Below are 57,671 nucleotides of genomic sequence, written 5' to 3'. Positions count from 1 at the left end.
TCGAGGAACTCCGAATCGAAGTTGTCCGGACTGAACAGGGTTGGCTGTGCGCTGTCGTTGAGTGCGCTGGCAGCGGCCAGGGACGTGCGAAGCCACGGTGTGATCGCTTTGCGCATCGTGATAGCGATCGAATCACGCTGTCGAGGTTCCATTTCCAGCGTGCGCATCATGCTCAACGCCAGAGTCTCGTAACGGTGGCACAGCGCAGCAGCCTGCGCCCACCCTGGCTCGTTGCGTTTCTCGGGATCAATGTTGTCCACCGCCCGAAGCACCCAGTTCATGCCCAGGCCGACCCCGTCGCGTGAGACCGCGGGAGATGCCGCGTAAAGGAACGCAGCCAGAGGACCCGCAGCCTGCGATTCCCAGATGCCACCATCGGACACCTGATCGGCCCCCGACCCCAGGCCGACCGTCGCCATCTGCATGATGTTCTCAGCAACAGTCTGGGCTTCCATCGGCGTATTGATCGACACCGTAGGGTCGTAGGTGAAGGCACGAACGCCCTCGGGATACACCGGTGCTGTCACCGGCCGCATGTCGATCAATCCGACAGGTCCGAATCGCAACTCCATCACGAGCTGCATCAGATCGTCTTTCGACGACACGATCACCGCTGGCCCGCCCCACAGAGCTGCAGCCGGCGCCAGCAAGCGCCTCGTCTTTCCCGTCTCGGTTGGCGCTGAAATCAACACGTGGGCAGCCGATCTGGGCACATACAGTCGCTTGACACCATCCACTTTCTTCGTCAGAAACCCGCAATACGGTGTGGCTGGCTTTTTGTACATCACAGCGTCCTCTCGAAGAATGGTGCAGTGTCGTGCGCACGTGTCGCGGTCGTAACCGACGCGCCAAGCCCGCCGCGGTGATGCAGACGGGTCACCGCGGCGGGCTACTTGTCGTGTGGTCTCGTCGCAGTGGCTTCGCGGCCGCTAACCGAAAGGCCAGACCAACCGCTGATGCAGCCGTCGAAGGGTGCCGAGGTCCGCGCCCGGGCGCGCGTATCGATGCCAAGGTGCACGTTTGCCGCACGACCGAGGTAGGCGGCTTTCTGGATCACGTCGTGGTTGATGTGGTCGCCGTCACCGACCAACAGCAGCAGTGGCCGGAATCTAGACGACGCCTTGGAGAACCGCCGAAGCCTGGCGAAACGTTTTCCCAGCCAACCACGGGCCGGAGGCGGGCGCAGACTGTCCCACAGCCTATTCTCGACAGCAGCCAGGACCGCAGCGAGTTGTTGCGAATCAAGGGGATCAACGACAGTTGCCCCGCTTGCACGAACCTTATCGCGAGCGGCTGGCGTGATCGGACCGTTAGACGTGCTCTCGATTACCAGGCAATCCCATCCCTCACAGCGAACCGCAGAAACGATCCGTTCGACCCCACCTGCGTGCCACCCGCCAACCCACGTGTGCGTCAGGCCAGCGAACCGGGCAGTCCGGGGGTGCCAATCGATCGGCTTGAATGTGTGGGTGATCACCGGGGAGCCGCCTGTCGGCCGACCGGCTCGGGGCCGACAGACTCAACTGCGTCAAGCGACTCGACCTCGTGGCCCACCACCATGAATGGTGTATCGCCGATCTCTCGCCCGCGCTGGTCGCCGTCGGCGTCGGCGCTGGCGTCGGGCCGAGTGTCACTGATAATCGCAGTTACTCGCGAAGCACGCAGTCCAGCAGGACGGTTGAGCAGCAACAGAACCCTTCCGGCGACCGGCTCCACCAGTTGGATTTGTTCGGTCGCTGGATACCCGTGCTCAGGGTCCCCGTTGAAGCGCCAGATCACCTCGCGGACGACGCGGCCGGACTGGAGCGCCGCAGGAGTGACAATCACCGCCGTGACCGCCTTCACATCGTCGAAGTCGAAGACATAACGACTCCCGTGGCGGCCAGCATGATCGCAGGGATCATGGGCAGTCGCAGCATTGTCGCGCCGAAGCGAGCAGGCCTCACCGCTAGTACTGGCAGGCCGCAGAACACGGCTGCGCGGGCGCCCCGCGCCAGGAACGACATTGACGTCAGTGATCGCCTGGGGTGCAGCAGCGGTCACGGTGTGCGCCGCGGTTGACGCACCAGTGTCAGTGAGGACCCACGCAGCCGCCACGGCAACTGCGAGCACAATGACGACTGCCACGGCACCCGCCGACCGCCGAAGCCGTTCCCGAGGCTGCAGACCGAAAGACAGGATCCCGGTTGATGTGTCCTTAGCGGGAACGAAAGGACGGGCAAGGTATTCGCAGTTCCACTGAACAATGAACTCCGAATCATCCTCGGTTGCAAGGTAGTCGACGTGCTGTATCTCCCTACGGAGCAGAGTGTTATCGGTGAACGCCTCGACCGCCTCATCGCTGATCGAGTAGTAGGCCAGGCCAGGCGATACCGAAAACGAGGTGGCGCGGATGTCAGTTCCCGGCTGTTCGGGCAGAGTTTTCCACAGTACGGCTCCGCGTCGTTTGCGGCTTGCCGGCCCGACGAGCTTGACAAGTGTGCGCGCGAAGCGTTCTTCAGCGTGCCCGATCCTCCACGCCATCCTCATCCTGGCGGCCCGTGTCAGCTTGACCTCTTCGTCGTGTTGAGTCTGGTAGCCAGACAGCCACACGTGCAGGGCCTCAAGGCCGCGGTGAAGACCAATGAACGCACCAGCTGCCGCCGCAGCGAACAGGCACAAGGTGACAGCAACCAGTGCCCACTTCAAGCTGGCGATGTAGTAATCGAGACCGCCGGTCATCACTTTCGTCGGATGGTAAGCGCTGTCGGCCGTGCCAAGGTCCTCCAGGACCCACGGTGCAGCGTCGATGATCAACTTCGCCCACAGGCCCGCCGCCACACCCACAGCCGCGGCCGGCGCCCAAGCCTGTCTTCCTCGCTTGGGCCACGCGCGGCGATACACGTGCACAGACCCGATAATCAGCGCGGATCCGATCACGGCTAACGCGGTGAATGTCGCAAGTAAAAGGAACACTGGCTCGGTCATCGTGAACCCTCGCTTTCGTTGTTGTGCTCGAACTGCTGGTCTTGGCTGCGCATATCCAATTCGGAGGCGCGGCGGTGCAGGTCGGCGGATACGGCTAGAGCGAGAAGAATCACCACTGTGAGCCCGGCTATCGCCCACGTCCGGGACTCGACAACAGTGCTGATCAGTTCGTTCATCGGTTGTTTGTGGCGTGGTAACCCGTTGCTTTAAGCTGCGGGAGGAAACGCCACGTCTCCTTTCGGCTGGTTGTCGGTCTGCACAACTTCTCCCGTGTTTCGCTCATGCTTGGTTGGTGTGTTCTGTTGCGGGGAAGCCGATCACCTGTAGATCAGTGAGATGGGGAACGCGCCGGGCGTGCTCTCGTCGATGTCACGTCGTGTTTGGGTGTCAATCCAGGTGAAGCGCCACTCAGGCTTCGGCGCGATTACGACCGCCCAGCGATGGTGCACCTCTTCGGCGGTGGTTTCAGCATCCTCCGCATCAAGGCCGCCGACTTCGATCTCGAATTCCGTTACCTGGCGGGCGAACTCTTCGTCGCGATCGTGGCCGTAGGCGTAGAACAATCCGCCGTCTTCGTGCTCGATGAACATGTAGCGGTGCTCGACGTCGTACTGTGTCTCGAAGTCCTCGGCGGTGAGCGGGGGATGAACTGTGCTCATTGGTCTCTCCGTAATGTGGGTGGTTGAGTGGCGTTACGAGATGTGTCTTGAGTTAGAGCGGTGATGGCAGATCTGGCATGTCTGCGTCGGTGTTCCAGTTCCATACCGGCAGGCCGGCAATCGAGTCGTCACCTTCGGCCTCTCCGGTAGGCCGGTCGACGAACGCAGCGATGGCCGGAGCGGTGTCGGTGAAGACCAGGGAAGCCATCGGGGTGCTGCTGCCGTTGTACGACAACACCTTCCGGAAGGACCGCTGCTCCTCGATCGCGACGTTCAGCAGCGCACGGTCAGCGTCGCCGGTGAACGGCAACCAGTTGCGATCAGTTGTCATCAGCGACAACTCTTCGACGTTGGCATAGCCAGCTCGTGAGACCGAGAAGGTGCAGATCGCTAACAGCCGGACATCTCCCTCATCGGCCATCTGCCACAGCTCAAGCTCGGTGGCGAACCGCTTGGTGAGCTTGCGATGCAGGTCCGCATCCAGGAACCAGGGGTTCCCGGGCTGGTGCCTGATCTGAACTTTGAACCCGTGACTGGCCGGCTCGATACCTTTCACCTCACCCACGCCGATCAACAGTTTCGCGGCTTTCCCCGGCTGATGACGAGCTGGAGCCCATGCCCTAATCCGACGCTGCTCGATCTCAGACTTCCGGTCGATCGAGAACGGCTCGGGCACAAACAGAGACGGGCCGAGCGGGTTCTTGCGCACAAGCTTGCCGTCCACGGCTGCCCGCAGCCGCTGGTAGACAACTGCCCAGGAGCGATGTCCTGTAAAGGCCGCGTGCCAGGTCGTCAGTTCCGCTTCGTCCCACAGGTAGTGCAAGACCGCACGAAGGGACAATTTGTTGCCGTTGGTCTGAATTGTGCTCGATGGTGAGCCCGAGGGTTCTGGGGCGGAACGATTGCCGGACTTCGACAGTGAAAAGCCCAGCTTGAGCGCCGTTGTGCCATCGCCAGGGTTGTCGACGATTGATTTCTCAGCAACGGCTCCGTAGCCCGAGAGTTCTTCGGGAGGAAGCCAAGAGCGGCACCGATAGTCATGTGCGGCCGCCGTTCCGGGCATCCGCTTGACTATGAGCTGACCACCGGCGGCGGCAATGTACATTTCCACGCCTTGGGACTGACACATGCACAATGGCCGCAGTCGCGCGGCTCTTGCGCGACCAAGAACCTGCTGAGCCTCCGGAGTGTGCACATCATCAAGCAGGTCGCCGTCGACATAGAACGGGCTCGATACTGTGGTCGTCATCGCGTCGGCTCTCCCGCCTCGATGTGCTGCTCCAGGTCTGTGGCTGGTCCGGCGATGGTCGTCGCGCGTGTCAGCTTGGCCATCACGATTTCGCAGCCTCAGGTGGACGCGCTCGGTTGCTTTTCTCGCGCGACCAGACCGGTACGTGCTGCTATCAGTTGGAGACCTACGCCACGTCCCTCGGCCATGATCTGCCTCAACGAGGCAATCGGCCATCTGCTCGGGCAGTTGATCGGTGAGCGGCCCTTCGAGTTCCTGTGCGGACCCGGCGGCCGTGTCTGGCCGATATGCGACTGCTGTGACAGCGCCGTCGGTGCCGGTGATTCGTGAAACGACTTGGCAATCCGGACGGCCAAGGCGTCCATTCCGCACTCAGTGACGCCTGCAGCGGCCTTGCCCCGCCACGCCGGCCACGGCCAAGCGTCGACGTGTGGCTGCACGTCGAGCGGCCATTCGAACCGCCATCGGACCGGCATGAGGCGCTTGAGGGCCCAGGCCCTGCCGGCTGCCGGCTCCGCCGTGATCAGGATCCGTGGAGGCCCCGACATAGGTGTCAATCCTTGATCGGTCATCGGCTCTTCCCCTTTTCATCTTCGTGTGACACCGGATCCGGTGAGTTGCCCTCTTGGGCAGACGCGTTCACTTCGAGTTGGTGGCGCGGGTGTGCATCGTTAGCTCCCACTGCGCTCCTGACGGCAAGAACCGCCGACAAACCCAGTCCCGCTGTGAAGATCGCGACCAAGGCGATGGCGGTGGCATGGCGCCGCGTGCGTTTCAACCGGCCTAGCCCGGCCGGTTGCGATCGGTGGATAGCGTCGGAGCTCGCCGTTCTCACCGGTGTCGGCCTGCAGATCTTCCACCATGCAGGCGCTTTGTTGCGGCCGCAGGCTGGGCATCGACAGCCCACCTCAGCGAGCGAATCGATGCGGCAGTAGCCACACGGCCAAGGACCGGTAGTGGCGACCGCCACATCAGATGGAGGTCGCCCCACAGCAATCGGCGCCAGCTCGGCCTCACCGACTGTCCCGCGGTCCTGCCCACAAGTGTGTGCCCTCATGCGGGTGCTCCGATCGATTCCGCATCGGTGATGGTGCGAAGGATTGCACCGGTGACCATGTCGGCAGCCTCCTGAAGCAGCATGTGCCCGGCGTCGGGCAGATGCAGATGAGTGGCATTAGGAATGAGTGCTGCCATATGTTCGGAATGTGCCGGCGGGGTGAGGATGTCTCTTCCGCCGCTAATCACGGTGGTTCTCGCCGATATCGACGGCAGAATCGTGCGTTGGTCGAAAACCTTTAGCGCTTGCAAGAAGCCAAGCGAAGTCCTCATCGGCGTGCGGCCTATCGCATCGGCCAGCGACTTGGTCACCGACGAGTCGTGGGTGACCAGGCTGCACAGCGGCTGGGCCAGTGCACGTACAGCGCGCTCACCCAGTGCCCGAGGCGCGTGGGTGGCTACCTCGATCAAGGCACCTAACCCGGGAGTATCTAGGAGGCGGCCCAGACCGCATTCGGTGAGCCCGCCAGCCGATGTTCCGACGAGCACAAGTGCGTTCGGATGCACGGGCTGATCGTTGAGAGATCGCGCCAGATAGCTTAAGGCCGACATGCCTCCCATGCTGTGGCCAGCGATGGTCAGTGGCCCAACGACATTCAGGGCTGTGAGAAGCTCGGCGAGGTCCTGGCCCAACCTCTGTGGGGTGTAGGTCGCCAGTGCAGCGCTGCCGGATTGGCCGTGCCCGCGATGGTCGTAGGCGATGACCCGCACACCTGGTTGACACAGTCGTCGATACGTCAGGTACCAGGACCGACGTGACAGGCACAGGCCGTGCAGTAGGACGACGGTGTGGCCGATCGGGCCCGAGGGACGGTAGTCGGTCACCGCGATCTCAACCCCGTCGCTGGTCATCAATGCACGCTTTGAGCTGTCACGGGTCTGAACGCAGCGGCGCGGATCGGTTGCTGCGGGTGAGCGCAGCGTGCAGACTGCGGTGTTCATGCCAGATCCCCCTTGCAACTGTGCAGCCATGGAGCGATCGCCGAGTGCATCACGTCGGTAATCGAATTTCGCTGGCGTGGTGGCAAATTGGTGAGCAGCAGCAAACGTTCGGGAAGCGCCGTGCCCTGGCTCCAAATGTTGGCCGCCTGGCGCCAACCCGGCTCCGTCTCTGCCGCTTCGGTGCTGACGAGCGCGGTCTCTACCCAGTCCATGCCGTTGCTGTCGCCGCGCTGTCGTGATGCCGCGTAGAGAAGCTGCGCCAACGGCTGAACGGCTAGACAGGTCCACAGCTGGTGGGCATCCCCGCTCTGGCGCGGCAGATGATCGAGCAGCGCCTGAGCGATGCCGAGGGACTCGCTAGGTGTGTGGACGTGTTGTGTTGGATCGTTGCCGAGCCTACGACGGACGCTCCGCCGGTTCCGTTCGTGGCGTTGGTGTGCGTACCGCTGGCGGACTTCTTCGAACAACCTCAGTGCGTACCCGGTGTTGTTGAAAGCCATTTTCCCTCAGTGCCTTTCGTACCGTGGCAAGCGTTCGACAGCCGGCAGTTCCCACAGTGCTTCCAATTGAGCTGACTGTCGTTCGTCGTCTTCGCCGATGTTGCCGAGAAATGCCCAGTAGGCGGTTCGATCGCCCTGCTCACTGTCGAGGCGAATGATGGTGCCCAAGGCCTCCAGCGCCCGCAGGTGTGGATAGATACCCGCGCACGGTGCAGGTGCGGCCACAACGTAGACGACATTCCCGAACAGGTCGATCCCGTGGCATTCGACGATGGTTTGACCCTTAACCCGATCGCCAATGGCCGCGCCTACGCCAGGAGGAAGGCAGATGTGGTGATTGCTCGGCCCCAACAATCGGTCGGCGAGTTCACGAGTGGACAGAGGCCGGGGCGCGTCGCGTAATTCGGCGAGGATCTGGTCGCGGAATTGCTCGATGTCGGCCCGGGCGCGGCGGTTCATTGCGGACCTGCCGCTAGTTGACGGGAGTCACAGGTTTGGGCAGGCCCCAGATCAGGAAACGCCGGCACGAGCCAACGGTTGAGACGATCGCGGGCAAGAACGGTTCGGTGCGCGAAGTGATCGGTGATCCATGGTCGCACGTTGGCGAAAAAGCCCTGGGCTGTGATGAGGAACGTGAGTGCTGCGTGCTGGGCGATGAGCGGAATGCCGGGAAGCGCACCGATCAGAAGTGCTTGCCCTATCAGCCACCAGATCAACGCAAAAAGTGCCATGGAGACGAAGAACTGGGCGGCTAGGCGATCGGATCGCGACCTGTGCGAATCAAGGGCACGCAGCTCGATCTTGGCGGCGCGCAGCAAGTCCAGAGACAACGGGGGCCGCAGTTGACAGGATGCCTCGACGCGCCTGAGCCAGTAATGCATTTCAGGGTCTGTCACATCCGCTGCGCACTTCCAGGGCCATCGGATCCGCCACAACGCCTCGGGCAGCGGTGTTCGTACTTTCCCCATGGTTGTTGTCTCCCTATGTAAACGACGAGCGGCCGGACGACGTTGGGTGGATTCAGGGGCCCTGTCCGCCACGTTGAGGGCGCCGCCCAGGCCTGGCGCCGTCTCCGCGCGCGTCGGTCGGGCGTCGGCCGGCCAGTGTTCGCGCGAATCGCCTGAATTCAGAGGCGAGATTCTGAAGGCTGGGGCTCCGCGGTGGATCCGCGGCGGTATGTCTGTGGTCGCAATTAAGTTGCCACCCTGATCGATTGCCACGCCGCACCCCCTTGAGCGACTAGGTGGCCCACAGTGCCCGGGCTACGCATTCGCCGCGCCTACTATCGCTCGATTCTGACAGAAAAAAGCAATAGACTCAATACGTAAACACTAATGAGTCACCGGCCGGTGACGGCGTTGTGAACGAAGAGGAGAGTGCCGTGATCGACCCCACGTCCGCCGAAGCCCTCGACGAAGCACGTACCGATATCAGCGCTGCCCGCGACGCCGAAGCAGCCGGCGACGCGATTCACTGCCATCAATACGCACAGTCGGCAATTGATTACGCGGCGACCACACTGCTCGACCCCGCGGCCACCGACCGCGAAGTTGTTGCCGCGCGGTACTACCTACGGGAAGGGTTCAGCCTCAACGGCCAAGCAGATTTATGCGGCGTCGACAGCATCAACACCGAGCGTGAAGCCGACTCGTTGAGCGAAGAAGACCGCCAGTGGCTCGACGACTACCTGAGCCAGCGCAGCCATGACACCAACCGGCGACACGACTTCAGCCACGGTCGATGAGCGTTGGTAGCCTGCGGCCGACCACCTCAACCAACCGTCAAATATTTCAGACGAACGTCCGAGAATCAAGACGTTTACGTGTACGCTGAAGCCATGACAGCGGCCAGCTACCCCGAACCCCGCACGCCACTTTCGGACGCCGCAACCGATGTCGGCAGACACCTAAACCTCGAGGATCCCAACTGGCTGATCTTTGTGGCGGCCGGCTACATCGGTGCGCACCCCGAGCTGTCGCCGCGCCAGACCAACCTCGATGCAATCACCCTGTTCACCGGTGCCCGGCATGCCATCGACAACTATGTGCGGAACCTGGTCGCCGCCGCCCGTCGCGACGGTGCAAGTTGGACAGCGGTCGGCAAAGCACTCGGCGTGAGCAAACAAACCGCGTTTTCGCGTTACGGCTCGATGGTCGGTGAACGCGACGGCCAGGTGTTCCTCAACGACATCGTCCGAGATCGCGAAATCCCGCTGACCCCAGTGGATTCAGCCACACCCGAGCCCGAATTTGTTGCGGTGCCGGCCACCCCAGCTCAGTTGGTCACGATCGCGAAGCACTTCGAGGGCACCGACGCAGCTCAGCCGGAGAATCTGCCGCTGGTGGCGAATGCACTGATGGTGAACGCCCAGAAACTGGCAGCCAGCGAAGGAGCGGACTGGAGCGATCCGACCGCCGCGGCGAAGTATCTGGAGATCATGCTGGCGATGTTCACCCCCAAGCGGTAGCGAGGCATTGCCGCCAGACTCTCTAACGTGGCCGAGTAGCTTCAATCAAATGGGCAGCATCAATCTTGCCCGGTGCCATAGTCGAGAGCACGGTGCGTAGTGCGGCGCTGACGTCTGTCTCAACCAACGTCGTGATCGCCTCGTCGATCGCGCTGCCATCGAGACCGTCAACTTCATCGGCGATCCGGTGCATCTGCTCTTCGAACGACGCTTCGACCACGTTGCGAATAAACCGGCCATTGCCCAGCACATCGAGAAACCTGCGCCGCACTTCGTCGGGGCCTAGAGCGCCACTGTCCTCATGTGCGGCGATGACTCTGCGTATCTCCTTGTCATCGTCGCCACCGACCACCACGTCGAGCAGGGTCAGCGCGTTGCAGACACGCTCGAGAGTGTCGATGCCAGCAGGCACGATCGTGGAGTCCTTCGCGCCGGCGATCGCAGCGGCGATCTCTGCCAGTTCGGCCGGATTGTAGGACTGGAATCGAAGCCGCCGGGGGAAACGCCCCAGCAGACCCTCATTCGCCGTCAGGAAGCGATCGATCTCGTTTTCGTAGCCGGCGATGATGACCATCAGCCGGTCACGTTCGTCCTCCATACGCGCCAGCAGAGTGTCCACAGCTTCGCGTCCGAAGGCGTCCCCGCCAGATAAGCCGGTCTGTATCAGCGCGTAGGCCTCATCGATGAACAGGACTCCGTCGAGGGCATCGTCAATCAGTTTGTTCGTTTTGATCGCGGTTGAGCCCAACGTCTCCCCCACGAAGTCTGCACGCTTTGCCTCGCGACACTTGGTGGTCTTGAGAACGCCTAGGCCGCAATAGATGTTGGCCACAACTTTCGCAATCGTGGTTTTGCCGGTTCCCGGAGGACCACTGAAGATTAGATGGTGGCTGCGCATGATCGGCTCGAAACCACGCTCGACTCTGACCTTGTTTACCTTGACGTGCGACCGCAGCTTGTGGACCTGGTTTTTGACCTCGTCAAGGCCGATCTGCTTGGTCAAGGTGGCTTCAGCATCGGACAACAGTTTGGCCTGCCGTTCGGCCAGGTCCATTTCGTGTGTGCGTTGGGTGGTGGAGTCCCAGGGATCTGAGCGCGTATCGATCACGGCCGCATCGGTGACTCGGAAGCCGTAGGTGCGATCTTCCAGCGCGGTTCTTGCCCCGACGAAGTCGGGCCAGGCCACTCGGATCTCGGTGAGCAGCATCATTGCCTGTTCCTCTTGTCCCCGTGCTCGGGCGAGAAGGGCCAGGCAGAACTGTGCATCTCGATTAATGGGGTCAGGGTTGGCGGCCTCGTCGGAGGTGTTGGCGCGTTGCGCTGCGGCTGTGGCCCGGTCGAACAAACCGAGGTTGGCCGCCGCTTCTGCTTCGAGCAGGCTCGCAGCGCGCCGCAGCAGAGTATTCATCCATCGTTCACAGCCGGTGAGGGCAGTGAGTACATCTGGCCATCGCTCGGTTCTGCGGTTGAGAACCGCTCGCACGTAGGCGACTTCAGGACGGTCTTGCACGGTGTTGAGATGACTGTGGGCTGCCTCGTACTTTCCCGCGTTGATGAGCGCACCTGCGTAGGCGGCCTGGGCTGAGACGGGGTCGAAGATGTCGAGACGAACCGCTTCCACATCCAGACTTGCGCCCAGTTCTCGCGGCGCCTTGCCCAGGTGGCGCAGATGCGTGCCAAGGTTGCGCGAATGTGTCGACAGTGCCTTGAGAGTTTCTAGCGAATGATCGCCGGCGGCGACTCGACCAAGCAGCGCATCGGCCATCGTCGGGTCGCTTCCCAATGCGATGCTGAACACCTGCAGTGCTTTTCGCGGGGATGTGGGCAGTGCTTTGACGGCCGCGGACAGTGCTTCTCTACCGCGATCGCTCATCGACTCTTCCCTTTGAGTAGGTGACCCAGCACTTGGCTCTCGTTGCGGGGCCGCATGATTGTCAACATGATTTCTCGCCCGCCGGGCATGCGCAGAACCATTTCGGTCGGTGATGTCTGGGTGATGACGATATCGGATGTTGACGGATTCACTGAGTTGATCGTCACCAGGCCATGGCCCCGTTCACCGCCGACCGCCTGCTGGTCGCGGCGATCCTGGCGGTCAGACACGGTCAACGGCGCGTTCGTCTTCTGATCGCCGCCAGAGGTGAGCGTTAGTCGCTCATCGCAGATCGGCTCCCAGGACTCTGGCCTGTCGGTATCGACTGCGGCAACAGCGCCTGCGGCCGTGGCGCGAAGGAGAAGCCGTTGGGCGACTTCGATACTGGTGTTGATCGCCACTCGGGTGAACTTGAGTGGGTCCAGCAGTGACATGAGCCAGGGCTGACCCGATGCTGCCATACCAACGATGAACCCTGACGGGCCTACTGGAAGGATCAAGGTGCGCTTATCGCTGAGCCGTGCAACATGGTGAGCTGGCGTCGTTTGGATGCGGCGAGGCGCCAACGGCAATTGCAGTGAGCGGTGCCCGAGTGGAAGCATGGCCAATAGAGCTGACGATGTCTGCCCGTGGACAGGGTTCAGTTTGGATAGTGGTGGGTGCGGTACGGGTTTGGTGGTGTGTATCCGCACCAATGCCGCAGCCGAGATGGTGGCGTCGGCGTTGCGGGTGAGCCGAATGAGTGTCGCGGTGTGTGTGGAGCGGATCGTCCACACATCGTTGAGCAGCCCACTGGTCAGGTCTGTGCCGGCGATACGGTACGGCGTGACGTACTCGGTTCCCACTTGCAGATGCGACCAATGGGGCTGGTAGTCGTCCAGATCATGTCCGCCCAGCAGGATGCGTGTGGCAGCGTCGAGCTCATCAGAGCTGCAGGTGCTCGCCCTGCATCCAGCCCGCACCGCCGCCTGGCGGATGCGTTCTGTCGCTGTTGCGGTTGCCTCGCTCAGGCTGCCGCGGTAGGTCAAAGCGTCCAAGCATGCTTGCGGATTCAGTCGCAGCACCAACCAGGTTCGACGTTCGCCTACGGCTGGGCGGTCGCCGACGATCTGGTCGTAGCGCGGCGTGTAGTTGCCGTTCATAGGTGTCCGGGAGCCGATCGATAGCACATCGATCGAGCGCAGTTCCAGTCCACCGAACTGGCGCATCAGCGAACACACTGCGTCAAGGGGCACGACGTCGGGGGTGTCGGCACCGTCGGCGACGAGCACTGTGGGTGCAAAGGCACGGCCGTGCAGGGCGATCATGGTGATTGCGTACTTCGGGTTGCCGTTTGCGGTGAGTGCTGGCTGGGAACGGGTAAGGGTTTGGCTCACGAGCAGTCCTTGTCGGTGGGTGTGATCAATCCCAGCGCATTCCGATTGCGGCGGCGCCGATTATCTCGGCGCCGAACGCTTCTGGAACTACGACCGGCTTCCGTCCGCGGCGGGTGTGAAACGCTCGCCACAGCCAACCCGCACTGGTCGCGCCGCGGTAGTTCAGTGTGGCGAGCACAATGATGGCGGCCACGGCGAGGGCAAGCCCCCACCAGGGGATACCCGCGGCGGCCATCGCGGTGACAGTGACCACGGCGATGACCTCGGCAATGATGATGTGTCGCAGGGGAAATCTGACCTGCCATCGTGGCAGTGCTTGTCCCGTGACTGTCTGTGATTCGGCGCGACGCGAGCGGCGGTGGTGCTGGGCGTCGCCTGGGGTGCTGGTGAGTTCCTGGGTCATGACTGTTCCTTCCGGCGCACCAGCAGTACGACCGCCAGCGCAAGTAGTGAGCCGCCGACCAGGACGCCGCTACCGATCAGTGCCACCGTCATCGGGCGGCGGTCCGGAGGTGGTGGCGGCGGTGCGACATGCAGCGGGCGTGACAGGTTCTCCTTGGGCTGAGGGTCTGCCTCGGGTACGTCGTAGTTGAGGGCAGCGACGGGGTTGATTGCCCCATATCCCACACGGTTATCGACTACTGCGGCTGGCGAGTGGGCTGTCTGCTTGATGCGGTCGATGACCTGATGGGCAGTCAGATTCGGATACTTTGCGCGGATCAGCGTCGCTAGCCCACTGACATAGGCAGCCGAGAAGCTGGTGCCGTTCATCGGTAGGAGTACGCCTTTTTCAGGGTTGAAGGTGGCGTTGATCAACTCGCCTTTTTCGTTGAAGCCTTGGATGGCCACCCCGGGAGCGGCCACGCCGATCCATGGGCCGAGCAGACTGATCTCATTCTTTTGATCGTCGATGGCCGGTTGACCGGTGCCGTCGGTCGCCGACACCGAGAGGACGTAATCGGAGAACCAGGCAGGCGTGGAGATGGTTACCACTCCGCGCCAATTCCGGTATTGCTCAGGATCGGCGGTGACCGCATCAATGTCGGGATTCTGGTTGCCGCAGTCCTTATTGCCTCGATTGCCCGCTGCGGCAACGATCACGACGTCTTTTTCTACCGCCGCGTAGCGGATCGCAGCGCCCAGCGTGGTTTGGTCGACCGGTTTAAGCACCGGAACGCAAGCGACAATGCTCATGTTGAGCACTTTGGCGCCAGAATCAGCCGCTCGGACAACTGCTTTGGCCAGGTTGGCGACGGTGCCCGCGCGTCGATCGGAGTCGATGTCACCTGAGGTCGGGTTGGCGGGCACGAACGCATCCGAGGACTGCCGGATGGAGATAATCTCGGCGCCCGGTGCCACACCGACGAAACCGTCGGCCTCTGAGGGTGCACCGCCGATGATGCTGGCGATGATGGTGCCGTGGGAGTCACAGTCGCGCAGGCCATCTGAGTTTTCCTCGATGTAATCTCCGCCTCCGCGCAGGTGGGGCAGCCGCGGCCCTGGCGATATCCCGGTATCGATCACCGCTACCGACTGGCCCTCGCCTTTGCCTGCCGACTTCCACAACTCCGGCAGATTCATGAAGGCCTGTGATGGTCCAGGGGCGCCGAGATCGCTGTTGGGCAATACTCCTGTGACCGCGCAGCCGTGCGCCATTCGTAGTGGTTCGCCGGGCCTGGCTTCGGTGTCGGTCGGTACCGCTGCCGGATCGATTGTCGGCGGGTTGATCGCCTGGGCGGTGCCTGTCACCAGTGGCGCAGTTCCTACGAGGGCGGCCACGCTTGCCAAGGCCGCCGCGCTGTGTGTCCATCGGCGTCGGTTCATCATCATCGGTTTCTGGCCAGGTAGTACAGGTTGAGCAGCCACCAGCACAGCGGCGGAACGAGTGCGATGAGGACGTATTCGAGCCACTCAACGAGTTTGCGGAACAACGGGGAGAACACATGCTTGGGCACCACCGCGGCGATGACCAGAGCGCCCACCCCTAACATCAGCACCGCAGCGGCGATCGCAACGCTCCAGCCCGGGCCGGACCCGTTGGCCCGCACGTAGGTCAAACCGACAGCGGCCATCATGCTCAGGCCGGTGGCTACCAGGATGATCGCCTGTATCCGATCGGCGAATGCCCGTGCTGCTAGGATCAAGATTGTGGCCAGCATCAAGACATAGACCGTGGCTAGCCACCAACGGCCCTGGCCAGGAGTTATCGTGCAGGCTGAGCCGACCACGAAAAACACTGCAGTGCACGCGACCACGGCCGTCAGATACATGTTGGCCGCAATGGCGGCGCGAGTCAGCTGCGCCATGCTCGGAGTGCCGTGAGTTGCTGCCGCCTCCAGCGCCTGCGCAGCGATGTCGTCGGCCGGATCGAAAACGTTCTTTCCTGTGACGGTGGGGAATTCCGGCATGGGTAACCTGGCCATGCGCCCGGCAATTCCCTCTGACAGTTTGAGCACGAGCAGAGCGATGGCCATGACGGCGACCCAGAGGTAGCCCCATTGCACGCCCAGTGCGCGCAGCACTGATATGAGCGCCCAGCAGCCGCCGGTGATGGCTGTCCAAGCCAGCACTCCTCGTGGGGCCGGTGTCAGTGCCCACAGTGCCGAGGCCACAACGGTGACGGTGGCAAAGCCGAAGACCGCATGCCAGGCGGAGGGCTGTCCGGGTGTTCCGATCACCGCCGCCGCGGGGGCACTCACCAGAGCGGAAAGCCACAGACTCGTTGCCACGGTCAGTTCGCGGTGACGCCACCATACGATCGTCGCTGTCGCTAGAAGTGTTGCGGTCAGCACCGTGGCGGCAGCGGCGAGCATCAGGTTCACGTCGTGGCCGGCGGCCAGGTTGATGCGCCAGGCGTTGAGCAGTAGGCCGACCGTCAACACAACTCCGAGTGCGGCGGTGATCGCCGCGAAACGGACGGTGACTGCTTCGTCTATCTGTTGCCGGTGGTTTGAGAGGATCTGGGCAGTTGCCGAACTGGCGTTCTCGATGATGGGGGTCAAGGTGACTTCGGCGTCACCGACTTCCAGTCGCAGCAGGTCCCCGTCGATGACGCCCTGTGCTTGCAGGTTCTCCTCGCGGTCGAGTGCTTGACCGTTGACCCGTCGCAGAACCACCGAGCCCGGGGTGATGCGTCCGTCCTCACTGGCGTCGAGCAGGCTGTCGGCCGGATCGCAGATGGTGTTGAGGATCCCCGCCACGACGGTGGCCACTGGGACGGTGGCCGGCAGCGTCAGATCGTGCTGGCGACCGGAGAAGATGACCGCCACGCGAACCTGCTCAGCTAGCCGTACCTGGCCACGTCGGCGGACTGCGACTCCTTTGCGTGGGCCTGGCTCAGAGGCCGCCGTTCCGAGGTCGTTGTCTTCGATCAGTGTCATTGCCGCCACTCCGTCGGTCCGGGCCGTCCCATAGCGTTCTGGTCGCGGTCAGAGGCGCCGGCGAAACCGTCTGCAACCGACGCCGCGGCCTCGATGAAGGCTCGCTTGGTGTCAGGCTTCAGCCGCTGCATGTCGATCGCTGCGGCTTCGTGAAGGTGCGGATCGTAGGGGACGGCGTGCACTGCACGCACGACCCGTTCGAAATCTTCGTGAAGCTGACGTACGGATTTGTTGGCCGGCACTTTGCTCACGTTGCTGATCACAACGACCGCCGAGGAAACCAGATGCGGATAGCCGTGCGCCAGTAGGAAGTTGATTGTGTCGCTGGCGGCCAAAGCTCCATCCAGACTGGTTGTGGACACGATCACCACGGCATCGGCCATGGCTAATACCGCTGCGGTGACGTCGTCGAGTAGTTGGTTGCCGCAATCGATAAGGCTGACTGGGTATTGCTTGCCGAGGGTTTGAGTTGCTTGATAGAGCTGAACGCCGGTGATGACCTCATTGCCCTTGTAGGAGCCCAACACTTCAAGCCCTGACGAGCTGTCCTTGCCAGTGTGGTGGCGAAAATCGGTGTAGGAGTCTAGTTTTGAGTCTCCCAGAAGCGTCTTCCAGTTTCCATTGGAGGGCTCATCGATGCGATTGGCCAGGTTTCCCTTGGCGGTGTTGCCGTCGATCGCGACGACCTTGTCGTCACGATAGTGAGCGAGTGCCTGACCGAGACCCACTGTGGTGGTCGTTTTCGACACGCCTCCCTTCTGGCCCATGACGGCGATCGTGTAGGTCCCGCGCAGGTTCGAGTTGATGCGCCGCTGCAGGTCGTTCCACTTGCGTTCTGCAGGCGAGGGACCAAGATTGATCGCGGTGAGCTTGCGTAGCACCTTGCGCCAGCCTCGGGTGGCCTCAGGCTTGTGCGGACGCACCAGGCCTGCTTCCCGGATCGCTGCCCGCGTCTGGCCTACGGATGCGCCATTGGACTGTCGCAACGGCTCAAATCGCGAGGCACCCTGCGGAATTGACACCGGCGGCGCAGTCGGCATTTGATGCGGTGGCTGCTGCGGTCCGGCAGGTATCCGCGGTTCAAAGTGTGCTGCCGGCGCCCGGTGGGCCGGTGGTGCGTGATGACCAAACTCGTTGGTCACTGGAGGCCACTGTGCTGGCGGCTGACCGTAGGGGGCTGGATTTGCGTGGCGCCCGCCGGGAACAGCGGGTTGCTGCGGCCAGGGACGCGATACCTGCTCTTGGGGCCAAGGTTGTGGGTAGGGCGCGATCGGCGCCTGGCGGTGGTGCTCGTCTCGAAGGCTTGGTGTCGGCCCATTGAAGTCGTGTTGCGCAGGCGCGTTGGGTAGTGTGCCCTGAGCGTTCGGTTGCGCTGATCCCACGTCCCAGCCGTACTGATCAATCTCAGTGTTGCTGCCGTGCTCAGAGCCCTTGCCCTGAGTGGGGGTCGGCCCGCCTGGCAGCTGCGTAGGCTCGATATCAGGGTTGTTGGTGGTGTATGCCGTAGCGTCGTCGCCATAGCCCTCGGGGTTGTCGACCTCGTCGGTGGCGTCTATTGCGTGATCCGATTCGGCCAGGGTGTCTTGTGCGAGTGCATCGTCGATGTCGCTGATCGTCAGCACGTCGGGCTGTGAGGTGTGCGGGGGCGCTTCCCAGGTGTCAGCGTTAGGGTTCTGCTGAGCGTGACGCGCGCCTGCAGTCCATGCGTTGGCGTCCGCCTCACCGCCGTTGATGTGTTGGTAGGCCCCGACGGGCTGCGGCAACTCGGTCGCGCCGCGGATCGCCGCGCGCACAAAGTCCGATGTCACCTGCGAGGTCTGCTCGGGATCAAACCCCGAAAGATGCTGCGGTGCAACGGACTCGCCGCCCTCCGGTGCGCCCTCGGGCATGTCTGACCAGTCCTGGCCGGGTTCGTTGGCGGCCGAATCGCCTTGCTCGCTGCTGGTGTAGCGATTGTAAAAGTCGTCGTCGTTGTTGCTCACTTACTGGCTCCCATGTTGTGAGTTCCCCCGGGCCTCCACAGTCCGAAGCTGCTTAATACCTTACACAGTTAGGCACTGTAAAGCAGTACGTAAACACCACAATTGTTTCATTATTTTAGGCGGCTGTAGCTCTGCCACTCACGTCCGCCCACTGTGGCCACCAGCGATGTGAGCGCGCGCGCGGCGGCATCGTTGGTCCCGGGAACAATTTGAGTCCACCACTTGCCGTCTTCTCCGCGCACAGGGCCGGTCACCACCCGTCCCAACGAAGTATCGGTGATCGAGGCGGTGGCGACCGACACGTGCTCACCTCGTCGGTCATGCACCGTGACCGCGAACGTTGCCTCCATCAGCGGCGAATCCGCTGCCAGCATCACGACTTCGCGCTGCTCGGTGGTCAATCCCAGGCTGCCCAGCGCTCGTAACGCAGTGTGATCGCCACGCACGACCTCGCCCAGTCGGCTGAGCAGTGCCTCTGTCGGCACAGTGGCGGGCACGAACCGTGCTGCTTCAACCGTTGGCCCACACAGTGGCGTGATCCGATCCACCAGGTCGCGCATCGATCGGACGGAACTGACCTCCTCGAGCGTCACGTCGTCGTTGCATCGCGAGGCGGCGGCGTGCCGGCGGTCGCGGCGCGCAATGACCAGGCTCATATGCTCATTGCCGCGTCTGATATACACGCACAGGGTGATGTCTGGCGACGCCAAGGTTTGCAGCCAGGCACCGATAGTGGGATGAACGGTGCTCTCATCTACCAGCGCACCGGCCTTTAGCAGCGTCGCGAGTCCCACTTCGTCGGTAGGCGGGCCGCCCTCACTTACCCAGGGCTGTAGCCACAATGTTGAAGGCAGCGTTTCAATGCGGCAAAGCCCCTGCAGTATTCGCACTCCCTCGCATGTCGTGGTCAACGCCCGTACAGGTGCAGGGCCTGCGGGTGCCGGCGCTTGACGTCGAAGAAATGACGGTGTGCTCATCAGATCACTGACCTTTGTTGTTGAAGCAGAACTGTTGGGCGCGGGCCTTCATATGACCGTTGTGAAGTGCGAGGGCCCGGCAGGGATTCCGGTTGAGCACCGCAATCCCTGCCGGGCCGCCATTTGATTTGGTGAAATGACCAGCAGGCTTAGCCGTACTGGGCCGCGGCCTGACCGTCGCGCATGGTCATGTCTTCGTTGGCCTGGTTGAGAACCACCGCAGCCCGACGAATCGTTTCCTGCTGTTCCTGGTATCGATGGTTGACGAGGTTGATGGCGTTTTGGAACGCCTCCGATCCCCTGCCGTTGAAGTTGTCGGCGTTGGCCGTCACGATGTTGATCGAGTGCAGCCGATTCTCTTCGGTCTTCTGCGCGACCTGCTCGATCTCTGTAACCGCCGCTGCGATCTGCGGCGTGCGGAAAGTTACTGTCGACACGATGTGTCCTTTCGTTCGAGTGTGAGAGTGGATTTGAGAGTCGATGGAGGCTCTCGTGGGTCCCTAGACGATCAGGTTGGAGATCTGGGAGATCGCGTGGGCGTTCTCCTCGTCGCCACTGTCGAGGATCTGGCGGTTGTTGTTCATCATGTGCGAGTGGTCGGCGAAGGTTGTCGACATCAAGTTGCCCTCGTGATGCAGCTGCTCACCCACCTGCTGCATCGCCAGGCTGGCCCGACCGATCATGGAGGTGCTCAGGCCCTCCATCGTGGAAGCCAGGCTGTGCATCAGCGCTGCCTGTTGATCGGAGACTTCTTGTAGCCCCTGCGCGTCCTGCGCGAGGGCGTCGAGTTCGCCGTGAATCTGTTCCGACATCGTCGGATGTCCTTTCTCTCAAACTTGCTCTGGGATACCGGTTCTCATGATGTGTGTGCTTCTCACGATGCTTGTGGGTCAGCCACCTCCCCCGTCCGGAATACCGCTCCCGAGCCGCCGGTGATCACCGGCAAGCCCGTTGGAGAGCGGTACAGCGAGGCAGCTGACGAAAGGACTTTCGCCCCGTCGGGTTTCGCTGCCCCCTCACGCTTGTCATCGCCAGCGGCGTGGGCCATGGGGCCCATCATCGCTCCCGGCGCCCCCATGCCACCGCCCATCGGGGAGGCCCCTCGGGCCTCGGCAAGGCGCGATACCGCTACGTCAGCCCCGGCCGGTGATGATGCGTTGACGGTCGGGGAAGCCCAAGACACCGGGCCTCGCAGGGCCGTCGACACCGCGCCGGTCCCACCGCCGAAACCACCGCCACCGCCACCGGAGACCAAGTTCGCCGCCACCGGCCCTCCGCCCCCTGGCGCGCCCGAAAGCCAGCTTCCGGCGCCAACAGCCCCCATCGCGTCGGCCCCCGGCGGTGTCATCTGTCCGATCTGGGACGCCAACGACATCACCGGCTGCAGGCCTTGTTGGAGCTGCCCCACATTCGACAGTGGATTGGCACCGGAAGTCAGCTGCCCAGCTTGGCCGCTGATCTGTCCGAGCTGGCTCAGCATCGGCATAAACGTCGACATCGCGTCCTGCGGAGCAGCGCCGGCAGATGTGAGCGCCTGCTCTGGTTTCGATCCCAGAGAAGGAGTTCCGGGATCGCCGCCCATGGGCATAGCTGACGGTGTGGGCGGATCCAGAGGCGGAATAGCCTGCACGCCAGCCTCACTGGCCGCAGCGTAAGCGTACTTGTTGGATGCTGAGGTCACCCACATCTGTCCGTACCGTGCACGGTTGGCGATGATGAAGCTGGTCAGTAGACCCAGGAAGTTCGCATTGTTCAACGCGACGTGCTCAATTTGGTTCTCACCGATCTCCATCGGTGTCGGCGTGGCTGCTTTGAGGGTCTCGAATGCTTCGGCGGTCGCTGTGATCAGCCCTGCAGCTGTCGTGATCATCCCGGCCGCCCTCGCCTGCCACAACAAGTGCGGGACATTGGCCAGCACGGCGAGTTCCCCGGTGGGGGCCGGCCATGAGGTGCCCAACGCCAAGGCCACTGCCTCATGCCCGCCGAGCATGCCGATAATGGCCCCGGCGAGGGCTTCGAGTTCACCTGCCGCCGCCATCATGCTGCTAGCGCCAGGCCCGAGCCAAAACCCGGCTGAATTCTCCTCTGGGGGCAGCGCACCCCAGGCTCCGGTCATGCCGTCACCACCATCTCACCCGCCAGTTCCCCGGCAGGCGGGCATCCAGGCACCCCGCGGGTACGTCCTCGCGACAGGGCGTGCGTCGCGAGGTGAAGCCAGCGCGCAGTCCGCGATCGAGGCTGGTTTAGACGCATGCACATACCCGTGTCCGCGTATTGCTCGATGTCAGACGATGTTGGCAACGCTGAGTTGGGCCAACGCATCGCCGAGGTCGAGGATCGCGCCCGAAGATCCCAGCGCTGCACCGTAAGCAGCTTGGACGGCCGATGCCCCGCCGAGCACGGCCGCAACGTTGGCCGCATAGCCAGCGATCTTGGCGACGTTGGCCGCTGAAATCTCTTCGATCCCTGGCGGGACGACCGCGGCCACCGCTGCGGCCTGAGCCGTGTGTCCGCCCACCTGCGCCGACAACGCCTCAGTCGAAGCGGCCGCAGCCATCATTCCTTCAGGCACTACCTCAATGAAGCCCATGTGGATAACCCCTCATCTCCTTGGCAGAACGCGTTCGCGCCTAGCTACCGATTCTTACACACTTGCTCAAAATCGGAAACACATAATGTTCACGATTATCGTGCAATTTTACGTCCGCTGAGCACAACGTGACTGCACTAAATTCTCCCCTCAAGCACCTCGTCAGGCGGCAGCGTCTGGGCCACCTGGACGAGCTCCCTGCCCTTGCGGGTCCAGAACTCACCTCGCCCCGGGACGCGAACCGCGCCCTTGATGTCGCCGACGTAGGTTTCTTTCTTCTCGCTGTCCATCACCAACGCGCTGACGCCGGCGTCGTCCATCGCCGATATGACCTTGTTGCTCTTGCCAGTTTGGTAGAAGTTGGAGGCCTGGGTGGTTGCCAGCACGTGGAAGCCGATGCGTTGCCCTCTGGCCATCTGCTCGATGAGCGGCGCCAACGCGCTTTGCTTGCCCCCATGCTTTCCCGTGACTGTCAACTGGTCCAGGTCGTCGACAACAACGAAGATCCGCGGTGCCGCCGGCCGCCACAACCGCTTCTCGCGATCGCTGAGGTCGCTGGGCGGCCGCCGTTTCGTCAGCGCTTGCGCCAGCGCCTCGCATATCGACAGGATCTCCGGCTTGGTGTTGGCATAGGCAACCTTATAGCGCTCGTCAACGGAGTCCATCAGCTCAAAATCTGACTCGAACAGCAGGATCTGGGCTTGATCGAACGATGGCGCTTCGGGATTGGGTGGAGCGAATGTTTCGGTGATCGAGCGCAGCAGTGTCCGCAGCAACGTCGAGCGTCCCGACTGGCTGTTGCCAGCGGCCCAAAAGTGGGGGTATCGCGCGATATCGATACCAACCGTGTTGAAGGTGGTCTGTCCCAAGCCGAGTTTGAGTGTGCCTGGCGCCGCCGGACCCATGTCCTCGTAGGCGATCTTGTCGGGCAGCATCCGCAGCTGCCGCGTCTGCTGGCATCCCAGGTCGCTCCACGCGCGGGCGATCTCGGCCACTGCGTCCTTGGTTGCTTGATCCTCGGTCTCTTTGGCAATCGTTTCGCGCACTTGATAGGGCGCTCCGATGCGCATCTGTAAACCGTTGCGCTGCAACGCCAAACCGGGAACGTCAGGTAGCCGCCTTGCCAGCTCTTTGTCCCGGCACTTCGAGTCCACATGCGAGGAAAGACGCAGTTCGATCTGGGTACCGAGCTTGTCGCCCATCTTGATCGACAACCAACTATCGTTGGTCACCACCAAATGGATGCCGTAGGCCAGCGCATTCTCGGCCAGGCGCGCGACCCGGTCATGTAGATCAAGGTTGAAGTTCTTGAATGCGGTGATGTTGTCGACGATCAGAAACACGTCCCCATGCCCGTCGTCTGGGACTTCTTCTGGGCTGGCCCCGAACTTGCGGGCCCGGAATGTGTTGATGTTGATCCCGGCCAGTTCCCACTCTCGCTCGCGCCGTCGCAGAAGCTTCTCCACCTCGATGACGACCTGACTGACCTTCTCCGGGTCGCTGCCGCCGGCAATACCCGCTACGTGTGGAAGCCCGGCCATGTTGCGGGCGGTGTTGCCGCCTCCGAAATCGAGGCCGTAGAACTGGACGCGTTGCGGGCTGTGCGAGTGGGCCAAGGACAACATGACCGCTTGGGCGGTCATCGACTTGCCGATCACGGTTTTGCCGGTGATGCCAATGTTCCCACCGGCGCCCGAAAGGTCCAGGCAGACAACCTCTTGAGTGTGGCGGCGCGGGTTGTCTTCGCGCGCGATGGGCACAACCAGTCCCCCATCGGCAATCACCTGCGTCCACTCGCGACCCCAGTACTCCTTGGTCAGTTCGCTCAAGGGAATCTCGGGAGTGTCATCGAGGGCCGGCAGCCACATGTCGCCACGGGTGCGCCCCTTGCCAAATTTGGCGATCTGGCGCACCAGGACGCTTTCCACTGTGGGTGCTTCGGCCCCTAGAGGAAGATCCATGTCGTCGTCGAAGAAGTCCTCGGCGTCTTCGACGTCGTCTTCGGCGTCTTCATCGGTGTCGGCGATCTTGAGCAGATCCTCGGGCAGCGGAGCAATCTCGGAGGTGAAGCGGTGCACATCGACGGGATAGCCCTCGGTGGCGACCTTTTCGGCTTTTCGCCGCTTCGGTGGCTGAAAGGTTGCCTGCGTGTAGTACGCCCGGAATTTGGTGTACTCACCATCGACGGCCAAGATTGCCGATCCAGGCGGCGAATTTCTGAGCTCGTCGTAGGCCACCGGCGACCCCAACGCCCGCCGGCTCTCACCCGCGTCTTTGACCTTCATGCCGATCGCGTAGGACTGCTGGGCGATGAGTCCGGCCATCTTGCCGGTTTCGGCGCGCTGAGAGAAGTTGAGAATCGACACCCACAGCGAGCGGCCGAGTCGGCCGACCTGATCGAAGACAGGTCCCATCTCAGCCTTGAGCGAGAGCAGTTCGCTGAACTCATCAAGGACCATCACGAGCACACCGATTGGCGGCAACTTGGCACCGCGGGCACGGGCTTGCTCGTAGTGCAGAACACTTTCAAAGCCGGCCCGCTTGAGCGCCTCCTGGCGCAGCTCCATTTCGCCTTCGACGACGTCCTGGAACCTGTCCAGCTTGTGGAGGCTGTCACCCAAGTTGGACACCACGCCCACCACATGCGGCAGTCCTTCCAGACCGGTGAACTCGGCCTCACCTTTGAAGTCACCCAGCAGGATCTTCATCATCTCGGGTGGATGTTTGATGGCCAGACCCATCACGATCGCGCGTGCCAGCTTGGACTTGCCTGAACCGGTCATGCCGACGCCCATGCCGTGCGGCCCGACACCGCCCTCGGCATCCTGCTTGATGTCCAGCCACAGAGGTTTGTTGCCTACCGCGGTCTTGCCCAACGGGATTTCGCAGCGGGTTGCGATCGTGAGTTCGTCCCAGAGCGGAGTCGGATCCCAAGTCCGGGCATCCTCGATCCCCCACAAATCGAGGTATTCCTGACCTGAACGCGCTTCGCTGGCCGCAGTCGCCAGCATCCGGCCGGCTTCGTCGATGGGTTCGTAGCGCGACAGCGACCGGGCCAGCACCTCGAACTCGTTGCGGCTCATATAATCCGGGTTGGCGGCGAACAGCAATCCGTCTCGCGCTTTGGTTGATACTTGCACCATGTCAGTGGACCTCCTTGGCTGCGCGGAGAAGATTGCCCGAATCGTCGAGGAAAAACGCCGACTGGGGATTGGCCAGAATGCTGTTCTCGTCGCCGGTTGCTTCGATCACCGCTACCCCGAACTTTCCTCTGTCACCCAGAATTGGCGTGCAGCTGGCGTCCGGGTAGTCGACCACGACCACCAGCCAGCTTGTGGGCTCCTCGGAGCCCTCTGTCCGCAACCTCCACGGTTGACGTTCGCTGAGGTCCTCGCCAAACCGATTCATGAAGCTGGCCACATCGTTGAAGATCAGTCTGACGGGCCCCGAGGCGTCGACCAGCTCGGGATCTGCGGTGTGCGGCAACCATTTGGCCGCTTCCCACGCCTGGGGGTCGTCGGTGATGATCGCTAGCCGTATGCCGCCAGCCGCATCGGGGTCAGCTGCGTCGGCAGTTGCGGGGCTGTGGAAAACGCACAGCTGCGAGACCAGTGCCCGAAGCCAGCCTTGCACGATGTCGCGTTGGTCCTGGCCTTCCCAAAACAGTGACCAGCCAGCCTCGTCCCACAAGTGCAGGGGCCGAGGAACATCGTGAATCACGTTCTGCGACAGCAGAAAATCTCGTGCTGCTATCGCCGTGACGGATTCGCGACTCTCTTCTGGTGGCACGTTGTCCGGTGGGGTGATGATGGTGTTGATCCGGGTCAGGCCCAGGCCGATGCGAACGTGCCCGAAATTGTGCCGGTCGGGCGCTCTCTCAAACATTCGCCCACTGCCCACCAATGTTGTCAACGATCCACTACGCGGGTCGGGATGGTGGTAAGCGATTTCACGGGCCTGTTCCCAGGCGTCGGCATGAAGCCCCGACCGTAAGGCATCGAGCTTGCGCTGGTAGTCAGCACGCCGCTGATTGAGCGCTGCGGGCCGTTTCGACTTATCGGCGCCCCCGGCGCGGTTGCGCAGCATCGCGATCATGGATATGACCATGATCGGAAAGATGATGAATCCACCCATACTGAGTTGCTTTGCGCCACTTTTGTATAGCAGAACCATCAGCGCCACCGCGGCGCCGACGAACAGAAGAACCCACACCCAGGTAGGAACGCGTGACTGCGGCACCCGTTCATAGGACAGCGGGTTGTCGACGGTGATGGTCTTGGGGTCCAAGGACGGCGCGGGGGTCGACTGGACTCGATGGCCGATTTTCGTCATGGCTGATCTCCAGTCGGGGGCGCAGGTAACGGCGCAGCCATAGGATCCTTGGCGAATGTGTCGTGCTCGACCATCGCGGCTTCTTTGGACAACACCGGTCCTGCCGGAAGCCAGCGGACAACCGCCCACGGGGCCGGTTGCGGAGCCTCAGTCAATCCCAACGCCTTACGGGTGTCAGTATCGTTGTTGCCTGTCGCAGACACCCCGAAGCGCACACCTGTGTCGGTGATGAACCACATGCTTTCGCGTCGCGGCGAATCGTCTTCGACACCCGTTACCTGCACGAAGTTGGCTGCATCGCTTCCGATATAGACCGCGTCTGCCACGTTCTCGCCACCGGTCACCAGCGAGATCAGCCGTTTGTCGTCCTGCACCGGAATGGGAAGGCGACGACCCGAGATCGTGCTCACCTGCGCCTGCGGCTCACCGCTACCTTTGCGCCACGACACGCACGTCACCGGTTCGGCGGCCTTGTCCAACAGTTCAAGGTGGGTTGCCGGGTAGATGGACACATCGAATCCGGTGGCCTGCGGCAGAGAAGCAATCTCGGTGGCGCTGGCAGTCAGCACCTGTCCACCATTGCCCATGCCGGCGTTAAGCATCATTGTGGCCACAGTGGCCGGAACCCGCTGCATCCCAGCGGGTATTGCGATGAAAAACTCATCGCTACCGGAGGCGTCTTGGACACGCACCACGCTGCCCGACACCAACGGCAGCTTCGCCGTCGCGAAGGCTACTGGGCCGCCAGGGTTGGGCACCTCCGGAACCCGCAGGGGTGCCGTCGGCGGCAACGCCTCATACATCGCACGGGACATGGGAGCGGGGTGAAGATCGCCCACTGGCAAGCCCAGCGCTAAGGTCACCGGTTTATCGGCCAAGTCAATCTTCGAACGATGTCCGTCAGTGACCACATACACGTCACCGGCATACGTCATCAGCACCGCCTGCGGCGAGCGCATCATCTGCGACCAGTCACCCAACGTCGGCGGTCCCGCCACGATAGTCACCTTCGGTATCACCTGAGAGCCGGTAGAGCCCAGTCGATCACACAATGTCCACCCGGTCTGGGCCGGTGTGCGCACCGACAGGTCGTCAGGTGCACCCATGATGCCCACGGCCGGCCCAATCGGACTCTTGCGGATCTCGCCCATCGGCACCATCTTTGGTGCCTCAGCCTGGCCGACAATGAGGCGGGCCGAGGCCAGATTCAACGCCGGATGCATCACCCCGCCCACCTTGACCCAGCGTGCCCCAGTGGCCCGGTCTATCAGAATGGTTGACGTGCCGATCTGGCCGACAGGCCGAATCCAGGCCAACACAAAGCACAGTGCAAGCACAAGTCCAGCAGCGACAAACCCGACGAGGTAGGCGGCTTGGGAGTTCTTAGACGGGTCGTGAATCAGCCGCACATTCCAGCGTCCGACCGCCACCGACAGCCGATGCCACAGAAAGCGCCAGCCTGAAACCTGCTCCATGGACGCATAATTGAGTGGCATGACCTAGCCCACCTTGCCGCAACCGTCGCGACCGCTGGGCCGCAACATCTCTTGAAACGCGATCACAAGCTGTACACCTCTCCCCCTGTTGGATACCCGCCACCTTGCGTCGCCGCATGAACGTGGTCGTAGTGGTTGGCGGTCATGCCGCCGCGGTCTTCCATCTTGCGAACGGAACCGTCTGTGCCATACATCATTTGCCGCCAGATGACGTGGTCGACATGAAACTTGTCGTTGTGCTTCAAGATGAAATCCACGACCCGGTTGCCCAATGCCACACCGCCTGGGCTGGTGGGGTTGGGAATCATGAAATCCAAGGCCAATCCCTGCGGGTGCCACTTCAATGAATCCGCCCGTACACCACCGATATCGGTGATCTCTGGAAACGCTGCCGAGACAGCCCTGTTCATCAGAACCGTGTACCGCTGCAGTCCCTTTTCAGACCCTCTGCCCGGGCCCAATGCGCCGGCAGGAACCGCGGTGGCCGCAGTCTTCACTGCGCTTTCGGGAATGCTTCCCGCGCCGGCTAGTGCCGACGATGTCCCTCCGCCGAGCATGCTGGCCAGGTTGGTTAGGGGTGCCAGGGGAAGGCCGCCGCCCATCATGGGCATGCCCATCCCCGAGGGCATCGGCATCGACGGCAGCATCGGCATCGACGGTGCCCCCGCAGGCATACCGCCCGCGCCCAGCATCGACGCCGGCGTTGTCTGAGTGCCGATGCCGTTATAGCCCGCAGCCGTGGTGTCGGCGCTGGCCGCGCGAGTAGTGGCATCTGAATGCGATTGCTGCAGAGTCGACTTCGACTCCTCCAGCCGCCGAGTGATCGCATCGACCAACGCACGCTGACCCGCATAAGTGTTGGTCGACATGCCCAGTCGCTCGACGTCACCGACCGCCGCGGCGATGACTGAATCCATACGCTCACGCCCCACACCGGCCGCAGCGACTGCCTGAGCCAGATCGGCGTCACTGGCCGCGTCGTGCTCACTCAACGCACTCACGTGAGCACCGACCTGGCGGGTCTCGTCGTCGAACCCGTCAGCGGCTGCACCCGAGGCCGCGGGCCCGCCCGGCAACACACCCACCCCGCCGCGCGCCGGAACCGCTGCGCCACCAGGACCGAAAGCCTCCCGCGCCGAGCCCATCACCGCCCCCGACGCCCGCACAAACCCCTCCAAACTCATGGGCTACCAACCTGTTCGAGCTGCGGCGGCAGCGCCCACCGACCTGTTGAGGTCGGGAGCTGCGTCATCACGTGGCGGCCTCATCATGGCGCGGCCTAGGTCACGTTCGGATTCGCAGGTGCAGTTGCCGGCGCATGACCACCGTTCTGTGCGCCGGCGGTCGGATCGATCCAGGCCAGGAAATCAGGGCCGGAGCTGATGCTGTCCAGCGGTTGCACCTGCCCGGACACATACACCTTGTTGTTGCCCAACGCCATCACCAGATGGTCCTTGAACACACCGACATCCCCGGCCTTGAGCATGTTGGGCGGAACCATCATCTTCGGGTCAGTGATCGGGCTCCCGGGCGGCGGCAGATCGATCTTCTGATCTGCGTAGCTCTCGGCCACACTCGCGCCATTCATATGGGCCCGTACTGCAGCGGCCGCCTGCTCGGTGCGAGCATCTGTCTTCACTTCATTTCCCTTGTCGTCGACATACTCAACCTGTGTGCCAGAGCCGCCAGGTGTATGCGCACCGGCACCACCACCGGCCGCGTGATCACCGCCAGCAGCACCCTGATCACCCGCCGGATGCGTTCCCTGGTCCTGACCGTCGCCCGACTCGGATTTTCCATCTGACCCGCCATGGTCGTCACTGCCCGAACCGCCATGGTCAGATTGGTTGTCGTGCAACTGCACACCATCGCTGGCGGCCTTGCCGTCATCACCGGCGCCAGTTTGCTGATCCTGCAACTGAGGAGTCTCGCCGCCAGCCGGATTCCCACCCAGGCCGCTCAACGCCGACAGCGGATCACCGAAGCCACCCATCCCGGGCATCCCACCCCCACCAAACGACGGCAGCGACGGCATAGACATGGGCATGCCGGCAGGCATCATCCCCGAGCCGAACGGCGATGCTCCGGTCGGAGCCTGGTTGCCTGCCGGGACGGCTGATGGCGTCGACGCCGGCGTGGTCTCAACCGGAGTACCACCGCTACCGGCGCCACCGTTGCCCCCGCCGTTACCGCCCTCGCCGGTCCCTTCTCCCCCGCCGCCGATCTCCGCATAGCGGTTTGCGAGCTCTTGGGTCTCTCGGGCCTTGGCCTCGGCATCAGCAATCTGCTTTTCGATCACCTGCTTGGCCGAAGACAGTCGTTCCTTGAGATAGTCGCGCAGCTCCTGCTGCCCCTCGCCAGTGTTCAACCGAGGGCCCAGCTCCTTGATTTTCGCGTCGACATCGCGAGCCACATCCTGCAGTGCCTGCTTGCTCGCCTCTCCGGAGGCGTGCACGGCATCAACGGTGGCTGCAGCCTTCTTGTCGAGCTCAGCGAGCTGCTTCATCAGCTTGTCCAACTCGGCAGCATCGGCCGAGGCCGCTGTCGCCGCAGCACCGCTGTTCTGCTCGGTATTGGGCGGTTCTGGCTGTTCCGCGGGCGCCGGCGGTGCCTGCCCGGCTGCTGGCGCAGCATTTGGCTCACCCCCGCCGAAGCGGCCCCCGCCGCCTGCATACGTCCGCTCGGCCGGGTGATCACCACCGCCAAGCATTCCCTCAATGCCCTTGACACCCATACCGATCGGATTGAAAATCGCCCCCGCCGGTCCGAGCGTGACGCCGCCGACCACCCGGCTCACCACATCGCTGATCAGGCTCCACTCAGTCATCTACAGCGACCCTTTCTAGAACTTGAGCCGACGCTCGTCGGCCGCGACGGACTGATGAGTCGGATAGGTGGCTTCGTTGTGAGGCTGGTTCGCCAAGTACCGATCCCGCGCCACCGCAGCGACAGCCACCGCATTCTCGCCCAGCGTCCACGAATCCCACTGCCGCACAGCATCACTGAGAACCCGAATCCCAACCACGAATCCGTTCTGGTCAACCTCGGCCATCAGGGTGCGCTTTGCCGACACCGCCGTGGCAACCACCTTCGTGGCAGGAACATCGGTTTCGTCTGAACCTGCAACAGTCACGCTCGGCCCCTTCCTTGACGCACCTCCACGCGCCTATTGCGTATATTACACACCATAAGTCATACGTGAACAGATATGAAGCAATCGGGCGGTGAGTGCACAAAGCACCTCACCGCCCACCTGCAGAAATTCCCCGACACACACAAACTCGACTACGACTGGCGCATGCGCTGCTCATGCTCAACCTCGGCCACCGCCGAGGCCACCTCAGACCCGAACCCCGCCGCGACGCCGCAATACGCCACATCCCACACGCCCATCGACGGCCGGCGGGAATCCCAACAGCTCAACAACTCAGCCACACGGCCCGCCCGGTAATAATGCCGATACCACATCCGCGCGTTCACCGATTCGGCCGACGAGCCCGGGTCGCGCGGCGCGTGCATCTCGGGCACCTGCACGGCCGTATCCAAACCGCTGGCCCACGCGCCCCAGTCAGACTCACCGATCGTGTTCGACCGAATTGCCTGCCACAGCTTCTCTTCTGCGGGCCCACAAAGTCGCTGCCCCGTCTCATCTGGCTCCGACGCCGCACGCAACACCGACTCCGTCAAGCGCACCGCCAACTCCGCAGTCGCCCGCTGCGCGACATCGGGAGTAAAACTGCGCCCCAAGCTCGCCAACCGAGAAGTCAAAGCCAAATCCGTCGCCGCCAAACGATGCTGATGCCCCGCATCAAGTACAGGAGGCTCCGCCAGGGCCTGCAAAATATCGATCTGCCGAACCGCGACGAAATCCCCACCGCACCGAGGGCGCTTGGGCCACATCTCCGACGTGACGATCGCTGAAACGCGAACCCCGCTAACCACTTCCGACAACCGCTCAAAATGCGCCGCCAAGATAGCCGACGGCTGCTGCGAGCCCATCCACTCGCCAGCCCACCCGATGGGCAACGCCGAATCAACCACCGCCAACCGAACAGTCACAGGCAAAAACACCGTGACCGGAACATACCCGCCCCCACCCACACTGCTAGCCACAACTGTCTGCGGACCAGTAGGCGTACGCAACACCGCCACAGCCCACGACACCGGACTCTGCAACACCTCCCCAACAGGCTGAGAACCACGCACCAGCCCCGCAAGAACCCGCGTGGCCATCGCAATATCCGGATTAGCCTCCGTCGTCGAGGCAAGCGTCGCCCCTGCGGCCGCCGAGCTCGAATTCCCCGCAACAACCGCCGGACTACCCGCGCCACCTGGCGCGGCAGCCGGGGCCGCCGGCGCGGCACCCGCCGTCGACGCCGGACCACTAGAAACCGGCGCACCACCCGGTGCAGAAGAAGCGGGCGGACTATACGGCGCCAACGGCTGGCCACCGGCCGCCGCAGGAGGCGGCATCATCCCACCCCCACCCATCGGTGTGCCACCACCGACCGGCGCACCATGCGTGCCGCCACCAGCAACCGAACCGCCATCAGCCGCACTGATCGCCCCAGCGCCCGCAGGACCAGAAAACCCGCTCGGCGAAGCCACAACAGGCTGCTGCACGGGCATAGGAGCGAGCGGCTGAGCATACTGAGACGAAGGCACCGCACCAGACGCGCCCATACCCGACGCAACCCCGGACTGAAAACTACTCCCCGCGTTCGACAAACCCGACACAAAACTATCCGGAGGAGGCACCTTCGGAAAAGCCGAGGCCGGCGACGTACCTACACTCGACGCTGGGAAAGAAGGGGTCGCAGGCGGCTTGAACGCCGAAGCCAAACTGTTGCCACCCGAGCCCAATCCGCCAAGCCCAGAACCAGGCCCACCACTCGAACCTGAGCTACTTCCTAGCGGCGACGCCGGAAGGCTTGGCATGGAGGGAAGCTGGCGTGCAGGTTGCCCAGTGTCCCCAATTGTCGGCATCGTCGGCCGCGCGTCGACTCCCGGTACAGAGCCAGCATTATCCCCGGCCGAATCGGGTAGCTGAGTAGCCCCCGGCTGTCCATCGGCCGAGGCGCCGGGGTTCTCGGTATTGACGTAGGGCTTATCGCTGCCGGGAAGATGATGGTCGTTCTCGTCCGAAGGTTTGGCCATCTTCTTCTTGGAGTCGGCTTTCTCGTGCTCCTTGTCGCCGTCGCCTTCCTTCTTCTTCGTCTTGTTGTCGAGGGCGTCGACATTGGAGCCGTTGCCGGTGGGGGGCGCTGGAAGCGGCGTGGGGGCAGGGACCTTGGCGATGTCGGTGAGTGCGCCGTCGATGATGGTTTCGACTTCTGGCGCGTAGGTTGCCGTTACGACTGCGGTTCCGCCCGGCACTGTTTTTGCGGTGTCCCACTCTTTCTGCGCGGCATCGGCGATACGGGTCAGGTCGATCTTCACTCCGTTGGTGATGGCCCAATATTGCTTGGCTGCCGAGACTTTGGATTCGAAGTGGGCCTTGCCGTCAGCGGCGTGGGTGGCCATCTTCAGCAGAAGCTGTTGATTGGCATCGCCGGCCTCTCCAACAAGGAGGTCGGCCTGGGTTTGTGCATCGCGCATCGTCGCATCGGTGTGGTCGCTGCAGAGGTCGGCGTATTTCTGTTGCTGCGCTATGAGCGCCTTGAAGTGGCCGTCAGTCAAGTTTGGCCACTGCGCCCAGACGAGGGCTTGTGCGGCCTCGCCGGCCGGCCGCGGGTATGTTTCGTCAGCCTCCGGGACTGGCATCGAAGGTATCGATGGCACAGTTCTTCACCTATCCGAGCTGGCAGACGTCCCACGCGCGGTCTGAAATCTGTTGCGCGCGTTCGGAGTCGTAGTGCGGAGGCTCTGCCAAGCCGCGAGTACGCACCTTCCCAAAGGCTGCGATCATGGCGTCAAACTGACCGATGACATCAGAGATAGCTGACCGAATCTCGGGTGATGCCGCCGGGTTCTCATTTAGTGCGAGTCGTAAGCCGTTCGCTCCTGGAAGGACCTGCATGCCATTCTCGGCAGGGCTGGGCATTGAGCTGTTGATGGTGGCGTAGGCCGTGCATAGCTGAATGTTCTGTGCCTGAATCGTGCTCGCTGAATACGTCGGCGTGACTGGCTGATCTACAGGTGCAGGGTTCGTTGAGGTGCGGCTGACGATCACTGCACCCAAGATGCCGCCAACGAGTCCGGCAATCAGAATCGCTGCGACCAACATCGCGATTCGGCCGATGGTCTTGCGCTTACCGCCATCAGGGGACCCGCCAGGGGAAGGAGGTGGGGGCGTCGGCTGCGGAGTCGGGGCACCGCCAGCGCCGTATGCCGGCGCTGAGCCGTAGGGCACCTGCGCGGGCGGCGCGTAGGCAGGCCCGTAGCTCGTCGTCACCGACGCCATTGCTGGTGTAGAAGTCACTTTCAGATCCTCCCCTGCTTGTGAATGTCAGTCTATGCCGGAACTGCCTCCTTGGCCTGCAGTTATTCTGGGCGCTCACACCGATCAGACGGTCACTGATCTAATCTGCCCTGCCGACTCAGCATCCTGTGTAGTTAACTCTGCTGTCGTTACTGTGCTTGCCGACTCATGCTTGGCACCGCCTGCGGCGAGGGCAGCGAAGAAGGCGGTCCCATCAGCGCCCCATGGCGCAGTAGCGGCCGTGATCGCACCGGAGATTCGATCGGCAGCGACGTTCGCTGCAGCTGATGCAGCATCGCAAACAACCCCGCTGCCGCCCTCGGCTGCGGCTGCTGCTGTGCGACTGGCGGTGACCGCAACAGAGGCTGCGAAACTTTCGGGTTCGATCTTGACGTAGTCACCCGATCCCGATGAGGAATGTGCCACGGCAGGCATAGGGCTATGCCCGTCCTGTCTGCCGCGGCTGAGACTGCGAACCCGTCGCAGCCGCCAACGCGTCGGCCATTCGAACAGCGACAGGGTGTTGGGCAAGATGCTTAGGGATGTCGGTCCATTTCGACAAGAACTCCTCAGAGATTCTCATTAGGCCGGCGTGGGCCCTAGCTGCGTTCTTCGCGATCGCGGCGTTGATCTCCTCATCGAGCTCATCGACAGTGAGCTCATGCAACAGCCCGGGCCGCACATAAAGCTCGAGCAACTTCCCACGCGAATCGTGGGTGGCGATCACAGGATCGTCGTCGTCACCGGTCGCGATGAAAGCGTCAGCCTTTTCCTGCCATTCGTACACCGCGTCGAGCATGTCATCGAGGGCTTGCAGCCGCGCATCAGTCGTTGTTGTCATTGTTCCCCTTCTCTGAGGCCGCCGACGATGCTCGCCGGGTTGACCGCTTCCGCTCCACCGCGCCGAAAACTGGCTCGCTGTTGGCTGCCGGACGCAACACCACCCGGCGATCGTTGTCCTTATTGCGTTCTGCCGCTGCCCCGTCGCCGCCCAAGCCGCCCATCATGGGCGGGAACATCCCTCCCATCGGGCCACCGGCCGAGCCCGTCGCAACCCCTGGTGTTGAGGCCGCGCTGATAGGCGGTGCAGGTGCAGCACTCACCGGGCTGGCGTAGCCGACGGCTGGCCCAGCGCCAGAGACCGGCGCGCCGCCCCCGCCGCCTGGGCCGCCGCTGGAGGCTGGAGTGGTCCCACCAGTGCCGAAATCGTCGAGCCCGAGATCATCACTGGGCGATCCACCGCCAGCACCCATATCCGAGGGCATCGACGGGGATCCCGACTGCGGCATACCGCCAGTCATGGCGGGCAATGCGGACGACAGTCCAGACAGCGCGTTCGGAAGCATGGAGCCGCCGCCAGAGCCCGGGAGCCCCCCGGCGAGTTGGCTGGCAGTCCCGGTGATCGCCCCAACGATCGTGCCTGCCACATTGGCTGCCATACCCGGCGCCGTGGTGGGTGTAGCTGCAGCGGCCACGCCTTCGGGCGTGCCCGGCGGGACAGCAGCATCCGATGCGACAGCCTTGCCCGCCACATCAGAAAGCGGATCCTTTCCGCCAGCGCCTGGGCCGTCCTCCGTGCCGGCCGAACTGGCGACCTTGTCGTCCTTCGGATCTTTCGGTGCCCCCGGGGACTTCGACGAATGCATGCTCTGGATCGGCCCGCCCCGAACAATCGCCGGTGCCGGCGGCGGCGGTGTAGGTGCCGACCCCGCGGTTGTGGAGGCAGCCGCGGTGTAGGTGGTGTAGGCATCGATGGCCTGGCCTTGTTTCTCGGCCAACTTCGCCGTGGCAGCGACCAGCGGAGCGGCATTCAAACCGTTACTGGCCCGATAAATGGCCATCCCGTTGTTCACCTGGTTGCGCAGCTCGCTGAACTCCTCGGGTGTGGGGGTCGCGTTGCGCAACTCATCGATGTGCGAGGCGTACTCGTCGGCGCGATCGGCTAAGGCGATGACGTGATCATGCATCGGTGAAGACAGCCATTCAGCGTGTTCAAACACGTTGGCTCCCGCCTGCTGGCGTCCGTCGTCCTCCCAATGCTGATCAACTTCGGCGGCATATCGGTAGGTCTCGTCAGCGGTCTTGCTCACTGCAGGTGCTACAGACGAACGCCACGAACTGGCCAGGTTGCGCACGCTGTCGGCACCCGGACCACCGTGCACGTACTGCGCGATCTGCTCACCTGTCATCGGTGGCGGAGCACCCGGCAGGAAGGGCAGGGCCGGCAACGACGGCGGCGCGATCATCGGAACGTCGGCTGGCGCACTGGCGCTCGGTGCGGGCGCACTGGCACCGCCGACGACGGACCGGATGGCCGCGGCATTCTCTTCATCCGCAGCGGCGATCGTGCGTCCCGAGCCTGCTACCGCGATACCACCGATCTCTCGGTGCTTCGCAGCATGGTCGAGCAATGCAGACACCGTTGCGTTCCATCCGTTGAGCAGGCCCGCCATCGCGACGGAGGTCGCGTCCTCGGCCGCAGGAGCACAGGAAACGCCCGAAGGTCCTGGCTGCGCCGACGAGCACAGGCCAGCGCCGTCGCGGGCCAAACCGTCGTCATCAACCTGGATCACCGTGTCCCCCAAACGCTTCTTCTATTTGACCATCGAAGGTCAATCGATCAGAGCGCCAAAACTGGCCGCGGCATTTTCGTCGCCCTCGGTAAGGATGCGGTTGGTGTTGTCGAGCTTGTCAGCGTGCGAGCGTGTCTGCGCGGCAACCCGGGCATACGCGCTCTCGCGAGCGCTGTACTCGCTCTGCTTGGACTGGATGTAGTCGTCGTAGACATCGCCGAGCATGCTGCGCAACATCTCTGGTGGGACGTGGCGGCTACGTCCATGGGTTTCGACCTGATCGGCGTACTCGCGCCACTGAGCAGCAGCGGCTGCGGCCTGATCTTGATCAAGTGAGATTTCGTTTCCCGACACCGGAACCCTCCAAACGGCTGCGCAACTAGTGTTCACTCATTGCCCAGTGTGCTGCATCGGTTCACTGCGCGCAAGGGGGCCGTGGTGCCGAGAGCCTCAGAGCCAGTCGGAGTCGATTGCCTGCAGCGCGGCCGCGATGATGTCCCATAGCGGGCTGGTGGTGCGGACGTAGTAGATCCGGCGCGAGTCGTCGGGACGTTCAATGTCGAGCATGCCAAGCTCGACCAGTCGAGCCAGCTCGTCGCGGATATTCGTCGGTGACGCATGTTCGATTCCGCGTGGCTCTGACTGGAAGAACCGATCCTTGGGATTGTTGAGCACCCACGCCGCGACCGCTAGCCGGCACTTACGGCCGAAAAGCAGTTCGCTAACGCGTGTCGCATCCACGTCTTCCAGTATCCACTTTCTAGAATCTAGAAACTAGTAACTGGATTGTAGATACTGGAAACCGGGATCGGAGCGACGAATGACCACCGCAGCAGCCACACGCCGCCGCTCATCGTCGGGCTCGGAGACCCGCCAGCGAGGCGACAAGATCGACGTGCGCCTCAACGATGACGAAGGCAAAGTCATCAGGGAGGCCGCCCAACTCGCCGGCCTCAAGCCCGCTGCATTCCTGCGCACCGCTGCTCTGCTCATGGCCAAGGGTGCGTTGCCGACCGCTGTCGAGCCTGAGGACCGCTTGGCCAGCTGACGGCCAAATAGAGCGACCGCATCTTCACGACGCGGTCTGACCGCGTGTCGCTGCGGTCAGACCGCGTATTCGCATGCCAATATCCCGGTATGACGCAAGCACAGTTTCATCACAAACCACAGTGCACCCTCCCGCACCTATAGTCAGGCGCGACTCACGCACCTGAACAATCAGCGTTCACTGATTGCTTTCGCTGTATAGTTCGACCACGATGGGTCAAGGGAAGGGGGGACACCCGTGTGGGCCCCTATCTCGACGCACCCCTTGCTCGCTGTCATCGACGTGGATGCCAGCGTTGGCCTGCACAACGAGTAGGAGGGGCTCGATCCGTACTTGTGACAACTGAACAGTAGGCCCGAAACGCAAAAACCCCGCCAGAGGCGGGGCTCACGTGAAAACCGAGTTAGCGGCTCGGAATTCATTTCGGTCCCCCATCACTGAGGAACCAAGACTTACCAGGTCTGGTCTCAGAGTAGACGCTACCCGTTGAGATCGCAATACGACTCGCGTAATTGGTTGCTGTCCGACTTCCTCCTCGCAGCTGGTCTCTTCCGGCGATGGGCCCCGAATCGAAACGCCCACGCCCACAACAGGTTCGACCAACCGTCGAGGACGACCGATGAAAGACCAAACCACGCACCCCACAGCATCAACGAACACGACACAACCACCTCAGATTCAGCGCCCTAACCTCAAAAGCAGCCCGGGGCTGGCCAATTCATGGACCGCTCGGTGAGCAGCGCCGCCGTCCTGCCCGGACAAACCATTCAGGCCCTCTCGCCACCTCCCACACCCCACGAAGTCTGGAAACGCCTAGCCCGGCTGATCGCGGCGCCCGGGCGCACCCAAATGCGGCTGTACAACGCCGATACCGAGAAGTTCTCGGACACAGGGAGGCTCACCGAATCGCTGCCGTGGCGCTCAGCGGCGGTGTATCTGTACACCAAAGGACGCACTCAGGTCCTGGTGCTCGACTTCGACGCCAAGCACCACAGCACCGAACAGGTCAAGGCCGACCTCGATACCGCTGCAGCATGGATCAGCTCATGCGGTGGTGTATTCATTACCGATTCGTCGACCAACGGCGGCCGCCACCTCATCGCTCCCCTGGCCATCGGCACGACCGCGTCATGTGACGAAATGAAGGCGCTGGTACGACTACTCGCCAGCCGCCTTCCCACACTGGACATCACGCCCATGGCCGGCGCCGCGAAGGGCTGCATCAGCGTGCCCGGATCACCCGACAAGAACGGCGGCTACCGCCAACTCGACGGCAGCCTCGAGGACGCCGTGGAGGCCTTCGCCACCCGATCGGCCCCCGACCTGCTGCCACGACTGCAGATGCTGCTCGGCGCATTCAAGCCATCCCCCCAACCCGCGCCCGAGGCCGCGACGGTGCGCACGACGGCCTCCATCGCCGATTTTCTCGAAGGCACTGGGGACGACGTCCGGTTGGCCCCGGCCTACTGCCGTACCGACGAACTGCCAGCCGACGTCGCTGACTTCGCCGCCTACGGAGTCTTGAACCCCAAACGCCTCACCTGGGAAACCAATCACCAGGCCCGTATGTCGGTGATCGTCAACGCGTTCGCCCGCGGCTACAGCATCGCCGATCTGCGCGAGCGCATCGAGCCCGGCGGCTGCTGGCACAACGGTCTCGGCAACGCCTACGACCGCTACAAGCACCGCGCCGAGTCGGCCTTAGAGAGGGACTTCACCAAAGCCCAGCACTGGTACATCACCAACGTCCTAAATTCCTCTCCCCCGCGGCACAAAGACAAGAAATACTCACCGGGGGGTAACACACGGGGGTGGCGCGGACCGAAGAATCTTCGAGACTGGCTCGCCAACGCAACGGCATGGGCAGATGCAGAGTTCGCCGGAAAAAGGTTGAGATGGACGGTCAGGGCGGTCCTACAAGCACTGGCTTTCTACGCTCTGGTGGCCGGTGAGCAACGATCAGGGACCTGGCTGGTAGGTGTGGGGGGTAGAACTCTTTCGATCGGCTCAGGGCTTCTGAGCGAGGACAGCGTGTGGCGAGTGCTTGCCGACCTACGCGAGCGCCCAGGGTCCCCGATCGTCCTGGTGCGCCAGGCTCTGGGCACTGAGGCCGATGTCTACGCTCTGACCAGCCAGAATCGCGTAGTTACGGATCCAGTCCGAGCGCAGCGGGCCCGGGTGGAGGCAGTTCACGAAGCGTGGAGCGTGATCGGCCACCACCTCCGCAATGTATACGAGCTCGTGGCCTATCACGGATTGACGAAGAAGACCGACCTGTACGCGGCCGCGGCGATACCGCGCGCCACCGGCGACACCATGGTTACAGCGCTCGAAATCGCCGGCCTGCTGACCAAATCAGGGTGGGGAGCAGTCGCGGCCGGCCACGTCAGCCTCGACGACATCGCTCGACAACACCACCTCGACCAGCTGCGCGAAGACCGTCTTGACCGGCACAAAGCCGAACGCGCGGCCTGGCGCAAATGGCTCGACGACCGCGAACAGCAACGCACCACCCAGCCAGCCCTATCTGACCCCGAAAGTGGATGTGCGCCAGCCAGCGTCGGCACCAACCACACCGAGGAACACGCCGCCTGGCGCGACGCGATGATGTCTACAGGCCCACCACCACGCGACGACGTCGACGACGAACACGACGCCATCGAATTGCTCTCCGACGTTCTAGGCGCCCGAATCCTCGCAACACCGTTGTCCAAGTGACACACTCGTCGAGCTGGTCAAGGCACGCCGCGTTGTCCGCGCGCCGCCGCAAGGTGATCGTCATTGATCAGGGTGAGAACGCCGACGAATCTGGTGCGTGACGTGATCGCCTGTATGGCGTCCATGGCGCGTAACCGGGCGAGGCGGGCGGTTACGCGCGGCCAAGAGGCCGAGGCGGTGGATGACCTGGACGCCGCCGCCAAAAAGCTCGCCGCCCCCGACCGAACCATCGCCCAGGCCAGCCGCCACTTCGACGAGCCTGGGGATACCGGCCCGTTATGCACCAACGATCGATTCACCTGGATGCGAAAATGACGTCAATGAAACGGGCATCTCATGCAAGTTCGCGACACGGAGGCAGCACCTTATGGGTGCAATAGATCCCCGCACAGCGTTGGAGACTTGTGAAAACTCACTCCGAGAACTGATGCGCTACGTCTACAGCCGCGAGTTCGGCAGCAATTGGCTCTCAACTGTTAGCAACTCAAACCAGCGAAGGACGTGGACAAACCGCTTCCAGGCCGAGCATGGGGTCCGCCCCGGGGTCGCGATACTCCCATCTGAAGGACTGGCCTACAGCGATTTCAGTGACCTCATCGTAATCGCCTCCAAACATTGGATACCGCTAGAACCTGCGCTTGGACCGAAAACTGAGACGCTTCCCCTACTTGCCAGGTTCGAACAACTCCGTAACAGCGTGGCACACAGCCGCGGAATCCTCATGTTCGAAGAAGACCTCCTCTCCGGAATCGCTGGCCAGCTACGAAACCAGGTAACCATCTTCATGAGTACGCAAGATCCGAGCGGCGATTACTACCCCAGAATCGAACTCATCACCGACAGCTTCGGGAACCGAATAACACCCGATCCTGGAGCAGTCACCGTCGCAGATTGCGATGGCGTATGCCGGCCAACGCAAGTCCTACGAGTTGGCGACAGCGTCGAATTCGATTGCACAGGAACTGACCCCAAGGATCGCCAGCTTCATTGGAAAGTACGGTCGGCCGGAGCGGTCGAACAAAACGAAGTAGCACCGAGCGGCACCCCGGTCCGGCTGCGCTGGACAGCCGGGATCACTGGTGAAAGGTGTGAAGTACAGATTCATCTGAACAGCCCGAGCCAGTATCACCGCCACTACAGCCATGACGGCCTGGTCTGTTTCGTATATAAGGTGCTTCCTCCCCTGGACAGCGAATAGACCGTGGTTGCAAACGCTCATGTCATAGTTCGGTACATGCGCGGGCTGTGGGAGGCGAAAGCTAAACCTCACCTTGGCCGATCGAGTCTTCGAGTGTGACGTGCGCGGTGTTCGCGATCGTGATCTGGAGGCTTGATCAACCTCGCCCGGCTCGGCGAACCCAGCACGGGTGTACAGAGTCCCCCTGGCAGTGGCCCGGTGGCAGGACGCGGAGCCACGCATGAGACCGAACCCGCGCCAGCGGGCGACGCCGCCGGCGATGAAGCGTCAACCCCGCACCGCCACCCGGTGGATCAGACGGCCTGATGAACAAGCGAACCTCAGATCCGCTCACCAAGAAGCAACGGTGTTTGTTGCTTCAACACCAACTGCCGCAACGGGTTACGGGCTCACATGGGCGCCACAGGCGTGTAGTCGCTCTGCCCGTCCGTCAGCAAGGATGATCTTGGCGGCGTTGTGGTCGCGATCGTGGACCGCCCCCGGATGTCGGAGATGCGCAGCAGTCCGTTCCCCCACCCAGGTGTAGAGCAGGCTTTGCTCGACGCTGGCTACGCCGCCACACCGTGTGTACTCTGCGCCCAGAGCCGCCAGGCCTCCAGTCGTCAAGTGTGCCTGGTCCTGAAAGGTGATGCACCGTGCATCACCTTTCACCGCAGCGGCTTCTTCTTCCGTGGTGGTAGCAGCAACTTCATCTTTCTTGGGCGTGTCGTTCGCCCAGCACCCATTGCCGCGCCATAATGTATGTCTTACATGCATTACATGTTTAAAGGGGTGTAGATAAGGGTGACTGGTACTTCAACCGCCAACAAGCACACGGCCCGTAAGGCGTCAGGCCGTAGGACGGCCAACAAGCTGACCCGTTACGCCGGCGGCGCGGAGAGTGAGGTCTTTCTCGCCGCGGCTAAGGATGCCAATCCAGTTGGCGGCATTACCGCTGGCTTAGCCTCGATGGCGGCAGCAGACGGTCAGCGGTTTATCGAGGCGCCCCCGTCGGCGATCGCCCCGCACCCCTACAACATCCCAACGAGGTCTATTCCTAAGCCGGATAATCCGCGGTGGGTAGAGCTGGTGAATTCCATCTCCGCGGTGGGCGTGCAGGTGCCGGTCCTCCTTGTTACCCGCAAGGCCTTCGTCGCCGCACGACCAGTACTCGCCGACCAGGTCTCCTCGGATGCCGAGTACATCACGATCTACGGACACCGCCGTTGCGCCGCCGCATTGGCGGCCGGCATAGCTGCCGTCCCGGCGGTGGTTGACGACACCGTACTGTCCGATGGCGGTGATCTTGATGCGATGGCCAATGAAAACCTCGGCCGCGAAGATCTTACTGAAATCGAGCAGGCGGAAATGTTCGCCCGCTACAGCGAACTCGGTTATGGACAGCGCGCAATAGCCGAGAAGGTGGGCATGAGCCAATCGACGGTGTCGCGCCGTCTGAGCTTATTGCTGCTGACACCCGAAGTGCTCGAAGCCGTCGCTGCGGACCGGATCCGTTCGACCGAGGCGGCCAAGCTAGCCGGCGAGTTGCCTTACGGCCCCCAGCGACCGTGGCAAGAAGAAGTTGAGCCCGAGCAAGATTCCGACGATCGCCGAGCCGATCAGATCGCAGCTTTCGAACTCGTACTGTCTGGAACGACGCCCGTGCGTGCCGCCGAGCGGGTCGTGGCCGAGCGTCGCGCTCGCAACCGCGCGGCCGAAGATGGGGTGGAAATCGTTGATGCGAAAGAGCGCTTCGGGCCGGACTATCAGCGGCACTCAATTGGGTCACCGGAGGAGGCGGCCGGCCCGATTGTCGCGGCGATCGACCCGCTCCAGGGCGGGCTCATCTACTTCCCGGCAGACCTCGACACAGACGCGTCTGCTGCCGACTCGACACAGCCGCAACGGCCCCCTGCACCCTCCCCCAACGAGGCCAAGCTGAACACGGCCGCCAAGAAAGCGCGGCGCGCGGCATGCCCTCGTCTGGTCTCCAGCCCGCCTCCACGGGAGAAGCTGCTCCCCCTGCTGGCAGGTCAGTACGCGGCCGGATTGTCCGCGCTTGCCTCAGGGTCTACAGGTTGGGCGTTGGCTTTCGAGTTCAGCCGGGTGGCGGGGCTGTCCACTGCCGCCGACCACCATGACGCCGCAACCTACCGACGGGCGGCGGCCAGAGAGACGGAGCTGAAACGGCAAGTCGAGATCGCCTGGGCATGCGCGGTGGCAGCTTATGAATTGCGCGCAGCGGACAAGAATCGAGGGTCCTGGGACCACCTTGATGTCACCTATCTGGAGCTACTCCAGGACCGTGCTGCGTACTCACCGACAACCTGGGAACTTGAGCGAATTGGTGCAGTCTAATGTCGGCCAAACCAGCTCTACCAGGGCTTTTGCGGAACCTTTCAGGACTGATGCACGGTGCATCACCCCTGAATGGCGTGGGGATCCAGAGGGTGATGCACGGTGCATCACCCCTGGCGCTCCCGTTAACCCCCCGGCCTGATTCACCGTGCATCACCCCTAATCGCGACGCCGCTGGCCGATGCGATTCACGGTGCATCACCTCCCGTCTCGAACTACCACCGCCCCGATTCACCATGGATCTGCGACGGTCTGTCAGACGTCCGGCCCGACGCACGTGCCACTCCCCCACCCTCCCGTTCCACTCCACCACTTCCATCTAGAGGAGCTTCACTATGGGAACGACCTATGTCTTTGTCAGTTTGGCTGGCAGTACTGGCAAGACCACAACGACGGTGACGCTAGGGACGCAGTTAGCCCTCGGGGGCCTGCGTGTAAGGATCGTCGATCTTGACAGCCAAGCCAACGCCAGCACCTGGCTGGGCTATGAAGATACCCACGGACGCACTATTGCCGACATTCTGCGCAACGACGCCACCGTGGCCGAAGTTGAACTCCCCGGCCGCGTCGTCAATGGATTCGACGAAAACGATGAACCAGTCTTCGGAGAGATCCCCAATCTGACCCTCGTCCCCGCTCGCCGGTCGACACTCGACCGAGTCATGATTGAGCTAGCCGCAGATCCAGGCGGCGTCATGCGCCTCCGTAAAGCACTTGCCGAGGCGGACCCGGTGGACGTCACGCTCATAGATTGCCCCGGCACCATGTCGACCCTTGTCGTCTCTGGAATCCTGGCGACGAGCGTCAGCGAGAATGCCGACAATCCGGCGGCCTGGGGTGTCATCGCTTGCGCTAAGCCCGCGTATAAGGAGAGTCGCGGCCTGCCCGATCTTGAAGCTCAACTGCACATCCTGCGTGAGACCTACCGAATGGACTTGCGCCTACTGGCGATCATTCCGTGCGTGGTGCCACCGACCAACTCGGGCCAGGTGTACATCGACCAGATGGAAGATCTGCGTGACGTTTACGGCGAGCTGGTCACGGGTGGTGTGCGGCGATCAAGTGTGGTCGACGAGGCGTTCGTCAACGCCACACCACTCCCCCTCTACGGGCGCAACGCCAAGCTCGTTAATGGCGATTACAAGGAAGTCCGGGAATATCTCGCCGAAAAGCTCGGCCTGTTTACCTCTCAGACCGTGCCGGCATGACATCAGAACAGGATCCGTCGCTTACGCGCCCTGACGATGACCAAGGACCACCGCCGGGGCGCACCACGGTTAACGTGAGCGGTGAGCTGCTTGCCGCGGCCCGGGGCGCGGTGCGGCTAGTGAGGGTGAAAACGGGACGCCGCTACTCGCTGCAACAATTCACCAACGAAGCGTTCGCAGCTCAGCTCCGCGTTATCGCCGAAACCTACAACGACGGACGGGCAATCGCGCCTGACGAAACGCCGCTAGAGAAGGGATTGCCCGGGGGGTGATGCACCGTGCATCACGACCACGATGTGGTTGCCGATAAGGTGAGCCTTCGTGTTGGCGCCTCGGCCCGACCAGATTTCGGTGAGCACATTCCGGCCTGTGGTGCCAGGTGCGCGCCGCTATCGGCCCTTGGGTACGACTGGGCCCGGGGCCATTGTTTGCTCAGTGCGACTTGCAAGCAACGCCAGCAAATAGAGTGCCAGCCAATTCACGCTAGAATAGTCACTGTGACGTAATGCCGGCGGGACGCCGTATCGGCCTAGCGGCGAACGTTCATCACGATTGAGCCATGATCTCTGCACGTACAGCCAAAAGTGCTGTACAGCAATATCTTTCAGTAGTTTAGCTAGCGCACGGTGACATGGACGGCTGGCGGCGGAACCTTGGGTATCGAGTTGGGGATGGATTGACCACGGTTATCCAGGTTGATATTTCGTTGAGCGCTAACCTGCCCTCCAGGTCGGCTCTCTACTTCGCCGGCGAGATCGCGCATCCACCTCGTCCGCAGATGTCGGACCGGCTCAGCCGCTACGCCGAGTCATTACCGCTTCGGTCGAGGCGATGCTCGTAGAGTTCCGTGGTGTGGATCAGGTTCTGGCTTGGGAGTCGTCGTGTTGGTGGGTTCAAGACTCCCTGCATGGTCTTGGCGCCTTCTTCACCTCCCCGGCCGCAGCCGGCCTCGCGGCCGTCGGCGCTGCTCTCATCGCGGCTAGGGAGGTCCGAGATACGCGCGCCGCCGACAACGAAGCCAGGCGCGACGATCGCAAAGCTGACAGCAAGGCTCGACGCGAAGATCGTGCCGCAGAGCTCGAACGGCGCGAGAGAGAAGACCTGCGCCGCAAGCAGGAAGACCTGTGGGCCAGGTTCCAGTGGGTCGTGGATCGATCGACCTCTAGAACCAAAGATCAGAAACCCGCACTAACGGCAGTCAGAGCCGTAACGATACTGACCTCCTTGCGCGATGCGGCACGCGCGAAGCCGCTAGATGACGATGGGCTTGCCCTGTTGATACAGAATTTTCTCGACCACATGATTGCTACCACTACTCAGGAAATCAGTGGCTGAAGGCAAGAGCTGGCACCGAGGTGACGGTTGGAAGACAATGAAGGGCACGCGGAGGTGATGAATGAGCTTGGATGACCTTCTTCTAGATGCTGACGTCGACGACGCAGCGGAAGCGGCGATCGCAGCGGCGATCGCGACGGTCGATGAACCCACCGCGAGTGCCACTGCCCGTGAACAGGCCGCCGAACTGCTCAGAATTGGCGTTGACGGTTTGAAGGAACGCTTGCGTGCCGCGCGGCGCAAGCCTCACCCACCTGCAACGGTGCGTAGGGGAGTGACGCCCTTTCCGAGAAGGTCCGTCGTGCGCAGTCCCTCTGCAGTGCGCCAAGAACCTAGCGCCGCGCAGAGAGGCGAACGGCTCGACCCGCCCGGCAACTGGTATCTCGTGCATTCTTATGCAGGCTACGAGGGCAAGGTCAGGGCCAATCTTGAGACTCGAGTGAAGAATCTGGACGCCAGTGGCGACGTGTTTCAGGTTGAACTTCCCATCGCAGACTTCAGGGAGGTCAGCAAGGAACACCCGGACGGCATCACTGTCCGCAAGCAGATGCCCGGGATGATCCTGGTTCGCATGAGGCTCAACGACAAGTCACTGGATGTGGTCAGAGGAACCCCGGGGGTCACCGGAATAGGCGGGGATCCAGGCCAGCCGCGCGAACTGGCTCTCGACACTGTCGTGAACTTGCTCCCAACCGACGCCGACTCCGATGCAGAATCAACCCCGAAGCGACGGGCCCGCGCCGGCGGCGACGTGAGCGAAGACGCCTAGAAGTCAAGGCCGTCCTAGGTCGATGTTTGCCGGCAGTGATGTCGGGCTAATTACCATCACAAATTGCTCATCGGCGTAAACACCAATCCGTACCCGCAATGCTCGGTGTGTTCTATTCGGATCACGTCTACGCATGTACCATCCACTACAGACTGAGATGAGTTTGCACAGGTGAGGAGGGACGGCCATCACCGCCGAAGAGGCGACCGACGTCGAAAATGACGCAGACGACGCCGCACGGACCATGCTCAGCGAGGGCCAGGCCGTCGCTGCCGTGGCAGCCCAAACCGGGCTGTCGAAGGAACGGGTTTTGGAGCTGGCCCGCAACACCGACATGCCCGACGTCGGCCTGCTCGCCAAAGAGGTGAACAACCGTCTGCGCGAACTAGGATTGAGCACGCTGCAGGCCAGCAAGCTCGGGTTTGTGTCCCGCTCCACCCTGACTCAGCTCGGAAAAGATGACCGCGTCCCCAACCGCACAACCCTGGCCCGACTAGACGACCTGTGCAGCTGGGAAGTCGGGTCCGCTCGCGACGCGATGTATGGCATCGCACCCAAGCCACGCGAACAGCACACCGGCACCACACGCCCGGTCTATGACCCCAACGCTGAAGAGGACTACGACAACCTCGCCCGCTGGATCGAGGAACGTCTACGCGAACTTAATTTGTCGAAAGCCAAGTTCGCTGCGATCGGCGGACCCGGCCGAACCACACTGGCCACGATGGGCAAACGTGGTTACAAGCCCACTTCAGAGACACTGGAAAAGATCGACACCCATCTGTTGTGGGAACCGGGCAGCACACTGGCCGCGCTCAAGGGCGGTATGCCGATCCGAAGGGGCCCGACGCCGACCCCGCATCCCGCGTTGATCCCACTCAACGCGATCAAGGATCGACTACGAGTTCTTGCCGCGCGCAACATGCGCCACCAGCAAGGACTTGAACAAACTCAAAAAGACATCGAAGAAGCGATTCGCCACGTGAACCTGGCGATCGAGGACTTAGGTGACCCACGTCGACGCGACGCTGTGGGGACACCGGGCACGGGCAACTCCCGCAATGGGGTCAACGCCGCAGATCACGAGGACGACGTCAACGAACAGGACGCGGACCCATGACGAGCAGCGTTGCGGGATCGAGAACACTATGGCACGGCGCGACGACCCCAAGCAGCCGGATTTGTTCAGCATCGAAGGGGCCGAGGATCTCCGTGAGTCATTGGATGAGGCAGGCCGTCGACGACGTGTACCCCCAATGGCTGCCACTGCCCGCGGAATGGAGCCCCGAACAGATCGAGCGGTTCCTGGATCAAACGACCCAGCGGTTGGACCGAATGGCGGGGGAGATGGCCGACGAACTGGCCGCGACAGCGATAACCGACTGGACCAGCCAACACGGCCAGCATCCCGACTACGTGACGACGGTGCGTTTGCGCGCGACCGCGATGCAGACAGCACGAGAGACGGTCGTTCGCCAGGAACTTCACGATCAGATCCCGCCGACGGACGAGACGATCGACTTCGATCCGCCACTGGCACAACCGACGCCGGCCAGCGAAGTGCCGTGGAACCAGCGGTGGAACAACGCACGGTATCGCAGCGAGCCGGGGGAGGAGCTGGAGGATCTGGCCCAACGAGTTTGGCCGGACCACCAGTTCTCAACGATGTTCCAAATCAAGGCCGCCTACCTGCTGATCGCCCGGATCGAGGACGGTCTACCGGTACCGGACGGCCCCCAGCATCCGCTGGCCAGCGACCTGGCGCCGATGGTGTACGACGACCTGCGCGACGACGGGTACCCCGTCGAGTAGAAGACGACCCCCAGCTCGACCTGTTCGATTCGTTCGACCAGCCCACCGACCCACGCGAGATCGACCCCGGCGGAACCGAACTGCCGGCGGCGAATCGACCAGCCTCCACGGCCCCAACCACCGGCACCCAACTTCCCCAGGTCAGCGCCGAACCGGTCACAGCCCCCGAGCCGGCCGTTATCGAACAGAGTGCCGCGCCACCTGCACCACAGCAGACCGCGCCCGCCACGGCGCCAAGCCTCGATCACCCTGCGTCACCGCACCTGGCAGCACCGTCGGCTCACGATTTCCAACCGGGCACCGATATTCGCGTGCCCTCCGGCGCCAAAGCGCGCATCCAGGCCAACATCGCTGTCATCGATGTGCTGGAACGACTTCGCGCCGAAGACCGACCCGCCACCGCCGAAGAGCAGGAAACACTGGCGTGCTGGTCGGGATGGGGGGCGGTCCCCGAGGTGTTCGATCGCCGTACCAACACCTACGCCGGCGAACGCGCTTACCTGCAAGACGTCCTGAGCCCTGAGGACTACCGCGCAGCTGAGGCCAGCGTGCTCAACGCGCACTACACCGACCCGCAGATCGCCGCAGCGATGTGGCGCGCCTTGTCTGAAGCCGGATTCGCTGGTGGCAGAGTCCTCGAACCAGGCTGCGGTTCAGGAACATTCATCGGCTTGGCACCACAAGAAGCAGTCATGGTCGGTGTCGAGAACGACCCCACCACCGCCGCGGTCGCGGCCGCGCTCTACCCCTCAGCCCAAGTTCGCTCGGAAGGCTTCGAGACCACTCGCGTCCCCGGCGCGAGCTTTGCAGCAGTTATCGGAAACGTGCCGTTTGGGCAGTTCACCGTCTACGACCCAGCCCACAATCCACAACGCTTCAGCATTCACAACCACTTCATCATCAAGTCGCTAGACCTCACCGCCCCCGGCGGCTACGTCATGGTGCTCACCTCCCGATACACCCTCGACAACGTCGACTCAAAAGCCCGACGCGCGATCGCCGAGCGAGCCGACCTCTTGGGCGCGGTACGCCTGCCCACAGCGGCCTTCCGCAGGGTTGCCGGCACCGAAGTTGTCACCGATGTCCTGGTCCTGCGCCGCCGCGACGAGAACGAGCCAGTGCGCGAAGCGTCATGGCTGCACAGCGAACCGATCACCCTGGACACCGACCAAGGGTTGGTCGATATCCCGGTCAACACCTACTTCCACGACCATCCCGAACGTGTACTCGGTGACTTCTCCGCTGGACACGGCATTCACGGTTCAGTCACCCTCAAAGTCACCAGCCGAGACAACACCGGCCTGGTGGACGCCCTCACCGGCCAACTCCACCAGATTGTCACCGCCGCCAAACAACACGGGTTCGGGCTGACAGCCACCGCGAGCACCTGCACCGAAGTCAGTGAAGCGACATTCGATCCCGGTCTCATCACCGCCGTAGATCGTCGTGCCCAAATCCCGCCGGACACACTGCGTTACAACCCCGAGACGCAAAGCATTCAACGGTGGAACCGATTCGGGTGGGAAGAGCAACCCACCCCCAAAAGCCAGATCGCCGAGACCCGTGAGCTCATCGACTTGCGTGACGCCGCTACCGCAGTGATCGCTTCCCAACGTGACGGCCAACCCGCCGCCGAGCGCGAGCAGCTACGAGGCCACCTCAACCGCCTCTACGACGCCTACGTCACCAAACACGGGCCCATCAACCGATTCAAATGGATCTACCCCAAACCCCCCACGCAACAAGCCCATGACCGCAAAGTCGCCGCCGCAGAAGAGCGCTGGCGCAAAAGTCAGGGCAGCGACGGCCGCCCCTACCGAGGACCAGTGCCAGCCGAACTCATGGCGCGCTGGGACGAAGCCGGATGGGCCGAACGCGCACCGTACAAGCGCCGCCCGCACCTCGATGGCGGGATGAAAAACGACCCGGGCTGGGCCGATGTTGCCAGCCTGGAGATTTTTGACGAACAGACGGGAAAGGCCCTCAAAGCCCCGATCTTCTCCGTCGACGTCCTCACCGCCCGCAACCAGCTCGAACGCGCCGACAACATCACCGACGCCCTGGCCGTCTGCCTGGATCGTCACCGCCGCGTCGACATTGATTACATTGCCGGCCTACTCGACATCTCCGCCGATGCAGCTGAACAACAATTGCGTGGACTGGTCTACCCGTCGCTCAACGACCCCGACGAACTCATTCCGGCCGCCACAGCACTGTCGGGCAACGTCCGCGAAAAGCTCGCCGCAGCCACCGCCGCCGCCGAACACAACAGCGCCTACAACGATTACGTCAGTGCACTGCGCACGGTGCTACCGCCAGACAAGGAAGCCTCCAGGATCAAGGCCCGCCCAGGTGCCCCCTGGATCGACGCGCGCTATGTCGCTCAGTTCGCCCGCGAGGTGTTCGGTGCCGAACGAGTCACCGTCGACCACGTCAACGGCACCTGGTCGGTGGAATGCCCCGACTACCAACGCACCACCGTGGCAATGACCGAGACGTGGGGGACCGGCAGCCGCGACGCCATCGAGCTGCTCGATGCCGTCTGCAACTCCAAACCCATTGTCATCGAACGCAGCAAGGAAGACATCGAGACCCGCGGCGGCCCCTCGATCGACACCGAAGCCACCTTCGCTGCCCAGGCCAAAGCCACCAAGATCACCGAAGAATTCCAGCGCTGGATCTTCAGCGACGATCAACGCCGCGAAACGCTGGTCACCGAATTCAACCGCCGCTTCAACAGCCTTGTCGCACCCCGGCACAGCGGCACCAGCCTCGCCCTGCCCGGACTATCCGAGCGTTTCGAGCCCCATCCTTACCAACGCGACGCCGTCGCACGCATCATCGCCGAACCCAGTGTGCTGCTCGACCATGTCGTCGGGGCCGGCAAAACGGGCACCATGTTTATGGCCGCCATGGAACTGCGCCGACTTGGCCTGGTTCAACAGCCCTGGATTGTGGTGCCCAACCACCTGATAGAGCAGTTTGGCCGCGAGGCCAAGCAATGGTACCCAGCCGCCAACGTTCTCATGGGAGCCGCCGCCACCGATCCCGAAGGCCGCCGGCGCCTGGCAGCACAGTCAGCGGCCACCGATTGGGACATGGTCATCGTTCCACAAAGCCTGTTCACCGCGATCGGGGTCAGCGACGAACTCAAAGCAGCCCACATCAACAAAGAGCTCGATGCACTGGAAAACCAACGCGCCGACGCGGTCAACAAAGTCAGCAAGAAACGCCTGGAACTAGCCGAAAAGAAGCTCAAGGCACGCCTGGAGGAACTGACCGACCAGAAGCGCAAAGACACCGGACTGCGATTTGAACAAACCGGATGCGACTACCTGTTCATCGATGAGGCGCATTTGTACAAGAACAAGGGCAGAGTCTCCAACATCGAGGAGCTCTCCTGCGCTGCGGCCTCCCAACGCGCCGAAGACCTGGCCATGAAAATCGAACTCCTACGCCAACGCCGCCGCGACGAAGGCCGCGCCGCCGGCCTACGACCCGACCAAATCGTGGAACGAGTAGCCACCTTCGCCACCGGTACCCCCATCGCCAACAGCCTCGGGGAGCTGTGGGTGATGCAGAGTTTCCTGCGCCCAGACTTACTCGAGGCTGCCGGGGTAGCCAACATCAACGACTGGGGCGCTACCTTCACCACCACGATCAACACAGTCGAAGTCAACGCCACCGGAACCAACCTGCGACCGGTGACCCGCGTCGGAAGATTCTGCAATCTACAAGAACTCCAAGCAATTTCAGGTGTCTTCACCGACGTCGTCAGCCGCGACGACGTACCGTTGAAGCTCCCAACTCTGGCTGGCGGACAACGCAAGATCATCAGCATCACACCGAGCCAGGAAGTCAAAGACTTCATCGCCGACCTCGGCTGGCGAGCCACCAACATCGACACCGAGCACCTCGAATACGACAACGTCCTCAAGATCTCCAACGACGGCCGTAACGTCTCGCTGGATCCGCGCCTGGCGCATCTGGACAAACCAGAAACCAGCCGAGCCTCGGTAGTCGCAGACGAAATCATGCGGATCCACACAGCCACCGCCGACAACATCTACCTCGACCCAGAAACCGGCCAGCCCATGCCGATACCCGGCGGCCTGCAGATAGTGTTCTGCGACCGCGGCACACCCTCCAAACACACCGACCAGTTCACCCTCTACGGCGCCCTACGTGACGAACTCATCGAACGCGGCATGCCAGCAGACAACATCCGCTTCATCCACGACGCGGTCAAACCCGCCGACAAACTGCGCCTCTTCCGAGACTGCACCCACGGAGCAGTGTCAGTATTGGTCGGTTCCACCGAGAAAATGGGCACCGGGACCAACGTGCAATCCCGAGCCACCGCTGAACATCACGTCGATGTGCCTTGGCGCCCAGCCGATCTCGAACAACGCGAAGGCCGAGTGATCCGGCAAGGAAATCAAAACGAAGTCGTCGAGATCCTCAACTACGTGACAGAAGGCAGCTATGACACGGTCATGTGGCAGAAAGTCGAAGCTAAAGGCACCTTCATCGACCAGTACCGACGAGGAAACGTCGTCGTCGATGAGATCGAGGACATCGCCGGCGGCGACATAAGCAACGCCGCCGCAGAAACCAAAGCGATCGCCACCGGCGACCCACGCTTCATCAAACAGGTCAAACTCGACGACGAGGTCAAACGACTGCAAGCGTTGGCCAACGCCCACGACGAAGCCAGCGCCCGCCGCCGACAACAACTTCGCCACTGCCACAAGGAACTCGACGCAATCAACGAAGACCTCACCCAACTCGACCCCATCCTCGACACCGTCAGGAGCAGCTGCGAACACCCAGCGGCGATGACAGTGGGGGAGCAGTCTTTCGCCGAACGCAAAAACGCCGCCGAACCCTTCGCCGCGGCCTGCCGCAAAACCTTCCAGGCCCTACGCGACAGCGCCCACTACGACCACCGACCGGTCGGAGCCACCATCAACGGCATCGGCATCACCGCCCGCCGTGACCACATCAAAGGCCAACTGATCCTCTCACTCGACGTTCCCTCACCCGAGATCGTGATCGAACGCGACGACCTGATGGCCAGCACACCCACCCTGACCGACGCCGGCGAAAACAGCGGCGCGGCCAAAGCACGCGGACTACTCAAACGAGCCGAAAACCTCTACAAGGACCTGCCCAACCATCACTCCCGGCTCACTCAGCGCCGCGCCCGCCTAGAAGCCGAAATCGACGACCTCGACTCAACGCAGCTGGGAGCGTTCGAGCACGCCGAAGAACTGACAGCCAAACGAGAGGAACTGTCGGTCTTGACCGCACAACTGCGCATGGAAGCTCAAAGCGACGCCGCACAAGCTGCCGCCGCCGAAGCTGCACAACGGCTACAACATGCCGGCCGCGAACCCGGCTGGTCCCTGCACCTCAACCCCACCCCAGCATTGATCGAACAATCCGGCCTGCCCGACGCGGACAGCTACCGCGCCGCACAACGATTCACCGAACAACGTCGTGCCGCCGAATACCGCCGCGAACTGCGGGGTCGCGATCAAGGACAGGACGGCCTTGAACTCTAAGCCGTGACAGCGAATTCGCCACCCGGTGGTAGCTTCAAACTTGACGTCAAGGGGCGCTCGGCCTGCACCCCCTCAGATTCAGAGCGCCCCTGACGTCACCAAATTCCCAAGCGCCCCAGCATCATTGCCGACCTCCGTCACAGCGGCCGCCGCTGCGCAACTCACGGCCGAGCCCGGCCTATCGGTCGTCGCACCCGTCGCGAGACTCTTCACGCTTCGACGCACCGCCATAACAGACCCATCGCATACGTATCGAACTTTGTACTGCAATGCATATTCCAATGCATATCCACATGTTAATGTCGACTCATGGTGTCAATCGATTCTGACGATCTGGTATCAGCCACCGAGCTCACGCGAAACACAGCCGCCCTGGTGAAGCTCGCCTCTGAAGGCCGACGACTGATCATCATCAACAAAAACGCGCCCACAGCCGCGTTGATCGGCATGGAAGATCTCCGCCGCCTCGACGCACTGCGAGACAACAACGAGCAGGGGACAGGTGCCGCGGTCGCGCAGCCCCACCCAAGCTCTGACGACTTCCATCAGGCACTCTTGGTCTGCGCCTTCCCAGTTGACGAAAATGAATCGACGCCCGCAAGCCTGCGAATCCCACTGGGCATCAATGCCTGCGGCGAACCGGTCCGGCTCGACATGGCCTCACCGGCGGCCGGCGGAACCGGTCCGCACGGCGCCATCATCGGGATGACCGGTCAAGGAAAAACGAACATGGCGAAGGTGATCACGACGGCACTGACCGTGCTGTATCGCCCCGACCAGGTGAACGTCATCCTGGCCACCGATGACCTAGACAGCCAATGGCAGTCCCTCGCGGACAAGCCCCACGTCAAACACGTGTTCGGCGATCTTTCGGGCCAAGCAGAGCAGTTGCGCAGTCTCCTGGACCACGAGGTTCACCACCGCCAGCAAAACTTCCGCGATTCCGAAGATCCGGAGAATCCTTCACGCCATCATCTGCCGCACTTGGTCGTGATCGTCGACGAAGCCGGCCGATACCCGGAGCTCGCCGAGTACCTCATCAACCAACTCGGCAGATCCGGTGGATCTCTCGGGATCCACTTGCTATTAGTGTTCCAGCGGCCCCCCAGGTCGGAACTTGGCGCCTTTGGATACCGAATCCTATTGCGCCTGAGGGATTTCGGCGACTCTCGGTACATGATTGGTTCATCTGCCGCAGCCATGCTCCCAGTGGGGTCAGCCATCCTCTCCGAGGGGGAAGATCCAAACGTTCACGCTGAGTTTGCAGCATTTCTCGCCTCACCCCAGTTCGAGTAGAACAGTTGTCTGACACAAAGCACAGTAGTAAACACAATGAGCAATTCATGAACGCTAAGTGTGCAATACTGTAGGTAGCCGCTTGACTGCAGCCCCTTGTCGGACCCTTGGACTACGGTCAGGCGCAAGGAGGCGAAAGTCAGCGCCAACTAGCGGAAAGGGGAGTGGCAGTGACCTTGCAGACCTACCAAAACTCACCGCCCGCAACGGCGTCCGCACGCGATCCGTGGTGGGAGTATGCCGCCGGCGCAGCTGCTGCGCTTCTGGCCGGATACGAACCCCCAGCCCTCCCAACGTTCGGGCCAGTCCTGCAATCCGACGAGAGCGTCTACATTCAAACCGAGGCACACTACAGTCGCCTACGAGGCGGTGGTGACGGACACTACGGCCGCTCCCGCACCATGATCCTTGGGGGAGTAGGACTCACTCTGGGCATGCTTGCCGCGCAAGGGATCATGGACCGCCGGCACAGGCGCCGCATCGAACGCGACCAAGTCCCAACATGGCGTGACCAATGCTATGTGCCCGTGACTGTGACAACGCATCGGCTGCTGTGCCCCTCATTTGATGGACAGCTGGAGTCATTCTGGTTCGTCCACGCAACCGAGTTCTACCCCGACCTGGCCCAGCGCAGCGTCACCCTGGCATTCGGAGATGAATACGAACCGCTACGCCTGACCGGACCGGCCGCGCCAGCGATCGCTCTATGGTCAGCCGTCGAAATCCTCGGTCCGCGTTGGCATGAAGATGTCCGATTACACCCGCTGTTTACTCGGCGCGGTTCCTGACGAAGACTTCCGCACTGGTGAGAGGGACCCAGTTGGTGGTCCAGTCGTTATGCGACTTGGGGTTGGTGGGTCGTGGTCCACTGTAGAGCGAACTCGGCTGGGGTGAGTTCGCCGTGGGCGGAGTGGGGTCGGTTGGCGTTGTAGTCGATCCTCCAGTCTTCGATGATCACCCGGGCTTCCAATAGTGAGTCGAAGCGCCATGAGTTGAGCAGTTCATCGCGCAGGCGGCCGTTGAACGATTCGATCCAGGCGTTCTGCCAGGGCGAGCCGGGATCGATGAAAAGTGAACCAGCACTATTGAATCGACACCAGTCGGCCACGGCGTGGGCCACGAATTCTGGGCCGTTGTCGAAGCGCACGTAGTGCGGCGCCCCATGGAGGAGGGCCAACCGATCCAGCACGGCGACGACGCCGTCGGCGTTGATGGAGCGATCAACCTCGATCGCCAGGGCTTGGCGGGTGAACTCGTCGATCACGTTGAGCATCTTGAGGGTGCGCCCGTCGGCGGTGGTGTCGAACTGAAAGTCCATCGCCCAGATGACGTTCGGGCGGATCGGGGACATCGCCCCCACGGCGACGCCGATGCCGGTCAGGCGCTTCCTGCGGCGTCGTTGCGGGACCCGCAGGCCCTCATCCCGCCACAGGCGGCGGATGCGTTTGTTGTTGGCCTTCCACGGCTTATCAGTAGTTAACTACACAATGTGGGCGCACAATGCGTGTTGAACTGCGTATTTATCGTCGGGTACATGTACTCT

Annotated in this window: 47 protein-coding genes and 1 pseudogene (1 of these 48 running past the window's edge); 15 read left to right on the top strand and 33 right to left on the bottom strand. The window is 62.6% G+C overall.

Features of this window, described 5'->3' with window-relative positions; translation table 11 throughout:
• The 9 genes from A5779_RS08760 to A5779_RS08710 all read right to left on the bottom strand — a co-directional run.
• On the bottom strand, positions 1 to 785 hold the 5' portion of the coding sequence (locus tag A5779_RS08760; protein WP_064880911.1) for a type IV secretory system conjugative DNA transfer family protein. 685 nt of this gene lie to the left of the window's left edge; only the first 785 of its 1,470 coding nucleotides appear in the window; its start codon is at positions 783 to 785; its stop codon lies off the left edge, out of view.
• Positions 786 to 1,473: 688 nt separating this feature from the next.
• The gene (locus A5779_RS08750; RefSeq protein WP_064880907.1) at positions 1,474 to 2,967 is read right to left on the bottom strand and encodes a hypothetical protein; all 1,494 of its coding nucleotides are present in this window, start codon (positions 2,965 to 2,967) and stop codon (positions 1,474 to 1,476) included.
• Entirely contained in the window at positions 2,964 to 3,143 is a 180-nt protein-coding gene (locus A5779_RS08745; RefSeq protein ID WP_064880905.1) for a hypothetical protein, read from the bottom strand. Before A5779_RS08745 ends, A5779_RS08750 begins: the two co-directional genes overlap by 4 nt.
• Before the next feature lie 141 nt (positions 3,144 to 3,284).
• A complete protein-coding gene (locus A5779_RS08740) occupies positions 3,285 to 3,626 on the bottom strand; it encodes a hypothetical protein (RefSeq protein WP_064880903.1) in 342 nt (113 codons plus the stop codon).
• 52 nt (positions 3,627 to 3,678) lie between these two features.
• Positions 3,679 to 4,875 (bottom strand): DUF1173 family protein, encoded by a 1,197-nt coding sequence (locus A5779_RS08735; RefSeq protein ID WP_064880901.1) that lies wholly within the window; start codon positions 4,873 to 4,875, stop codon positions 3,679 to 3,681.
• A 1,053-nt stretch (positions 4,876 to 5,928) separates the two neighbouring features.
• A complete protein-coding gene (locus A5779_RS08725; RefSeq protein ID WP_165609760.1) occupies positions 5,929 to 6,873 on the bottom strand; it encodes an alpha/beta fold hydrolase in 945 nt (314 codons plus the stop codon).
• The gene (locus A5779_RS08720; RefSeq protein WP_064880897.1) at positions 6,870 to 7,373 is read right to left on the bottom strand and encodes a hypothetical protein; all 504 of its coding nucleotides are present in this window, start codon (positions 7,371 to 7,373) and stop codon (positions 6,870 to 6,872) included. The genes A5779_RS08725 and A5779_RS08720 overlap by 4 nt, the downstream gene beginning before the upstream one ends.
• Positions 7,374 to 7,379: 6 nt before the next feature.
• Complete coding sequence (locus A5779_RS08715; protein WP_064880895.1) at positions 7,380 to 7,832, bottom strand: hypothetical protein; 453 nt, start codon at positions 7,830 to 7,832, stop codon at positions 7,380 to 7,382.
• Positions 7,829 to 8,341 (bottom strand): hypothetical protein, encoded by a 513-nt coding sequence (locus A5779_RS08710; protein WP_131811615.1) that lies wholly within the window; start codon positions 8,339 to 8,341, stop codon positions 7,829 to 7,831. Before A5779_RS08710 ends, A5779_RS08715 begins: the two co-directional genes overlap by 4 nt.
• A 413-nt stretch (positions 8,342 to 8,754) precedes the next feature.
• Between A5779_RS08710 and A5779_RS08705 the strand changes: the two genes are divergently transcribed.
• Both A5779_RS08705 and A5779_RS08700 read left to right on the top strand, forming a co-directional pair.
• On the top strand, positions 8,755 to 9,117 hold the full coding sequence (locus tag A5779_RS08705; protein ID WP_131811614.1) for a hypothetical protein: 363 nt from the start codon (positions 8,755 to 8,757) through the stop codon (positions 9,115 to 9,117).
• Positions 9,118 to 9,210: 93 nt separating this feature from the next.
• Positions 9,211 to 9,840 carry a hypothetical protein gene (locus A5779_RS08700; protein ID WP_064880889.1) on the top strand — a complete coding sequence of 210 codons (630 nt, stop codon included), beginning with the start codon at positions 9,211 to 9,213 and terminating at the stop codon, positions 9,838 to 9,840.
• 22 nt (positions 9,841 to 9,862) lie between these two features.
• Here the strand turns inward: A5779_RS08700 and eccA are convergent, their stop codons facing one another.
• The 23 genes from eccA to A5779_RS08585 form a co-directional block, all read right to left on the bottom strand.
• Complete coding sequence (gene eccA, locus A5779_RS08695) at positions 9,863 to 11,713, bottom strand: type VII secretion AAA-ATPase EccA (RefSeq protein WP_064880887.1); 1,851 nt, start codon at positions 11,711 to 11,713, stop codon at positions 9,863 to 9,865.
• Positions 11,710 to 13,089: a type VII secretion protein EccE gene (gene eccE, locus A5779_RS08690; RefSeq protein WP_082941600.1), complete on the bottom strand. Its 1,380-nt coding sequence runs from the start codon at positions 13,087 to 13,089 to the stop codon at positions 11,710 to 11,712. Before eccE ends, eccA begins: the two co-directional genes overlap by 4 nt.
• 25 nt (positions 13,090 to 13,114) lie before the next feature.
• Positions 13,115 to 13,492, bottom strand: a complete 378-nt coding sequence (locus tag A5779_RS32885) for a hypothetical protein (RefSeq protein WP_082941599.1) — start codon at positions 13,490 to 13,492, stop codon at positions 13,115 to 13,117.
• On the bottom strand, positions 13,489 to 14,838 hold the full coding sequence (mycP, locus tag A5779_RS08685; RefSeq protein WP_236734696.1) for a type VII secretion-associated serine protease mycosin: 1,350 nt from the start codon (positions 14,836 to 14,838) through the stop codon (positions 13,489 to 13,491). Before mycP ends, A5779_RS32885 begins: the two co-directional genes overlap by 4 nt.
• Before the next feature lie 77 nt (positions 14,839 to 14,915).
• Complete coding sequence (eccD, locus tag A5779_RS08680; RefSeq protein WP_064880885.1) at positions 14,916 to 16,469, bottom strand: type VII secretion integral membrane protein EccD; 1,554 nt, start codon at positions 16,467 to 16,469, stop codon at positions 14,916 to 14,918.
• On the bottom strand, positions 16,466 to 18,451 hold the full coding sequence (locus A5779_RS34430; RefSeq protein WP_236734695.1) for a MinD/ParA family ATP-binding protein: 1,986 nt from the start codon (positions 18,449 to 18,451) through the stop codon (positions 16,466 to 16,468). The genes eccD and A5779_RS34430 overlap by 4 nt, the downstream gene beginning before the upstream one ends.
• Positions 18,452 to 18,561: 110 nt before the next feature.
• Entirely contained in the window at positions 18,562 to 19,245 is a 684-nt protein-coding gene (locus A5779_RS08670) for an ESX secretion-associated protein EspG (RefSeq protein WP_330220063.1), read from the bottom strand.
• Positions 19,246 to 19,577: 332 nt separating this feature from the next.
• The gene (locus tag A5779_RS08665) at positions 19,578 to 19,865 is read right to left on the bottom strand and encodes a hypothetical protein (RefSeq protein WP_064880881.1); all 288 of its coding nucleotides are present in this window, start codon (positions 19,863 to 19,865) and stop codon (positions 19,578 to 19,580) included.
• Positions 19,866 to 19,928: 63 nt separating this feature from the next.
• A complete protein-coding gene (locus A5779_RS08660) occupies positions 19,929 to 20,240 on the bottom strand; it encodes a hypothetical protein (RefSeq protein WP_064880879.1) in 312 nt (103 codons plus the stop codon).
• A gap of 62 nt (positions 20,241 to 20,302) precedes the next feature.
• Positions 20,303 to 21,544, bottom strand: a complete 1,242-nt coding sequence (locus A5779_RS08655) for a PPE domain-containing protein (protein ID WP_064880877.1) — start codon at positions 21,542 to 21,544, stop codon at positions 20,303 to 20,305.
• 168 nt (positions 21,545 to 21,712) lie between these two features.
• Positions 21,713 to 22,018: a PE domain-containing protein gene (locus A5779_RS08650; RefSeq protein ID WP_064880875.1), complete on the bottom strand. Its 306-nt coding sequence runs from the start codon at positions 22,016 to 22,018 to the stop codon at positions 21,713 to 21,715.
• A 137-nt stretch (positions 22,019 to 22,155) separates the two neighbouring features.
• Positions 22,156 to 25,128 carry a type VII secretion protein EccCb gene (gene eccCb / locus A5779_RS08645; RefSeq protein WP_165609758.1) on the bottom strand — a complete coding sequence of 991 codons (2,973 nt, stop codon included), beginning with the start codon at positions 25,126 to 25,128 and terminating at the stop codon, positions 22,156 to 22,158.
• A gap of 34 nt (positions 25,129 to 25,162) precedes the next feature.
• A complete protein-coding gene (locus A5779_RS08640) occupies positions 25,163 to 26,350 on the bottom strand; it encodes a hypothetical protein (protein ID WP_064880871.1) in 1,188 nt (395 codons plus the stop codon).
• Positions 26,347 to 27,846 carry a type VII secretion protein EccB gene (gene eccB / locus A5779_RS08635; RefSeq protein ID WP_064880869.1) on the bottom strand — a complete coding sequence of 500 codons (1,500 nt, stop codon included), beginning with the start codon at positions 27,844 to 27,846 and terminating at the stop codon, positions 26,347 to 26,349. Before eccB ends, A5779_RS08640 begins: the two co-directional genes overlap by 4 nt.
• Before the next feature lie 62 nt (positions 27,847 to 27,908).
• On the bottom strand, positions 27,909 to 29,030 hold the full coding sequence (locus A5779_RS33485) for a VldE C-terminal domain-containing protein (protein ID WP_110777032.1): 1,122 nt from the start codon (positions 29,028 to 29,030) through the stop codon (positions 27,909 to 27,911).
• Positions 29,031 to 29,125: 95 nt separating this feature from the next.
• Positions 29,126 to 30,673: a DUF4226 domain-containing protein gene (locus A5779_RS08625; RefSeq protein WP_064880868.1), complete on the bottom strand. Its 1,548-nt coding sequence runs from the start codon at positions 30,671 to 30,673 to the stop codon at positions 29,126 to 29,128.
• Positions 30,674 to 30,688: 15 nt separating this feature from the next.
• On the bottom strand, positions 30,689 to 30,979 hold the full coding sequence (locus tag A5779_RS08620) for a hypothetical protein (RefSeq protein WP_064880865.1): 291 nt from the start codon (positions 30,977 to 30,979) through the stop codon (positions 30,689 to 30,691).
• Positions 30,980 to 31,131: 152 nt separating this feature from the next.
• Positions 31,132 to 33,609, bottom strand: coding sequence for an EspK C-terminal domain-containing protein (locus tag A5779_RS33815; RefSeq protein WP_131811613.1), 2,478 nt, complete (start codon positions 33,607 to 33,609; stop codon positions 31,132 to 31,134).
• A 28-nt stretch (positions 33,610 to 33,637) separates the two neighbouring features.
• The gene (locus A5779_RS08605; protein ID WP_064880859.1) at positions 33,638 to 34,072 is read right to left on the bottom strand and encodes a hypothetical protein; all 435 of its coding nucleotides are present in this window, start codon (positions 34,070 to 34,072) and stop codon (positions 33,638 to 33,640) included.
• Positions 34,073 to 34,706: 634 nt separating this feature from the next.
• Positions 34,707 to 35,108: a hypothetical protein gene (locus A5779_RS08600; RefSeq protein ID WP_064880857.1), complete on the bottom strand. Its 402-nt coding sequence runs from the start codon at positions 35,106 to 35,108 to the stop codon at positions 34,707 to 34,709.
• Positions 35,092 to 36,840, bottom strand: a complete 1,749-nt coding sequence (locus A5779_RS08595) for a PPE domain-containing protein (protein ID WP_131811612.1) — start codon at positions 36,838 to 36,840, stop codon at positions 35,092 to 35,094. The genes A5779_RS08600 and A5779_RS08595 overlap by 17 nt, the downstream gene beginning before the upstream one ends.
• Before the next feature lie 39 nt (positions 36,841 to 36,879).
• The gene (locus tag A5779_RS33810; RefSeq protein WP_131811611.1) at positions 36,880 to 37,194 is read right to left on the bottom strand and encodes a hypothetical protein; all 315 of its coding nucleotides are present in this window, start codon (positions 37,192 to 37,194) and stop codon (positions 36,880 to 36,882) included.
• 96 nt (positions 37,195 to 37,290) lie between these two features.
• A complete protein-coding gene (locus tag A5779_RS08585; protein ID WP_064880851.1) occupies positions 37,291 to 37,581 on the bottom strand; it encodes a hypothetical protein in 291 nt (96 codons plus the stop codon).
• A gap of 79 nt (positions 37,582 to 37,660) precedes the next feature.
• Here A5779_RS08585 and A5779_RS08580 point away from each other — a divergent pair, with 79 nt between their 5' ends.
• The 13 genes from A5779_RS08580 to A5779_RS08525 all read left to right on the top strand — a co-directional run bounded on the left by A5779_RS08580 (position 37,661) and on the right by A5779_RS08525 (position 56,128).
• Positions 37,661 to 37,888, top strand: a complete 228-nt coding sequence (locus A5779_RS08580; protein WP_064880849.1) for a plasmid mobilization protein — start codon at positions 37,661 to 37,663, stop codon at positions 37,886 to 37,888.
• Between the two features lie 732 nt (positions 37,889 to 38,620).
• Positions 38,621 to 40,606, top strand: coding sequence for a hypothetical protein (locus A5779_RS08575; protein ID WP_236734692.1), 1,986 nt, complete (start codon positions 38,621 to 38,623; stop codon positions 40,604 to 40,606).
• A gap of 63 nt (positions 40,607 to 40,669) precedes the next feature.
• Positions 40,670 to 40,921, top strand: coding sequence for a hypothetical protein (locus A5779_RS08570; RefSeq protein ID WP_131811610.1), 252 nt, complete (start codon positions 40,670 to 40,672; stop codon positions 40,919 to 40,921).
• A gap of 406 nt (positions 40,922 to 41,327) precedes the next feature.
• Positions 41,328 to 41,804: a hypothetical protein gene (locus A5779_RS33805; protein ID WP_131811609.1), complete on the top strand. Its 477-nt coding sequence runs from the start codon at positions 41,328 to 41,330 to the stop codon at positions 41,802 to 41,804.
• Between the two features lie 783 nt (positions 41,805 to 42,587).
• Positions 42,588 to 44,141, top strand: coding sequence for a ParB/RepB/Spo0J family partition protein (locus tag A5779_RS08560; RefSeq protein ID WP_082941593.1), 1,554 nt, complete (start codon positions 42,588 to 42,590; stop codon positions 44,139 to 44,141).
• 335 nt (positions 44,142 to 44,476) lie between these two features.
• Positions 44,477 to 45,349, top strand: a complete 873-nt coding sequence (locus tag A5779_RS08555) for a ParA family protein (RefSeq protein WP_064880841.1) — start codon at positions 44,477 to 44,479, stop codon at positions 45,347 to 45,349.
• Positions 45,346 to 45,621: a hypothetical protein gene (locus A5779_RS32875; RefSeq protein WP_236734691.1), complete on the top strand. Its 276-nt coding sequence runs from the start codon at positions 45,346 to 45,348 to the stop codon at positions 45,619 to 45,621. Before A5779_RS08555 ends, A5779_RS32875 begins: the two co-directional genes overlap by 4 nt.
• A gap of 580 nt (positions 45,622 to 46,201) precedes the next feature.
• Positions 46,202 to 46,684 (top strand): hypothetical protein, encoded by a 483-nt coding sequence (locus A5779_RS08550; RefSeq protein WP_131811607.1) that lies wholly within the window; start codon positions 46,202 to 46,204, stop codon positions 46,682 to 46,684.
• A gap of 61 nt (positions 46,685 to 46,745) precedes the next feature.
• Positions 46,746 to 47,453 (top strand): transcription termination/antitermination NusG family protein, encoded by a 708-nt coding sequence (locus A5779_RS32870; protein WP_082941591.1) that lies wholly within the window; start codon positions 46,746 to 46,748, stop codon positions 47,451 to 47,453.
• Between the two features lie 310 nt (positions 47,454 to 47,763).
• Entirely contained in the window at positions 47,764 to 48,573 is an 810-nt protein-coding gene (locus A5779_RS08540; RefSeq protein WP_207549049.1) for a hypothetical protein, read from the top strand.
• 92 nt (positions 48,574 to 48,665) lie between these two features.
• Positions 48,666 to 49,265: a hypothetical protein gene (locus A5779_RS34260; RefSeq protein ID WP_236734690.1), complete on the top strand. Its 600-nt coding sequence runs from the start codon at positions 48,666 to 48,668 to the stop codon at positions 49,263 to 49,265.
• A 311-nt stretch (positions 49,266 to 49,576) separates the two neighbouring features.
• Entirely contained in the window at positions 49,577 to 54,832 is a 5,256-nt protein-coding gene (locus A5779_RS08530) for a helicase-like domain-containing protein (protein WP_236734689.1), read from the top strand.
• Positions 54,833 to 55,141: 309 nt separating this feature from the next.
• Positions 55,142 to 56,128: an FtsK/SpoIIIE domain-containing protein gene (locus tag A5779_RS08525; RefSeq protein WP_064880833.1), complete on the top strand. Its 987-nt coding sequence runs from the start codon at positions 55,142 to 55,144 to the stop codon at positions 56,126 to 56,128.
• Positions 56,129 to 56,963: 835 nt separating this feature from the next.
• On the opposite strand, the pseudogene A5779_RS08520 reads toward A5779_RS08525, so the two are convergent.
• Positions 56,964 to 57,590: pseudogene (locus A5779_RS08520) on the bottom strand (IS3 family transposase); the annotation flags it as partial.
• Positions 57,591 to 57,671 lie beyond the last annotated feature (81 nt).

Origin of the sequence: Mycolicibacterium peregrinum, assembly GCF_001665625.1 — a bacterium.
Lineage (GTDB): Bacteria > Actinomycetota > Actinomycetes > Mycobacteriales > Mycobacteriaceae > Mycobacterium > Mycobacterium peregrinum_B.
Note: the sequence above shows the minus strand (reverse complement) of the source record. Positions and strands in the feature narration are given on the sequence as shown.

Coding starts and splice junctions, on each gene's coding strand:
- A5779_RS08745 (WP_064880905.1), bottom strand. CDS start 3,143: ATGAACGAACTGATCAGCACTGTTGTCGAGTCCCGGACGTGGGCGATA.
- A5779_RS08700 (WP_064880889.1), top strand. CDS start 9,211: ATGACAGCGGCCAGCTACCCCGAACCCCGCACGCCACTTTCGGACGCC.
- A5779_RS32885 (WP_082941599.1), bottom strand. CDS start 13,492: ATGACCCAGGAACTCACCAGCACCCCAGGCGACGCCCAGCACCACCGC.
- eccD (WP_064880885.1), bottom strand. CDS start 16,469: ATGACACTGATCGAAGACAACGACCTCGGAACGGCGGCCTCTGAGCCA.
- A5779_RS08525 (WP_064880833.1), top strand. CDS start 55,142: ATGGTGTCAATCGATTCTGACGATCTGGTATCAGCCACCGAGCTCACG.
- A5779_RS08625 (WP_064880868.1), bottom strand. CDS start 30,673: ATGACTGAGTGGAGCCTGATCAGCGATGTGGTGAGCCGGGTGGTCGGC.
- A5779_RS08655 (WP_064880877.1), bottom strand. CDS start 21,544: ATGACCGGAGCCTGGGGTGCGCTGCCCCCAGAGGAGAATTCAGCCGGG.
- A5779_RS08600 (WP_064880857.1), bottom strand. CDS start 35,108: ATGACAACAACGACTGATGCGCGGCTGCAAGCCCTCGATGACATGCTC.
- A5779_RS33485 (WP_110777032.1), bottom strand. CDS start 29,030: ATGAGTTTGGAGGGGTTTGTGCGGGCGTCGGGGGCGGTGATGGGCTCG.
- A5779_RS32875 (WP_236734691.1), top strand. CDS start 45,346: ATGACATCAGAACAGGATCCGTCGCTTACGCGCCCTGACGATGACCAA.
- A5779_RS08580 (WP_064880849.1), top strand. CDS start 37,661: ATGACCACCGCAGCAGCCACACGCCGCCGCTCATCGTCGGGCTCGGAG.
- A5779_RS08725 (WP_165609760.1), bottom strand. CDS start 6,873: ATGAACACCGCAGTCTGCACGCTGCGCTCACCCGCAGCAACCGATCCG.
- A5779_RS08650 (WP_064880875.1), bottom strand. CDS start 22,018: ATGGGCTTCATTGAGGTAGTGCCTGAAGGAATGATGGCTGCGGCCGCT.
- A5779_RS08740 (WP_064880903.1), bottom strand. CDS start 3,626: ATGAGCACAGTTCATCCCCCGCTCACCGCCGAGGACTTCGAGACACAG.
- A5779_RS33815 (WP_131811613.1), bottom strand. CDS start 33,609: ATGCCAGTCCCGGAGGCTGACGAAACATACCCGCGGCCGGCCGGCGAG.
- A5779_RS08660 (WP_064880879.1), bottom strand. CDS start 20,240: ATGTCGGAACAGATTCACGGCGAACTCGACGCCCTCGCGCAGGACGCG.
- A5779_RS08640 (WP_064880871.1), bottom strand. CDS start 26,350: ATGACGAAAATCGGCCATCGAGTCCAGTCGACCCCCGCGCCGTCCTTG.
- A5779_RS08750 (WP_064880907.1), bottom strand. CDS start 2,967: ATGACCGAGCCAGTGTTCCTTTTACTTGCGACATTCACCGCGTTAGCC.
- eccA (WP_064880887.1), bottom strand. CDS start 11,713: ATGAGCGATCGCGGTAGAGAAGCACTGTCCGCGGCCGTCAAAGCACTG.
- A5779_RS08720 (WP_064880897.1), bottom strand. CDS start 7,373: ATGGCTTTCAACAACACCGGGTACGCACTGAGGTTGTTCGAAGAAGTC.
- A5779_RS08735 (WP_064880901.1), bottom strand. CDS start 4,875: ATGACGACCACAGTATCGAGCCCGTTCTATGTCGACGGCGACCTGCTT.
- A5779_RS08710 (WP_131811615.1), bottom strand. CDS start 8,341: ATGGGGAAAGTACGAACACCGCTGCCCGAGGCGTTGTGGCGGATCCGA.
- A5779_RS08555 (WP_064880841.1), top strand. CDS start 44,477: ATGGGAACGACCTATGTCTTTGTCAGTTTGGCTGGCAGTACTGGCAAG.
- A5779_RS33805 (WP_131811609.1), top strand. CDS start 41,328: ATGTTCGAAGAAGACCTCCTCTCCGGAATCGCTGGCCAGCTACGAAAC.
- A5779_RS32870 (WP_082941591.1), top strand. CDS start 46,746: ATGAGCTTGGATGACCTTCTTCTAGATGCTGACGTCGACGACGCAGCG.
- A5779_RS08715 (WP_064880895.1), bottom strand. CDS start 7,832: ATGAACCGCCGCGCCCGGGCCGACATCGAGCAATTCCGCGACCAGATC.
- eccB (WP_064880869.1), bottom strand. CDS start 27,846: ATGCCACTCAATTATGCGTCCATGGAGCAGGTTTCAGGCTGGCGCTTT.
- A5779_RS08605 (WP_064880859.1), bottom strand. CDS start 34,072: ATGTTGGTCGCAGCGATTCTGATTGCCGGACTCGTTGGCGGCATCTTG.